The organism is Anaerocaecibacter muris, from assembly GCF_943192945.1.
GTDB lineage: Bacteria > Bacillota > Clostridia > Christensenellales > Pumilibacteraceae > Anaerocaecibacter > Anaerocaecibacter muris.
Genome location: NZ_CALPCE010000006.1, coordinates 56,026 through 113,696, shown reverse-complemented (window position 1 = coordinate 113,696; position 57,671 = coordinate 56,026). Strand labels below are relative to the sequence as shown.

The following is a 57,671-nucleotide window of genomic DNA, read 5'->3' as shown; positions in this document are numbered from 1 at the left end:
AAACGTCGTTTTTGCGCGTGTCGTTTCCGCGGCGGGCAAATCCTCGCCTGCGGCTACTGTCGCGAAGTACGCGTTAGACACAAAGTATTCGCCCTCTTGCGCTTCGGTAAGTTTGGTCGCGCCCGACGACACCGTGTTTTCGGTCGAGCCGAAGCCCTGCTGATACCCGGGCGAAAGTATTACCTTATACTGCGAATCGGCGCTTGTCATTGCCGAGTGCGTTCCGCCCGCGACGCCGTTGTCTTTTATTTCCGCCGCGCAGCCCGTGCAGAACCCGCAGAATGCGGTCGCCATGCACAGCGCGGTCGCTATTGACGTTATCTTTTTCATAGTTCTCTACCTCCTTATGCCGCCGTCACAAGCACGCTGCAAGTCTTGCCGGCAATGCTGCCCGTCCAGAACGCTTTGGCTCCCGCAGGCGCGGAAGTGAGCGCGCCGCTACCGGCTATTATGCTGACGCTGATATTGCCGTTGCCGCCGCGAACGGTGTAAGAAATTTTATTGCCGTTTGTTCCGCCGTCGGTTATAGCGGTTGCATTGCCGAGTTTATATTCGGTGCGAATAGCCGTCAAAGTCTTGACCCAAGACAACAGCGACGACGCGTCCTGTTCCTGTTCGGCAACACTCTTGACCGTGCTTGCGTTAAGTCCCGTAAGCTCGCAAGTAAGTTCGCCGAAACCTATTTTATAGGACGCATTCCCCGTCGCCTCCCACTTCATGGGTTGACGGTAAATTCTATCCTCGTGCGGCGAGCTCGTCAACGAATCGGTGCTTTGCGTTTCGAGGGTGTAATCCATTATACCCTCCATGCCGAGTTCGTCGCCGTAATAAATCCACGTAACCCCCGGCAAAGTCATGAGCATGCCGTAATACATATACAACGCGTTTTCGGAATCGCTTATAAGGCTACCCTCGACCTTGGTATAGTGGTCTGTGTCCACGCCGTTGGACGCTTTTAACGCCATGCGGTTGCGCGCGCGCGGCAAGTCATGGTTAGACGTGAACTGACCCGCAACGAAGTTGGGATTTTGACCTTTGAACGAAGTGTAACCCTGCAAATACGTTCTGAACGCGGAATGTAAATCAGCTTCGCTCTTGGCGGGCGCGCCTGCGCTTAAATGCGGTATGCCGCGAACTTCGGCAAATGCTCTGCCCGCATAATACGTATTAAAATCGAACTGCGAATCAATGCCTTGATAGTATTCTTTTGTTCTCTCGTTCCAACCGTCGAGGTTTTCGCCGACTACAAACGCATTGGGGTGCGCCGATTTAAGACGGTAGTTAAACTCGCGATAGAAGTTGATATTACGCTTTTTATCGTGCGAATATAAACCGTCCTCGACTACGGGCGCCGCGGGATTGTTTTTATCCGCCGTGCCGGAAAGAGTTTTGCCGACGGGCAGAATTTCGTTTTTCATGTAGATGTGTTTGACCGCATCAAGACGGAACCCGTCCAGTCCGAACGACATCCAGTAATCGCAAACTTCGAGTATCGCGTCGCGCACGGGCTGATAGTCGTAATTAAGCTCGGGCATGTCGGACGAGAACGACGAATAGAAGTAGTAGCCGTACGAATCGCCGTACCACTGTTTTTGAGTTTCCGCGTCAAGACTGTCGTAAGTTTCCTTGTTTATCCAGTTATAGAACTGACGATAGTCTATTTCGCGCGTCTTGCCGTCGGCGGTTTGTATCTTTTCTTTTTCCAGATTTTGCGATTTGACAAACCAAGGGTTGCTCTTGCCCGTATGGTTGAGAACAAAGTCCATAACTATTTTCATGCCGTATTCGTTATGCGCTCTGTAAACAAGTTCGCGGTAGTCGGCAAGGGTGCCGAATTTGGGATCGACCGAGAAATAATCGTAAATGTCGTAGCCGTGATAGTTAGTCGAGTTTTGGAAAGGCGTTAGCCATAACACTTCAACATTTAGGCTTGCAAGGTAAGGCAACTTCTGTATAATTCCGCGCAAGTCGCCCATGCCGTCGCCGTTGCTGTCCGCAAACGACGCTATAAATATTTGATAGCCCGTGCTCGCATCGAAGTTTTGCACGCGGTTTGGCCATACTGGATATTTGCTCGAATTGTCAAGCGCGCTGTTAATCATGTCGTCACCGTCGGCGCGAGTGATAGCTGAACCTTCAGGAATACCGTCGTAATTACTGGAAACATCCTCGCCCGTAAATTGCGGCGTGCCGAATCCGATATTGCCTTGGGTGACAAACCAGTGCATCCCCTTATCTTTACGCCGAGCTTTCGACAGACTTATGTTTGTATTGCCAACATCGCTTATCCAATGTTTATCGTTGCTGCGTGACGAAATTTGAAACAACAAAATTCCGAAAGTGCCGTCTTCGGTATTGTAGTCGTCATAGTTGATAACAACGTCCTGCGACGCGCCATGTCCGCCGTTTGCGTCGGGATCCCAACCGCAATCGGTATAAGTATTAGTAAGATCGACGTCATACACCGCGCCGCTTTCGTCTATGTGCATTGCGTTGAACAAACGACCGTTCGCGTTGCCGATAGGCCATACCCAAAGCCCCCAATCTTTATAGACCGAGGATTCAATCTGCGTCGAGTATTCCGGCGCGGCGTTCGGCAAGTTTTTGACCGTGCCGTTTTCGCTTTCCGCGTGTCCGCTACGCTTATAATGAATATAGATATGCCCCGCCTTATTCCACTCCGCCGTGGCAAGACTTTCTTCGTACTTTTTGGCAATATCATCCTGTTCGGACTGCGACCGCCATTGCGCAGTAACGGTAATGTCCGACCGCACGACAGTCGTTGCAAGAAATTCCGCGCCGTCGGCAGTTTTCCAACCTATAAAAGAATAACCTTTATAGCCGTGAGGCACGGGCAACTCTCCGCAAGTGCCGCCCGATTTAACTTCTATAGCATCAGGATATACCAACGCGCCCGCGGCTTCCGCCTCCGCGCCGACGTAGAAAGTAACGGTATAAGTTTTTCCGTCGCCTGCTACTCCGCCGCCGCCGGGGCGCGCCGCCTTGCCGCATGCGAACATTGGCAAAGCCAAAACCGCGCACAGCACAAATACTATCGCTTTTTTCAGTTTCATCATTTCCCTCCGATTAAAGCCGTGTATTGTATACATTATACACCCGTCGAACGACGTTTGTCAATACTTTTACGTATTTTATCCGCAACCCGCAATCATAGATTTACGGCACAACGCCCTCCGCCCCGCGCCGAAAATCGGCAAAAAATAAATGATTGTATTGAAAGGGGGGAAACAATACAATCATTTACCAAAGGAAGAAAAAGATTGCAAAGAGTAACTCTTTACGTGCTTGATTATATTATATATACTTGTTGATAGTGTGAAAACGCTATGACGAATACAAGAATTTTGCCGCGCCGATTTTTACCGCCGCGCGCGACGTTCGCGGTCGTTTTTCACATACGAAAAACCGCCCGCGCCATCTTCGTCAATTCTGTTTCAGTAACGCGTTACGCTATCTCCCACGAACACACAACCGTTTCGGACAATGTTATTTCCTCCGGTTCGACCGCGTTGTCCGAATAAGCCGCCGCACGCAACATCATGGGGCGCGCGCCCTCCGTCGCCGCGTATTCCGCCTTTATCAGCGCGCCGAACTTTACGCCCGCCGCCGCCGCAATATTTTGCGCGTCCGTTTTGGCTTCCTCGACGGCGCGTTTTAACAACGCCTTACCCTCGCCGTTGTCCTTGAAAGTGAACGACACGCGCCACTCGACATTGAGCGCGCTCAACGCTTCGGTCGCCTTGCCAAACAGTTCGGGCGAAAAATCGAACTCCGCCGCAAACGCATGCGCTGCGCGGTATCCCACCGTTTTTTTATCGTCGCGCAGGGTAGTAACGTTTATGCCGCGGCTTTTGAGCGACACGCCGTCCATGCCCGAAAACGCTTGCGTCGCCGCGCTCGCCGCTTCGCTCGCGCTCTCCACAGCCGCCGCGTACTTTTTTGCCTCGCCGTAAGCGGTGAGCGTAATGCGCACGCGGTTCGCCGCGACCTGTTCCGTCACCGTCTTTGTCACTGTAATAAACTTACGTTCCATATCAACCTCCGTTATGGTTTATATTTTTCGATATATTTATATTGTCGCCGCGCAAAATCCCCTGCGCCCGACAACTTTTAAACTCTCAAATATTTTGGATAGTGATTTTTAAGCGCGGACGTTCCGTCGCCCGTCGGCGCGGACTTGACAAGCCCCAGCGCGTGACCGCCGACTGTCGCTATAAGCATGCCGCGTTGCGGCGCGCAAACTTCCAACTGCCTGCCGCGAATATATTCGCCCGCAAGCTCGCCCAATTCAACCGTGCCGAACGCCTCAACCTGTTCGTCCGTCAACGCGTGCGTGAGCGCGTGCGCCGCGTCCTTGCCGCCGTCAAACACCGCCGTTCCGATTTTAACGGCGTTAAGCCCGTCGAGCGACGGCAAGTCGAACGGCAAAACAAACCTGCCGTTGATTTCCGCAATGTCGAGTTTAAGCCTGCCGAATGTCGCCGTTGCGCGCTTTTTGCGCGCGCTCGCCCGCTCGGCTTCCCCGCCCGCCGTCTTTTGCAGAACACAGTAAAAATGCCCTTCGCCGTCGAAATTCATGGGGTATATTCGCCGCGCGTTCGGCTCGGCAATGCCGCGTTCCGCGCCGTCCGCAAGCGGTATATCCACGGTGCGGAAGCCCTTTGAACTTATGTACCTTACAACGTCCTCGTTCTCCTCGCGCGCGAACGTGCAAGTACTGTACAGCATATATCCGCCGCGGCACAGCAGTTCGGTCGCGTCGTCTATGACGGCGCGCTGGCGCGCGGCGCAACCCGCGACTATTTCCGCCGAATACGGAACGTCCTCGTATCGCGTAATGCCGCCGCCGCTACACGGCGCGTCCACTATTAGCGTATCGAAATATCCGTCGAACCCCGCGCGCCGATAATCGCCCGCAGTGTTGCAAGTGACGACCGCGTTGCTAACGCCCAAGCGCTCTATGTTTTCCGCAAGCGCTTTCGTCCGCTTGTATTCGGGGTCGTTGCAAAACAACACCCCGCCCGACATATATTCCGCGGCTTGCGTCGCTTTGCCCCCGGGCGCGGCGCACAAATCAAGCACGCGCTCGCCTATGTACGGCGCAAATGCCGCAACCGCCGCCGCCGCGCTCGGCTCTTGCATGTAATATAACCCCGCGTGGTACAGCGGGTCGAGCGACGGCTTTACGTCGCAATAAAAGGAATTGCCGCAAAGCGCGTTCTGTTTAAGCGGCGTGCCGAACAGCCGTTTAAACTGCTCGACTGTAATCTTGCGCGTGTTCACGCGCAACGCCTTGTACCTCGGCTTATCGTTGTACGCCGCGACAAAGTCGGAATAACGCTCGCCCAACAGTTCGCGCATGTACTCGAAGTAATACTCGTTACCGCTACTCACCGCTCGTACTCCCCGTAATTTACCTGATACAAATACAGTCCGTGCGCGGGCGCAAGCTCCTTTGCGAACGCTCTGTCGCGCTTTTCTATGAGCGCGGGCATGTCCACTTGCTCGCCCCGCCCCGCCTTTATGAGCTGTGCGGTTATTATGCGAACCATGTTATACAAAAAACCGTCGGCGTTGATATAAAACATTACGAACCGCCCGTCGCGCTCTATGTCCGCGCGCTTGACCGTGCGGGTAAAGGTTTTTGCGCCGCCGCCCGCCGCGACGAAAGTAGAAAAGTCGTGCGTGCCCAACAACGCCCGCGCCGCGTCCGCCATGCGTTCCGTGTTCGGCTCGAAGCCCAAGCACAGCGCACGATCGTTAAGCGGCGGAAGGGGCTTGCCCGTGTACATGAGGTACATATAGGTTTTATCTATCGCGCCCATACGCGCGTGGAAATCGGGGCTTGTGCGCCCGCCGTCCAACACACGAATTTCGCGCGGAAGATACGCGTTAAGCCCGCCCACGACGTTCCTATCGTCGAGCTGTTTTTCACAGTCGAAGTGCGCAACCTGTCCGACGGCATGCACGCCCGCGTCCGTCCGCCCCGAACCCGTGACCGAGGCGCGCTCGCCGAAAAGTTTGAACACGGCGTTTTCCACTTCCGCTTGCACGCTATTGCCGTTGGGCTGGCGTTGCCAACCGCAGAACGGCGTGCCGTCGTAACTCAACACTATTTTATAGCGCATATCACAACCCCAGCACGGCTATAAAACCCCAGCCGAACCAATTATAATTGAGGAACAGCACGCACACCGTGACGGCGCACCAAAACAACAGCGCGACCACGTCGCTTACGCGGCAGTGCAGTTTTTTCATGCGCGTTCTGCCCTTTGCGCCGCGGTAGCAACGGCTGTCCATTGCGTCGGCGAGGTCGTCGGCTCTGCGAAAACTGGAAACGAACAGCGGAATAAGCACGGGCAACATCGCTTTTATTTTTTTAAACGGGTTGCGCGACTCGAACGCCGCGCCGCGCGCTTTTTGCGCGTTCATTATTTTGTCCGTTTCCTCTATGAGCGTGGGGATAAGCCGCAACGCTATGCTCATTATGAGCGCAAGCTCATGCACGGGAAATTTGATTTTTTTGAGCGGCGACAGCAGACTTTCCAGTCCGTCGCACAGCTCCGTCGGCGTGGACGTGAGCGTCAGCACCGTCGGCATGAGCACAAGCAACAGCAACCGCCAAGCAAGTTTAATCGCCGCGTAAATTCCGTTTAGGTAGATATGGAAAATCCCCCACTCGGCAAGCGGCTTGCTGTTGGGGTCTGTGTAAAACACGGTCATCAACAGCGTAGTTATAAGGACGATTATAATAATCATCTTTAAGCCTTTAAGCACTTTGAGTATGGGCACGCGCGCCAACAGTATGGTTACAATCACGAAAAACGTCATAAACCCGAACGAAAAAAAGCTCTCGCAAAAAAACACCGTGACTATAAACAAAATCAGTATCAGCAGTTTGAACCGCGGGTCGGCGCGGTGTACGACGGAATTGGACGGGTAGTATTGCCCTATTGTCATATCACGCATTTTCCACCGCCCTCGGCATTACCTTTAACAGCTCGTCCACAAGCTCGTTTTCGGTGAGTATCGCCTCGTTGACGTTTACGCCCGCCCGACAAAGTTCCACCGCGATTTCTGTAACAAGCGGAAGCTCCACGCCGCACTTTTCGAGCAACGCTTTCGACCCAAACAGCTCGCGCGGCGAAAACACGCCCTCCACGCGTCCGCGATTGAGCACTGCTATTTTGTTGCAGTATTCGGCTATCTCGTCCATATTGTGCGAGATCATTACGACCGTCGGGCAAGACTGCTTAACGCGCATGACAAGGTTCATAATGTCGCGTTTGCCCACGGGGTCCAGCCCCGCCGTCGGTTCGTCAAGCACCAAAATTTCGGGGCGCATGGCAAGCACGCCCGCAAGCGCAACTCTGCGTTTCTGCCCGCCAGACAGCTCGAACGGCGAACGTTGCGCAAACTCGGCATAGTCCAGCCCCACAAGCTCTATCGCCTCTTTGGCGCGCGCCTTTTGCTCCTCGGCGGGAAGTTTTAGGTTTTTCGGTCCGAACATTACGTCCTTTTCGACGGTGTCGTCGAACAACTGATGTTCGGGATATTGAAACACCATGCCGACCTTGGCGCGCAATTTTTTAAGATCGAGCTTTTTGACGGACAAGTCCATGTCGTCAACAAGCACGGTTCCGCTCTTTTTTTGCACGCGCGTAAGCGCGTTGAAATGACTGATAAGCGTGGACTTGCCCGCGCCCGTGCCGCCGATTATGCCGAAAAAATCGCCGTCCTCGATTTTAAGATTTACGTCGAACAGAGCCTGCGACGTGAACGGCGTTTTGGGATTGTACACGTATGACAGATTGCGGACGTCAATCACGGCGTTCACCTCCGCCTTTTACGGCTCGCGCCGCTTGCGCGACGAAGTCTTGCACGGACAGCGGACAGCCTATGTCCGCGCCTGCGGATTTAAGCCGTTGCGCGACGCGCACGTACACGGGCAAGTCCAGCCCCGCGCGCGTAAATACTTCGGGCGTTTGAAAAAGCTCCCGCCCGCCGTCCGCCGTAACGCCGCCGCGATCGAGAATAATTATTCTGTCCGCTTGCGCGGCTTCTTCCATAAAATGCGTAATCATGACGACCGCCATATTCTCTTTGCGGTTTAGCCGCGTCACGACGTCCAGCACCTCTTTGCGCCCGTCGGGGTCGAGCATGCCCGTCGCCTCGTCGAGTATCATGAGTTCGGGCTTGATTGCAAGCACGCCCGCTATCGCGACGCGCTGTTTTTGCCCGCCCGACAGCCGAGTGGGCCCGCTCGTCGCGTAATCGCGCATGCCCACGCAGTCGAGCGCCCAATCGACGCGCTCGCGTATTTCCGCGGGCGGAAGTCCGAGGTTTTCGGGTCCGAACGCCACATCGTCCTCGACTATGGTCGTCACCATTTGGTTATCGGGGTTTTGAAAAACAACGCCTATCTTTTTGCGAATTTCGTAAAGGTTGGATTTTTCGGCGGTCGATTTGCCGTCCACCGACACAACGCCGTAATCGGGCAAAATAAGCCCGTTGGCAAGCCGAGCGAGCGTCGATTTTCCCGACCCGTTACAGCCGACAAGCGCGACAAACTCGCCGCGCTCCACCGCGAGGCTGACCGACTTTAACGCCTGAATATAACCGTCATCGCCGCTGGGGTACGAATAATCGACGTTTGAAAATTCCAGAAATGGCATGCGTTTATTTTAACACTTTTTGCCGTCCGCTGTCAACTGCACTAAACGCATATCGCCCGCGTTTGCGCAAAAAAACGACCGCTATTGCGATCGTTATCAGTCGGTTATATTCTCGATGTCAAACAGCGGACTGTCAAAAAATTCCTTTAAAGTCATTCCGAATCCTTGCGCTATTTGAAATACAATATTTACTGCGTTAGTTTGATTGCGTTGCCTACGAATATGATCGATATTCTGCGCGGCAACGCCACTATTCATTGCCAAACGATACTGCGTTATTCCCTTTTCCGCAAGCAACTCGTTTATTCGCTCCGCGAGGGCTTGATTAAACGTCATGTTTCACTCTCCAAAATCAATCGCCGCCGACCGCAATAAAATACGGTCAAAACCGCAATGCCGCGATATTTTTAATCGATAATTTCTTTAAACAACGGACTGTCGAAGAAATCCGACAAATCCATGCCAAACCCCTGCGCTATATTATACACAACGCCCAACGCGGTTGACTTATTTTTACAATGCCTAATCTCGCTAATCATCGAGTTCGTCGCCCCGCTCTCCATTGACAGCCTGTATTGAGTCATATTTTTTTGCGCCAACAGCTCGTCGATACGCGCCGCAAGAGCTTCCGTTAATGTCATAGAATTGCCGCCTTATTTCGTCATTACTAAATAAATTATATATCTTGCTCAAAAATATTCATTTCGTTATTACGAAATAGTCGCAAAACTATGACATTATCAGCATTGCATAAAAACACTATAAATAAAAACGACCGCTATTGCGATCGTTATCAGTCAATGATATTTCCGTCTGTAAACAACGGACTGTCAAAAAATTTCTGCAAATCCATGCCAAAACCCTGCGCTATCTCGTAAATCAATTTAATGTTTACGGTCTTATTGCGCATGTGAATTATATCGCCTATTGATGACGACGGTACGCCGCTCAACTTAAACAGTCTGTATGCGGTGATTTGATTTATTTCCAAAAGTTCTTTCACCCTTGCCGAGAGGGCTTCTGCAATAGTCATAAAGTCCTCCTACTGCGGTTTAGCTTACTATTATTATAATTCCCATAAAATTATTTTTATGTAGCCCGTCCGCAATACCTGCGCTTTGGCTCCCTACTTCGTATAATTGTATTAGCGTAATGTTCGATTTTTCCCAATAACGACCGATAAACAAAAAACCGCGACGATTGTTTGTTCGTCGCGGTTTTTTGCGTATACTTTATTAAGTTGGTTTGTTCTACACCCACCACAGCGCGTTAGTGCGCGGCGCGCGGATTATCACGTTTTTCATGAACTCGATTGCTTTGTCCAGCCCTTCCGTTTGGGTCATCAAGCTGTCCTCGTGCTCGATTGACAAGTATCCGTCATAACCGACGGTGCGCAAAGCCGACACCATGTCTTTCCACAGTTTTTCGTCCGATCCGTAACCGACCGTGCGGAATATCCAACTGCGCCCCGCCTCGTCGGAATAGGGTTTGACGTCGAGCACGCCGTTGACCGCGGTGTTGTATTTATCGATAGCGGTGTCCTTGGCGTGAAACCAATACAACGCATTGCCCAGCTTTTTAATAGCCGCAACGGGGTCTATGCCCTGCCACAACAGGTGCGACGGATCGAAGTTTGCGCCGAGGCTGTCGCCCGCCGCCGCGCGCAGTTTTAACAGCGTTTCGGGATTGTACACGCAAAAACCGGGGTGCATTTCAAAGCATATACGCACGCCGTTATCTGCGGCGTGTTTCGCTTTTTTAGTCCAGTACGGGACAAGCACGTCGTTCCACTGATATTTAAGCACGTCCGCAAACTCGTTGGGCCACGCGCACGTCACCCAGTTGGGCATATCGCCTTTGCCGTCGCCGGGGCAACCCGAAAATGTGATTATGTTTTTAACGCCGAGCTTGGGCGCGACCTCGATTGCCGCGTCAAGTTCCTCGTCCGCCGTTTTTGCTATATTCTTTTGCGGGTGCACGGGGTTGCCATGCACGGACAACGCCGCAATCTCGATACCGTGTTTATCGAACAACGCTTTAAGCTCGTCGCGTTTTTTCACGTTATTTTTAAGCTCGATAATATCGGCATGCGCCTTACCGGGGTAACCGCCCGCGCCCAGTTCCATTCCGTCCACGCCGCGATCCGCAAGATATTTAAGCGCGGCGTCAAGCGGCATATCGCCGAACACCGGCGAAAAAACAGATAATTTCATAGTTTACTTCTCCTCGAAATACACGGGCTTGCCCGTTTTTGCCGACTCGTAAATGGCTTCGAGTATGCGCGTGACGACAGCCGCCTGCTCGGGCAACACAGTGAGCTTGCCTTTGCCGCGAATTGCGTTGACAAAGGTTCGCGCCTCGGTGTCGGCGGGAGAAGCCGCCGCGCCGTCGAAGAACGCCACGCCGCCCACGCCGAAGTCGGGTTCGGTTATGTACTGTCTGCCGTTGTTTACGCCGTTAATGCGCAACTTGCCGTCCTTGTAGATGTTGGCGCCCGCCTTGGTGCCGCAAAGCATGGTCTGCGCTTCCCCGGGGGTGTCGTGGTTGAGCGCCCAGCTCGCGTCGAGGGAAATGGTCGCGCCGTCCTCCATTACCACAAAGCCGAACGCGCTGTCCTCGACGGTGAACTTGTCGGGATCCCAATCGCCCCAAGCGTTGCCCGTTTCGCGCTGATTGTTGAGTTTGTGATAGGTCGTGCCGACTGCGTATTTGGGCTTGTAATTATTCATAGCGTACAGCGTGAGATCGAGTGCGTGCGTGCCTATATCGATAAGCGGTCCGCCGCCCTGCTTTTCCTCGTCGAGGAACACGCCCCACGTCGGCACCGCGCGGCGACGAATAGCCTTTGCGCGCGCGAAGTAAATATCGCCGAACACGCCTTTGTCCGCCTCCGCTTTCATGTACTGCACTTCGGGACGGTAGCGGTTTTGATAGCCTATCGTGAGAAGTTTGCCGCTTCGCTTTTGCGCATCCAGCATAGCCACGGCTTCTTTATAATCCATTGCCATGGGCTTTTCGCAAATGACGTTCTTGCCCGCGTCGAGCGCGGCGACCGTGATTTCGCTGTGCGAGCAGTTGGGCGTGCACACGCACACCGCGTCCAACGGTTCTTTCAAAAGATCGCGGTAATCGACGAAAACTTTGCCCTTGCCGCCTGCGTAGTCGGCATTGGCTTTTACGGCGCGCTCCTCTATAATGTCGCAGAACGCGCACAGTTCCACTTCGTCGCCCAACGCCTTATAAGCGGGCATGTGCTTGCCGTTGGCTATTCCGCCGCAACCGATTATACCGAATTTGAGTTTTTTCATTTTTATGTCCTCCGAATTTTATTTACGCGTACTCGCGCATGAACGCGCAACACCGCTTTAAGTAGTCGGCGATCGGCAGGTCGGTTTTTTCTATTTCCAAAACCGCCCACTCCGCGCCGATTTGTTTGCACTTTTCGAGCACGTCTTTAAGCCGCGCCCGTCCTTCGCCCGCGACGGGATTGACCGCCTCGAAATTTTCGCCCAGTTCTTTTATGTGCACAAGCGTTATTTTGTCGCTGTGCTTTTGTATGAACTCGCACGCGTCCACGCCCGCGACCGCCAGCCAGAACACGTCGGGTTCCAACATCAAGCCGTCCACGCGCGCCGCAAGCTCCGTAACTTTGTCCGCGCCGTCTTTAAACTCGTGCGCGTGGTTGTGATAGCCGAGCGCAACGCCTTGCTCGCGCAGTTCCGCCGCTATGCGCGGCAATTCGGCGACGGCTTTATCGAACTCCGCAGCGTTGTCGAGCGCTTTCCACGGCACGACTATATTACTAATGCCGAGTTGCAACGCCGTCGGAAGCTCCGCTTGCATTTTTTCCGTGCCTATATGCGCCGAGAACGCAGTCAGCGAGTATTTGTCGAGCAGGCTTTTTATTTCGTCCGCGGTCTTGTCGTAAAACCCGGCAAACTCCACGCCGTCGAACCCCGCGTCGGCAATTATTTTCAACGCGCTTTCAAGCCCGTTATCTTTTATGTAATTGCGCAAAGAATACAGTTGAACGCCTGTTTTCATAATATCGCCTATCCTTATTTGCCTGTATTTTCGAGCGGCGCGACATGCGGACACTCGACGGGCGCGCCTATCGGAAAAGCGGGCGCGAGCCAATTAACGGCGTTGACAAGAATTTTGCGCACGTCGGGATTGTGATAGGACGGATTGCTTTCGTGCCCCGGCTGGAAGTAGAAAATTTTACCCTTGCCGCGCGTGTAAGTAACGCCGCTCCTAAACACCTCTCCGCCCGCAAACCAACCTATAAACACCAACTCGTCGGGCGTGGGAATATCAAAGTGTTCGCCGTACATTTCTTCTTCGGCAAGCTCGATATGTTCGGGCAAACCCGCCGCAATGGGGTGCGCGGGCGCGCTCACCCACAGCCGCTCGCGGTCGTTGTCGCGCCATTTGAGCGTGCAGCCCGTGCCGAGCAGTCTGCGGAACGGTTTGGACATATGCGCCGAGTGCAAGAACAGCACGCCCATGCCGCACTGTACGCGCTTGACTATTTTTTCGACGAGCGCGTCCGACACGTTTTCGTGCATGGCGTGTCCCCACCATACAAGCACGTCCGTGCCGTTAAGTATCTCGTCGGTGAGCATACTGCCGTCGTCGCCGTCGTCCTGCCATACCGCAGTAGTGTGCATGCCTGCGCCGTCAAACAACTCCTTTAACGTCTGCTGTATGCCGTGCGGGTGTTGTTTCACAACCTCGGGATTTTCTCTGTGCCCTTTTCCGTGTTCGGAAAAAACGGTAACTTTCATAATAGTTATGACCTCCTGAATCACAATGTAAACTTACGTTATTTTGTTGTTTTGACTTTAAGCGATTTTAAATCGACGGACTTGTGCGACAGCGCGGACTGCTCCGCCGCTTCCATGATTTTCAAAACCGTCATGACCTGTTCGTGCTTTATCGACATGGGCACGCCGCCGACGACCGCGTCGTAAAACTCTTTATAAAAAGCGTGCGGCGCGGGGTGAATACGGTTTAAGTCCTCGATATTAAGCGAGTCGGCGGTGCGATACGCCATGGTCTTTGTAAAGCCGTTGCCCGCCTTTATTCCCGCGATCTTGCGCTCGGGCGAGAATATCGGCTTAACGACTTTGCCCGTGAGATCCCAGTCCTCTATGATCGCCGTGCCGTTTTCGCCGTAAACTATCCAGCGCGGCGTTTTTATGTAACAGTCGGTATCGACGACTATTTCCATGACAGTGTTCGGATATTCGAGTATAATTTTAAACCCGTCGTCCACGTCAAAACCTTGCGCGAACGAATACGAACAATATATGCTGTCGGGCGCGCCGCCGAACATGACGACGGCTTGGTCTATCAAATGCACGCCCCAGTCGAGCATCATGCCGCCGCCCTTTTCTTTGAACTTTCGCCAATCCCCCGGCACGCCGTTGCCGCCCTGCACGCGCGATTCTATGCGCAAAATCTTGCCTATGTCGCCGCTGTCGTATATGTTTTTGACAGTCAAAAAGTCCGCGTCCCAACGCCTGTTTTGGTGGACGGCAAAAACTATACCGTACTTGTCGGCGCAGGCTGTCATCTCCGCGTACTCCGCGCTCGTCGGCGCGATCGGCTTTTCGCAAATAATGTGTTTGCCCGCCGCCGCAAAATACTTGACGTATTCGCCGTGCGAGTCGTTGGGCGTGGCGATAAGCACAGCGTCGGTATTCGGGTCGGACGCTATGTCCTCTTTACTGCGAAACGCGTCGCAAGTCGCGATGCCGTTTTGCCGCGCTACGTCGTAACGGCTTTCGTCAATATCGTAAATGCCGCTCAACTCGAAGCTATCCGTTTCGACTAAACCTTGCGCGTGATAACCGCCCATTCCGCCGTAACCAACTATTGCGATTCTCAATTTTCTCATAATTCTCCCTAAAACGCTTGAACTCTGCGTCGGTATGGTTTATAATTAAACCGGTCGGTATTCCCTCGGCTTTGTTAGCTATAATATAGCACGGCGAACACCGCATTTCAACCAAAATCTAAACATCTTATTCTCAAATATTAACATTTACATTAATGGACTCGGCAAGTTACGAAGCATACAGAGCGCGCATCAACCACATACAGGCATGGCGCGGCAAGACAAACTGCTCCCCGCATTATCATCAGGCGGTGGAGATAGTAGTCGCGTTGACAGACGGCGTGTATACGCGCGTCAACAATAGCGACCGCACGCTGTCGGCGCGGCAAATTTGCGTAGCTGACTGCTTCGATATTCACATGTCGGACTCGCACGGCGACGACGTGTATATAATGGTAATACCCAAAGAACTCCTGTCCGACTATTTGGCGGTAAAACGAAAAAAGCACCTCTCAACACCGTTCATTGACGACCTCGAAACGTGCGAAAAGATTATTGCGTGCATAGAAGCGATTATAAACGACAAGCCATCACCGCTTACTCTATTGGGTTACGTAAACACAATTATGGGGCTTGTCTGCGAAACCTGCGGACTGTCCGACAGCGCGAACGCCGATATTTCCGTAATGCAAGCCGTGCTCGATTATTTGGAGGAAAACTCGAACGAGGATATAAACCTCGAATCGCTTTCCCGTCGCTTCGGATACAATAAGTATTACTTTTCCCGACTGTTCAACGAATTTTTCCAGTTTAACCTTAACGAATATCTTGCGCGTGTGCGCATAAAAAACTTTATCGCGGCAATGCGCGCCGACCCGACCGCAGACATTGTGGGCACCGCGCTCAACTGCGGGTTCAATTCGCAACAAACCTTCTATCGTTGTTTCACCAAATATTACGGCGTTTCGCCCAAGGAATATTTAAGCCAATCGCAAAAATCGGAATAAAAAAACACGCGCAAAAAACATGCGCGCCGTCGCTCGTACAAGCGACGGTTTTTTATTCCGCTATTCCTTAAAGAGTTCCGCGCCGTACTTTATATTGTGCAAACTTTTATTGTATTCTTCGAGGCGGTCGCCCATAATTTTAAACGCGATCGGGTCGCCCGTGGCGTTCGCTTTTGCGGTAACGCGGATATACGCGCACACGACGGCAAAGTGCCTGTCGAAATTGACAAACAAATGTTTGAGCGACGATATAAATTTTTCCGCCGCCGCGCACAGCGCCGCGTATTCGGCGCTCGCCCGTCCGCTCTCGCCGAACGTCAACGACAAATCCGTGCAAACCGAGTATATCAGTTCGCACGGATTGTCGGAGTTTTCGTAATGCGAAAACCGCTTTTTATTGCTCTTTTTTATAACGCCGCGCTCGCAAAGCTCTGCAAGCTCGGCGGTGAATTTTTTGTATTCGTCAAGCACGCGTCGCACCGATTACGGCTGAATATTATCGGGAATATTGCCGCCCTGTTCGGGTGCGGACGGTATGCGATCCAACAGCCCGCCCAACATTTTAATAAGTTCTTGCGGCGTTTCGGGCATGATTTGCACGGCAACCGCAAGTTGCGTTTCTTCGCCCGCGATAACCGCGACGGCGCTAAACCCGTCGAACGTGCCCGCTTGAATTTGATCGGCGTACATCGTCTTTACGGCTTGAATATCGAACTTAAATACGTGCGTCGCCGAATCGTAAGTCATTATTTGCACTTCCGACGGAACGGTTATCGCAACTTCCTTGCCGCCCGTTTCCAAATAAATTTCCACATCTTTATCGAGTTCGCCGTATATTACAGCCGTAACAATTTTGTTGCCGTTATCCCACGCGGTGGTCGAGAAATCGATTTCGAACGCGGGCGGAGCGGTTAGGTATTCGGCAATGTCGAGCGCAAAATCGAACTTGTAATTGTTGTCGGACAGCACGGTGAAGCCCGTCGCATCGCCTTTGTAGTCGTGCGCAAAATTGCCGCTTGCCGCAATGCCGACAATGTCGTTATTGCCGTCGAACTTAACGGATACCGTCAAGTCGAGCTTGTCGATTTCCACGCCGTTCGTTATTACGGCGTACAGCTCGCGCAAGTACGCGGGGACCATGCCGTCGCCCAAGTACTTATCTACCAACGGTTTGACTTCCTGCAAAGTCAAGACCGCAACTATCATATTTTTAATGGAGTTGAGCGACGCGCGCAAATCCGTCACGGTCACTTCGTCAATGAATAGCCTGTCGAACAGCGCGGGCACGTCCTGCACTGACGGCGGGTTGTCTTTGATTTCCGCCGCGACTTCGTTGAGCGCGGTCACAAACTCCGCGACCTTGCGCGCTTCTATCTTTTGTTTGGTCGCCGCGTCGAGCGTAATGCCGAACTTCGCGAGCACGCCGCTCTTTTCCAAAAGTCCGTACACGTCTATGCCGTATGCAGACGCCGCCTGTATCATTGCGCCTAACGTCACTTCGGGCTGGGACGCGACAAACGTGACTGCCATGTCGAGCACGCCGTCCAGAGTATACGGGCGCGTCGAGTCGGGCGACGCCAGCTTTAAATAATTGTTAATAAGAGTAACGGCGTTGGAGTTGTTTTTGTACGCCGAAATTATGGGCGCGAGATACGCGTTAACCTGCGCCGCGCCGTCGAACGCATACGTCGCGGTGCGCGTGTCGCCGTCGTACTCGAACAAGTCGTCGAGCGTCTTGCCGTCGGCGTTTTCGAGGAGTACGCCCAACATATACTGCGCGTAATCGAAAGTTCCCGCAGGCGTAAATTGATTAAAATAATAGCCGTCAACGCCTTGGGTGTACATGTAGCCCGTCGCCATATCTACAATATAGCGTTTAGCCGTTTCGCCCTCGCCCGCGGTCGCTTTAAACTTCGAGCCGCGTTTTTCTATCGCGCCCTCGAAGTCAACTGCGTTTGTGTGCTTTTCGGTTGACGCTAAAAATTTAATCCCGCCTTTGTAGCCGTCGGCGGATTTAAGTTTGGCGATTGCCGATGACAGAACGGGCGGCGCGGAATTGCCGTTATCCCCGTTATCGCCGTTGTCGCACGCGATCAGCGCGAAACTCATTACAACAGCGATTAAAAGCGATATTATCGCAGTCAGTTTCTTTTTCATTATTCACTCCTCCGACATAAAAAATTCGGTTCGTACCGTATACAGTATACTGCGCGAACCGAACCGTTGTCAAGACGTTTTATCTTATTCCGATATTTTCTAATGCAATTTTAACCGCGAGCGCGGCTCGAAACCGTTACATATCCTCGCGGAAATAGCGCGGGAGCGGTTTTATAGTGCCCGACGAATTTTCGAGCACCAAATAATCGAAGTCCACTTCCTCTACAAACTCCCGCCGCAAAAACTTGGCGATATTAAAATGCACAAAGTTATACGTATGGCTTTTTAGTATGACAGGCGTGGGAATATCCATGGCGCGCGTAATGTCGCAAAGATATTCAAACAGCTTATCTTCGTCGAACGCCTCGCCCAGCTCGTACATATAATCGCGCGTAATCTTGTCGCCGAGCATTGTTTTAGCCCAAATGCGCGGAAATACTTTTGCTTTGAGTTCTTTTTGATTCATTGCGCCGTCGTTATTCCAGTTCGATTGTTGCGGGCGGCTTGCTCGTTATGTCGTAAGCCACGCGGTTGACGTGTTTGACCTCGTTTACTATGCGTTCGGATATGGTCTGCAAAACATCGAACGGAATACGCGCCCAGTCCGCGGTCATGCCGTCCACGCTCGTGACGGCGCGCAGGATAACGGTATAATCGTAAGTACGTTCGTCGCCCATGACCCCGACCGTGCGAATGTTGGTGAGCGCCGCAAAATATTGCCAAATTTCTCGGTCGAGCTTGTTCTTGGCTATTTCGTCGCGCAAGATAAAGTCCGCCTCGCGCAAAATTTCCAGTTTGTCCTCCGTGACGTCGCCTATTACGCGGATTGCAAGCCCCGGACCGGGGAACGGCTGACGCATAACGATATTTTCGGGCAAACCTATTTCAAAACCGAGCCGACGCACTTCGTCCTTAAACAGCAACCGAAGCGGCTCGACAAGCTCTTTAAAATCGACTACGTCGGGCAGTCCGCCCACGTTGTGATGGCTTTTTATCTTTGCCGAGTGGTTGAGTCCGCTCTCGATGACGTCGGGATAAATCGTGCCCTGCACAAGATAATCGACCGCGCCCAGCTTTTTCGCCTCGCGCTCGAACACACGGATAAACTCCTCGCCTATGATTTTGCGCTTACGCTCGGGTTCGGTCACGCCCGCGAGCTTGTCCAAAAACAGCTTGCTCGCGTCCACCGCGACAAGGTTCATGCCCTGTTCGTCGCGGAACACGCGCACAACCTCTTCCGCCTCGCCCTTGCGCAACAATCCGTGATCGACGAATATGCAAGTAAGATTGGGGCAAGCCTTATGTATAAGCGCGGCGGCGACGGCGGAATCCACGCCGCCCGACAGCGCGCACAGCACTTTTTTCTCGCCGATTTTGGCTTTGAGCTCGGCAACGGTGCGCTCGACGTAACCGGACATCGTCCACTCGCCCGTCGCGCCGCACACGTTGTAAAGGAAGTTTTTGAGTAATTTAAAGCCCTCTTCGGTGTGCATGACTTCGGGGTGGAACTGCACGCCGTACAGCTTTTTATTAGCGTTTTCCATAGCCGCGACGGGGCACGTTTCGGTTGTGGCGGTAGCCGCAAAGCCCGCGGGCAGTTTTTCTATATAGCTTGTATGGCTCATCCAGCACGTCGATTTAGCCTTGACGTCCGCGAACAGCTTGGACTTTTTATCCGCGACTTCGAGAATACGCCTGCCGTATTCGCGCGGACCGTTGCCGACCGCGCCGCCCAGCGTGCCCGCAAGCAACTGACAGCCGTAACATATTCCGAGCACGGGTATGCCCATATCGAAAATATCCGCGTCGATGCGCGGCGCGCCTTCGTCGTTAAACGACGCGGGGCCGCCCGTAAACACAAGCCCTATCGGATTGGTTTCGGCAATCTTTTCGCGCAACTTCTGAAACGAAATCAACTCGCAATACACGTTGGCTTCGCGCACCCGTCTTGCTATCAACTGATTGTACTGTCCGCCGAAATCGACGACGAGAACTGTTTGTGCCATGTTTAACTCCTTATCTGTGTTGTGCGCGCCGCCTTGCGCGCACCGTTTATAACCGTTCTGTGATATACGTTTCGTAACCTTCGTAAGCATAGCTCGCGTCTATGCCTTTCATATAAATTTCTCGGTTAGATACGTCGTGCGTCAACGCGCTTTTAAGCAACGTTTTTAATTCCAAATCCTTGACGGGACTGCGCTCCATTGCGGCAAGATAATCGCTCTTGTCAACCCTGCTCCAATCGACCGCCGCGCCGAGCGCGCGTTTTAACATCATGTCGAGCCATATACGCGTCGCCCTGCCGTTGCCCTCGCGGAACGGGTGCGCTATATTCATTTCCACGTATTTTTCGACAATTTCGTCGAGCGTCGTCATAGGCATTTTGTCAATGCCGTCGATAGCGGCGCGAAGATACATAGCCGAGGCAAACCGAAAATTACCCTTACTTATATTGACCGTCCGCAGTTCGCCCGCAAAATCGTAAATTTCGCCGAATAGGTGTTTATGCACTGCGGCAAGTCCCGCAAAAGTTCCGACCTCTACGTCGTTTATAAGACCGCTGTCAAACAATTCGCGCGCTTTCAGCTTGCCTATGCGCTCTTCGGCTTCGGCAAGCTCGGCGGAATTTTTTATTCCGAGTTTGTTTTCCAGTGCCATGTTTCTCCTTGATTAACGGGACGCGACAAAATCAAAACCGATTTCGCCGCCTACTCATTGGCGTGCTTGCCCAGCCCCAACATCTTTGCGCGTTCGCGCATGCGCGCCGTCGCGTCGAGCAAGCGTTTGCGTATGCGCAGGCTCTTGGGCGTGACTTCCAAAATTTCGTCGTCCGCCAAAAACTCGATACAGTCTTCGAGCGTCATGCGCATGGGCGTAATCAGTTTGAGCGCGTCGTCGCTTCCGCTACTGCGCGTGTTGGTAAGATGTTTGCGCTTGCACACGTTGACAACTATATCGTCGCCGCGCGGATTCAGCCCGACGACCATACCGCCGTACACGGGCACGCCCGCGCCGATAAACAGCGTGCCGCGCTCCTGCGCATTGAACAGCCCGTAAACTATGGACTCGCCGTCCTCGTGCGCTACAAGCGAGCCGAACTCGCGGCGGTTTATCTCGCCCTTAAACGGCTCGTAACCGTCGAACACGCTCGACATAACGCCCTCGCCCTTGGTGTCGGTCATCAGTTCGCTTTGGTATCCGAACATGCCGCGCGCGGGCACTTTGAAATTCATTTTAATGCGACTGCCGTGCGGGGTCATGTCAATCAGTTCGCCCTTGCGCGTGCCCATCTTGCTCATTATAGTGCCGACGCACGCTTCGGGCACGTCTATAAACACTCGATCGACAGGCTCGCACTTGACGCCGTCGATAGTCTTTATAAGAACCTTGGGCATGCTGACCGCAAACTCGTAACCGTCGCGCCGCATGGTTTCTATCAGTATGGACAGGTGCATTTCGCCCCTGCCGCACACAACGAAACTGTCCGCCGTCGCGCCGTCCGCGACGCGTAGCGACAAATCCTTGACCGCCTCTTTATACAGCCTGTCGCGCAAATGACGGCTCGTAACGTACTTGCCCTCTTTGCCCGCGAGCGGCGAATCGTTTACCATGAACGTCATTTCGACGCTCGGCTCGGCAATCTTGACAAATTCGATAGGCGCGGTGTCCGCTTCCGAACAAACGGTGTCGCCTATCATAACGCCCTCTATACCCGAAATGCACACTATGTCGCCGACCGTCGCGCTTTCGGCGGGCACGCGTTTTAACCCGTCGTAAGTGAAAAGGCTGACAACCTTGCTTTTTACCGACTTGTCCGCGTCGTGATAGTTGGTAAGCACAATCTGATTGCCGACCGACACAACGCCGTTGCCTATCTTGCCGACGGCGAGCTTGCCCACGTATTCGTTATGCTCCGCCGACGACACAAGCATTTTGAACGGCGCGTTCTCATCACCCGACGGCGCGGGAATATGCTCTATAATAGTTTGGAACAGCGGTTGCATGCTTCTGCCGCTTTCCGTAATACTGCGCGACGCCACGCCGTTGCGCGCCGAAGCGAACACAAACGGACTGTTGAGCTGTTCTTCGCTCGCGTCGAGGTCGAGAAACAACTCCAAAATTTCGTCCACAACCTCTTTAAGCCGCGCGTCCGGTCTGTCGGTCTTGTTGACGACGACTATAATTTTAAGCCCGAGCGCGAGCGCGCGTTCCAGAACGAACCGCGTCTGCGGCATGGGTCCCTCGAACGCGTCAACAACAAGCAACGCGCCGTCCACCATTTTGAGCACGCGCTCCACCTCGCCGCCGAAGTCGGCGTGCCCGGGGGTATCGACTATATTTATCTTGAACCCGTCGTACATGCACGACGCGTTTTTGGACAGTATGGTGATGCCGCGTTCGCGTTCGAGCGCGTTGCTGTCCATAACTCTGTCCGCTACGGACTGGTTATCGCGGAACACGTTGCCTTGCTTCAACAGTTCGTTGACGAGCGACGTTTTACCGTGATCGACGTGCGCGATTATTGCTACATTGCGAATTTTCTCTTTGTTCATATAAAGTAAACGACCCGATGGAAAAGATGTTATATTCTGCTTAAATTTTATTACATTCGGCGCAAAAAGTCAAACGATTGATAATGCGGACGAAATTTATATTTGTTCCGCGCCCTTCTCGCGCAAAAAAACCGCGTCTCGCCGCGCGCCGTTATGGGTAATGTTCAACGTAATAACAGTAATACAAAACAAAACCGTGCAATAAAAACCGCTCCGCGCATAAACTCATGCACGGGGCGGGATTTGTCTTTATATATTTAATTCCGTTTGTTTTTTCTTTTTGGGCGCGTCGAACAGGCGAAAAGCTATCGCGGTCATATCGTCTTTGGGCGTGCCGCCCGACAGCGCGAGCGCGCGGGTGAGTATTGCGTTTACCGTTTTTTCGGGATTAAACGCCGACAGCCCGTTTATGAACTCGGGCAACTCGTCGCCCGCAAAGCAATCGCTCACTCCGTCCGTGACCATTATAAGCATTTGATTGGGGTACATTCTTTTTGTAGTGACGAAAGGACGCATTTCGTCGAGCACGCCTATCGGCAGAGAACTGCCTTCTATTTTTAGAACTGTGTCCGTCGTCTTTATATAGCACGGCGGCGAACCTATTTTTATTATGTCCGTCGTCGCGTTGTCGAGGTCGCACACCACTACGTCCGCGGCGGAATAGTTTTCGGTTGCAGGCAGTTTTAAAAACCTGTTGACGCCCGCGAGCACGGACTGCGAATCGAACCCCGCGCGGTAAAAACAGCTAATCAGTTCCACCGCCGCGCCGCTGCTTTCGCTCGCCTGCGCGCCCGATCCCATGCCGTCCAGCAACGCCGCCAAAAACTTATCGCCTATGCGCTCGAACGTATAGCTGTCGCCCGATATACCGTTTTTGCCCAGCCCCGCCCGTGCGTAAACGGCTTCGTAAGCGGGGCGTTTTTTGAGCGTTGCGACGCTCCAACCCGCCGCCTGCGTTTTGTCCACCGCCGTCACTTCGTAATCGCGTTTCAAACACGCGCTGACCGCTCTGCGTATTTTTTCGCGCGATGCGGACTGCGTGCGCACAACCGCCGTAACGCCCTCGCGCGTGCAAAACGCCTCCGCGCACTCCACGCCGTTGCCGTTAAGCTCCGCGACTATCTTGTCCTCCGCAATGCCGTCGAACCCGACGGGCAACGCCTGACTTTTGCCCAATTCTTCGAGCACGTCTTTTATGGCGGTAAGCCTCTCGGTCACTATGGCTTTGGCTTTGTCCTCGCTCTCGCGTTCCCGCGCGCGCTCGCGCGCGCCGTCCGTAACCGCGTCCGCGGCGTTAATCACGTCCACCGTGCGCGCGCAACTTTCGGTAAAGAATTGCGGCAGGTCGGACAGTATCGCCCTGCCCGCGTGCGCGCGTTCCGCCAGCGCCGTAAACGCCGCCGTTGCTTTTTCGCGATCGCAGTCGCCGTACTTTTGACAGTACGGACACACCCTGTCCGCGAGCGCCGCGCCCACGGCGCAATAGTCGGGCACCGGCGCGGAAAACGCGTTCATCAGTCGAGCCGTTTCGTCGAATACCGACGATACGGCGAGCATGCGATTCCCCGCGTCCGCCTTTGTGCGATTTATGTAATGCCGCACGGCAAGCCGCGCCGACCCGTCGAAATCGAAATACGCGCCCACCTTTCTGACGGCGCGCCGCGGCAGTATGAAAAACGGCAGTGCGCCCGCCGTCATCATAAGCGCGTTCCAGCCGATAATTATCGGCTCGGTAAAAAACAGCACTGCGACTGCGGCGTACACGCCTATCGCGGTAACGGCATACACGGCGCGCGGCAACCGCGAAAACGCGACCGCCGTCAGTACGAACGCCATGAACGCAGGCGCGAGCGCGACGTCGGCGTTAAGCCCCAACCCAAGAGCGACAGCCGCGCCGCCGCACAGCGCGAACTTGACGTTCATAACCGCAAGCAACAACACGAGCAACGTCGCGGGCGCAAGCCCTATCAAAAACACGTCCGCTTGCGCTCTGCCGAACGCAAGCCCCGCGACAATAAGCGTCACGCACATAGCCGCGGCTTCGGTCGGGTCGAACTTCCGCGCAAACCGCGTGCGCGCGCACTCCGCCGCCTTTGCCGCAAAGTAATAAAACATGACCGAGATAACGCCCGTTATTACCGCCGTCGTTATGTGCATGAACAAACCCGACAGCGCGGTTTCGGTGACTATCGCCGCTATCGAGAACAGCGTTTTTGCGACGTATCTGTCGCAACGCGGGAGTTTAAGCCCCGCAAACCACCTAACCGCCATAATAAAGATTACCGCGCCCGCAGTGTACAATCGCCATACTTCAAACGTAAAAAGGAACGCGCACAATAAATAAACCGGCGCGACAAAACCTATAAAGAACGCGCCCGACAGCGCGCAGAACATGGGCGTGCCGAACGGCGTGACGGCGTAAACCTTGCCGCCGCAACATACGATAAGCAAAACCGCCGCGGACAGTAACTCGACGGGCTTCACGGACTTTTTCATATATACAAACAATACCATACGCGCGAACGGTTATTATGTCGGGCTTTGGTAAATAACGGCGAAAAAAAGATAACCGCTCGATCGCACGCCGCACGCTGTCGCGTCATATACCGATAGCATGAACGTTTACGCTTACGATCGCGCCGCCGCCGCTGCTTACGCTCGCAAATGGGCGCTCGGCAGAAACCCCGCGTTTTACGATTTTAACGACATAGGCGGCGACTGTACAAACTTCGCGTCGCAGTGCATTTATGCGGGTTGCGGCGTTATGAACTATTTGCCGCTGTACGGCTGGTTTTACCGCTCCGCGAGCGACCGCACGCCGTCGTGGACGGGCGTTCAGTTTTTGCACAACTTTCTCGTCGGCAACGACGGGGTCGGACCGTTCGCCCAAGTCGTTCCGCTCGAACAGGCGGAAGTCGGCGACGTTATTCAACTGGGCGACGGGCGCGGCGACTTTTTCCACTCGCCCGTCGCCGTCGCTATCCGACCGCGCTCGCGCGGCAAAATTACCGAGGACGACATACTTATCGCTGCGCACACTTACGACGCGCTCGATCGCACGCTGTCGTCGTATAACGCGCGCCAATACCGAGCTTTGCATATTTTGGGTTACAGAAAATAGATATGCGACAATACAAAAAACTCCCGCGCCACACGTCTATTCGGCACAGGAGTTGTTATAAGCCAATGTAAAATTACTTGCGCGCGAACGCAGGCGCGTCTTTGATTGACACTATTATATAATCCGCCGCGCCGACGCACTCCGCTTTGTCGAACAAAACGCCCTCGACGGCGACAGTCGTCATGCCCGCCGCCTTTGCCGCTTTTACGGCAATCGGCACGTCGTCGTAAGCGACGCAGTCGCGCGGACTAACACCCAAAACGCGCGCCGCGTGTTCGTAAATCAGGGGCGACGATTTTTTAAATCCTATTTCGTCGGTTGTGAATATGTGCGAAAAATATTCGGATATGCCGTTGTTTTTCAAACACGCTCGGGCGAACTCGCTGTGCAGGCTTGTGACCGCGGCTATCTTAATTCCCGCCGCCGCGCACGCCGTCAAGTATTCGCGCACGCCGTCGAACGTCTTTACGGTGGTCGCATATGCTTCGCGCGCAAGCTCCGTCCACTCGTTCATAAGCGTTTCGGGAGTGTCGTCGAGCTTGTAATATTCTACCGTAAACTCCGCCGTTGCGCGAAACCCTATCGCCGCTATCGCGCGCCTGTATTCGGCAGTCGGAACAAGCCCGCGCTTGCTCAAAAATATATCGTCTATTTCGTGCCACAACCCGACCGAATCGAACAGCGTGCCGTCGAGGTCGAATATTGCCGCGCGGATATTTGCGGGCAACGCGCTCACTTTTTGCCGCCGCGTTTTAAATCGTTTATAAGCGCAATGCCCACCGTCATGCCGTCGGCGACAGCCTTACCCACCTGCTTGACCCCAACCGTACAATCGCCCGCGGCGTACAGCCCCGCAACGTTGGTCATGCCTTTTTCGTCCGTTATTATCGCGCCGTTGACGTCGGTAAACGCACCTATGCTCTTTGCTATCGCACCGCTGCCCAAAACCCCGACGGCGACAAACAATCCGTCGAGTTCGAGTTCCGTTCCGTCCTCGAACGCCACGCCGCCCACTCTGCCGTCGCGCCCGATCACGCGCGCTATCCTGTCGGTCGCGACGTTGTCCGCAGTAAAGCTCGGCGTTTCGCCGTCGGTCAACAAATACGTCGCGCCCGCGACGTTTTTAATCGCCGAATATTCATGCTCGGCAAACTCGCCCGCGCCGATCACGCCCACTCGCTTTTTGCGGTAGAAAAACGCGTCGCACACGGCGCAATAACTCACGCCCTTGCCTTCGTAATCTTTAAGCCCCGCTATATCCACGGTCTTGCGCGCCGCGCCCGTCGCCACGACGAGCCGCTTGGCTTTGTACTCTCCGACGGTCGCGCTTACCGTAAAAACTTCGCCGTCGGTCTGCGCAAACGTCGCCTGTCCGTCGATAACGGCAACGCCCAACGCCCGCGCTTGCTCTATGCCGCGATCGTAAAGATCCGCGCCCGACAGCGCACCCGAACCGTAATAGTTTTCTATGCGCTCGGCGCGGTGCAATGCGGACGCGCCGCTGTGTATAATGGCGGTAGCAAGCCCGCCGCGCATAGCGTACAACGCCGCGGAAACGCCCGCAGGTCCGCCGCCTATTATAATAACGTCGTAAATGTTTTCCATAATTCCGCCCCGTCTGCGTGCGCCGCGCTAATTATCCGCGCGGTAAACTTCATCGAAAAATCCCGAATCGGACGGGGTTATGCCCGCCGCGTACAAATGCGAAACGTCGCCCACTCCCTTACAGCGAAACGCAACCGTTCCCGCCTCGCGCTCCTCGGTCGCCACCGTAGTCACCGACGTCGGCGCGACGAAAAAGCCGTGCCAAAGCGCGGGCGCGGACACGCCCAAAAGGTGCGACAGTATGACGAACTGCACGCCCAAGTGACAAAAGAAAACCAGCGTTTTGTCGTTGCCCTTGTCGGTGCGATACAACTCGCCGTCGCGCTTGTAGCCGTATTCGGCAAGTATTCCGTCTATCCCCGAAACAACGAGTTCGCGTTGCGCCGCGACGTCGCCCGTGCGGTACAGCGGCGCGTCCTGCCATCCGTCCTTGTCGCACAGCTCGGCAACCGTCGTCCGATACGACGGCAACAAGTCCCAAGGTATGCGATTTTTGCCCGTAAGCGGGTCGGTAATTTGCACGTAAAATTCCCGCAAAAATTGCTCGACGGTAACGTCGTTGCCCGATCCTTCAAGCGCGAGCGCTGCGGTATCGCGCGCCCTGCCGAGCGGCGAACAGTAGAATCTATCAACATTCCATTGCGCAACGCGTTTGTTAAGAGCTTGCGCTTCCTTTACGCCGCGCGCCGTAACGGTGTCGTGAACGTAATCGGGATCGCCGTGCCTGATAAAAATAAGTTTCATGTCGCTCCGCGCCCCGACAAAATTAAAACGGGGCGTATCGGTATTTTACCGCATATCCCCGTTTTTGTCAAGGTAATTGCCGCGCGCAAGGCGTTGCGCAAAAGGCTATTGATTTTTATAATGCACGTTAAACTTATCCTGCTTGTCGTCATACACAGCGAGTATAATGTTTTGCAAGTCCTTTTTTTGCTTGATTTTCAACCGCGAAAACAGCCAATCGACGTCCTTGTTTATTTCCGACAAACCCGAATACGACACCGCGCCGTCAACGATAAGAACATCCGTAAGCTCGGCTTTTTCGACTTTGCTTTTGTCCACGTCCTCCATGACGACGGGCTTTTGCGCGCCGACGGGCAGAACGGACAGCTCGCCGCTCGGCTCGAATACGGCATACGCAACGTCTGCAATATCGAAGTAATTTTTTTCGCGCAACATGGAAAGCAAATCGTTCACATCGATTTTGTTCTTTTTAAGTTCTTTGTAGTTTATCTTGCCGTCGTAAACGAGCGTCGCGGGCTTGCCTTTAAGCAAGCGTTTTAAAAACGTGTTTTTGCGCCCGATTATCGCGACGAGTAGCGCGAGCGCAAAGAATATCGTCATTGCGATCAAAAAGAAGTAAAACGGCACTTCCGTGTTGGTCGCCATTTCCGCCGCAATCGATCCAAGCGATATACCGACCGTGTAGTCTATAAATTCCAGCTGCGCGATTTGCTTTTTGCCCAAAATTTTGGAAATTATAAACAGGTACAAAAACGCAACCGCAGAATCTATCAGCACCCAGAAAATAGGTTGTATTCCGAACATAACGGTTAATCCTCCTTTATATTTTATCTTTCAACGAGCGCGTTTTTATGCGCGGTTGCGCTTGCGAATTTTTGTGCGATTGACAGATTGCCGCGGCATTGACAAACGGCAAGCGCGGTAGTATAATACGAATATCCGTTTATAGGAGCGTTTTATGTTCGGCAATAAACAAATAAAAGACATGATCGAAAACGGTCGCGAAGACGTTGCGGAAGAGTTTGTGCAACAGCTGCGCGACGAAGTTCAAGCCGCGGACGCCCGTTTGGATTTTTATATGAACGCGAGCGCGGAACAACTGTTGACGCTTACGGAAAACGGCGACGACGCGGCGTGCGCGCATTACATAAGCAAACGCCTTAACGACAACGTTCTCGACGCAAACGACATAAAGTATCTCGAACGCGCGGTTTACAATCACTGTTACGAAGCGGCGATTGTCGGGGCGTTCCTGTTCGGCTACAAAAAAAGCATTTACAAAGACGAAGAAAAAGAATACTTTTCCTATGCCGTCATGGAACAGAAAAACAGCAAGTCCGCGCACAACAGCCTCAATAAAGCGTACAAGCGCAATTCCGAACTGATTGACGACATAGACCGCAAAGTTTTGTCCGACCTACTCGACCTCGCCGTCGCGCCCGTAAAAGAGCGGCTGTTTTCGTTTACGGCGGAACTCAAACCCGCAGGCAAAGGCTTTTGCGATTACAAATCGGCTTACGAAGTGCTTTTGCATTATACCGAACTCAACGGGCGCGAAACCGATCCCGAATCGGTTTACATCGCGTATCTGCGCGGCAAAAACGCCGCCGCCGCGCTCAAAGCCGTCGAAAACAACGTTGCGGAACTTATGACGGAAATAGCGCAAAAACAAGGCATACAAAACGGCGAAGTCATTTCAAACGGATCGCGCGTCTACCGTTACGGCAATGCGCAAAACAAACCCGTCGCGCCAAAAGACGACCGTGTTAAAATTATATCGGACGTATCGCTCGACATAGACGTAGACGAAAGCGGCAGACTAAAAGGCAATGTTTGCGACCTGTGCGGCGGAGCGCTTAACGCGGACGGCATATGCCCGTCATGCGGCAACGCGCAAACGCACGAATCGAACGGCAAAATAATAATACGTCGCGGCAGGGATACGGAAGCGCTTATTTGCACGCAGTGCGGCTCGCCCGTCAAGCTCGACGCAGACGGCAAAACCGCTTATTGCACGGCTTGCGGCACGACGTTCGCCGTAAACGGCAACGCGCTGTCGGACGGCGTATACGGGCTTAACTACGAATCGATCCGCGCGGATATGCCCGAGGGCGAAACGTTGCCCGACGTCAAGTTTGTGCGAGCGAGCATTGCGGACGGCGCGATTACCGCGGTCATGCCCAAAAACTTTATCGTAATGTCGGACGAAGTAAGGCGCATAAAATATCCGACCAACGCGCCCAAGTTCATTTACACCACGCCCGACTCGAAAGTAAATCTCACGTTAAACATAATCGGCAGACTGGAAGAAAAAGACGTGTTCGCGTTTGGACAACAAATGCTCGGCATACTGAAAAACAGCTTTGTCGGCGCGCGCTTCGACGAAGCGATTAAAATAACCGACCCGCAAAATATATTCTTTATAAACTTCATTACCGCCGCTATCGATCAAGGCATATATAACGCAATGTTCTTCTTTTCGCATAACGGACAACAAGGCATAGGCTCGTGGAACTGTTTGAGCAAGGACAGATGGTTCTGGGCGCCCGTGTTCGAGCACGCCGTGCGCACCATGCAGTTTAACTGATATGCGCGCCGAGATTATTTCGACGGCAAAATCTTGCGCATAGATTAAACCGAATCAACAAACACACAACGGAGGTTGTTATGGGAATTCTCAAAAACATAGACGTGCCTGTCATGTACGACGACTGTATCGCATTAAAATACGATACAAAGGGCAATGTAATTAAAAAGGGTTCTACGCTGACCGTGCGCGAAACGCAAGCGGCTGTGTTTTGCGACAAAGGCAGAGCGGCGGATGTTTTCGGCGCGGGTATGTACAAACTGGATACCGACAGTCTGCCCGTAATTACAAAACTGCTGGCGTGGAAGTACGGGTTTGAAACGCCGTTCAAGTCCGAAGTCTACTTTGTAAACACAAAAGAATTTTCGGCGGTGCGCTGGGGCACGTCCAATCCCGTGCCCGTCAATACCGAACTCGGCATTGTGCGTCTGCGCGGCAACGGGTCGTATTCGTTTAAAATAACCGACCCCGCGCTGTTTCTGAAAACAATCGCAGGTTTCTCCGACTATTGCTCGGCGCGCACCGCAACCGACGCGCTTCGCGCCCTGCTCGTCGGCGGAATATCGTCGGCTTTCGCGGAATGCGGAGTTACGTTGAAAAACTTGACGGCGAGCTATAAAGCATTGAGCGAGCGCGTTCTGTCGTCCGCCGCACAGCGTTGCGCGGAACTGGGCATTACCGTGACCGCGTTCGATATAGAAAACCTGTCCGTGCCGCCCGAACTCGAAAAGGCAATCGACCAAAACGCGCGGCTCGGCATCATGCGCGACAACACAGACGTGTACGCAAAGCTCGCGCAAGCCGACGCGCTGAAAGAAGCCGCAAAACACGGCGCGGCGGGAACGGTGTTCGGCATGGGCGTGGGCATGTCGCTCGGCAAGGACATGCCGCAAAACACAACCGGAACCGCGCCCGAAACAAAGCTGTGCGCGGCGTGCAAAAAACAGATTGACGCAGGCGCAAAGTTTTGTCCGGAATGTGGCGCGCCCGTCAAAAAATACTGCCCCGAATGCGGTGCGCAAGTCCCGCCCGAAACAAAGTTTTGCGCCGAGTGCGGGCATAAACTGTCGTAACGACGCAACGCCGCACAACCCAAACCGTAAAAGAGGACGATACATGTTTATATCCAAAAATTTGCGCGAGCTCGATAAAAAAATAATACACGACGAAGCCGAAGCGGAAAACGCGCGGGCAACAAACAAAATCCATATAAAACTCACTTCGCGCGATCAACTGTTTTTGGAGTACGCGTTTTCGGACGGAGAACTTAACGTCGGATTGAGCGAATACGTTTGCGACAAGTGCAAAACCGTGCCGTTCGGCGAAGTTCCGACGATAGTCGTCCACGGCGATTGCGATTTGTCCGCCGAACAAATTTCCGCATTGTTCAAAAGCAACTATCGCACCGAATATGTCGCGGCGCGAAAAAAGGTGACGCGCAACACTCTGTTCTCGCTTATTATGACTACGTTCGGAATTATCACGCTGTCCATACTGTTCGCCGTGCATTACGTGTTCGATAACGCATATGTAAAGACGGTTTTGGAAATTGCCGCATGGGTATTCATTTGGGAAGCCGTGGACAGCCTCTTTTTGCGTCGCCCCGCACTAAAATCGCAATGTCTTATCTTGCAACGCGCGTACTCGGCAAAAATCGAACTCGCGCCCGACGGCGAAACAGAATAACGCCGCGCAAACAAAACGGCAAAATATTTATATGTTAAAAGCCGTCCTTTGTGAAAATCCCCCCAAAAGTTTTGTCTAACTTTTGGGGGGATTTTCATTGCGGGCGGCTTTTTATGTTGTAAAATATAATAAGCCTATCGTCTGTTTTTGCAGTGCGCGATTTTTTTGTCCGAACAGGTTGCGGCTTGCTCGAAAAACCGTTTAAACGCGTTTGCGCTACCGTCGTCATCGCCGACTTTAAGTTCGCCGTCGTCGGTGATTTGCACGTCTATCATTTTAAGGAATTCGGACGTCCCGATTATTTTGACTTCCTCGGGGATTTCGTCGTCTGCGGTTTTATTATCGGCAACGTAATAATCGAACCGCGTGCCGTTGACGGTAAGCGCATAGCCCGCGCGAAATATGTATTCCGTCAGCCGTTCCAGTTTGTCCGCATACAAAAGTTTAAACCCGTCCGACAGTCTGAACCGTTCCCAATCGCGGCTTTCTTTGTAATACCGTTTAAGATTTTTTATAGCCTTGTTCACCTTTGAATCGAGTTCGGCGATCGCCATCTTTTCCCTATCGACAACACAGTTGACATGCGCCGATAACAGTTGTTCGACGGAACACGAATTGCGGTCGCACATAGCCTTGACCGCAAGCATGGTCATTTCCGCGTCGTCGCAACTCTTGTGCTCCGCCAAATGCGAAATATCGACGGACAGCTTTTCCATAATGCTTTCGAGCTTGCTCATGTCTTTATCGCGAGCGACCTGCTTGTAAATCTTTTGCGTGTCGTAAGCGATAATGTCGATCTTGGGCAACCCGTATCGCTCGCATGCGGTGTTAAGATATTTTATATCGGACGCTACGCTATGACCGAATAGCCGCCGCTCGGGCGCAGACAACAGCTCGTGTATTTTCGGATAAACTTCTTTAAACGGCGCGTGACGGCGAAACTCGTCCTCCGTGTACGCGAGCTTTACGGACGGGTCAAAGTTGTCCCGACCCAGCTTGAACGGCATTTGCGGATCCATGAGAATATCGTCCTTTCGGGCAATGCAAAATTTCTCGTCCGCAAGCACGTACCCGAACGAACAAATATGATTCCCGTCGCAACACTCTATGTCGAAATACAAATAATCCATACGCTTCTCCCGTAAAGCCGCATAACCGACTTTAACCATAACGTAATTATATCACATCTTATCAAATTTGTAAAATCACACACCGCGCTTACCGCCTATTTAATCGACGCAAAATAAATCCGATTAAATCCCTTGACAATATAATTTAATTGTGATATATTATTCAAGCTGTGTTATTTCATTTAATATAGCGCAAATTATAAAGACGCTACTTGTTATTTACAGTAGCGGACTGCGGCGGTTCCTCACCGCCGACACACAATTTAATATCATTACTTATGCTACTGTGGCTCAGTTGGTAGAGCAGCTGATTCGTAATCAGCAGGTCGGCGGTTCGAGTCCGCCCAGTAGCTCCAAGCGTATCGGTCTAAAAGCGTCATTGCTTTTAGACCGATTTTCACGTTTTTGGGGCGTTTTTGGGGAATTTTTGCCCGAAATACAGCTGACGAACAAAAAACGAATGACCGAGTACGGAAAATATGCCGTTCGCGGTCATTTTTTATTTGGAAAACAGTGAAAATTTTTCGTCAAACACACTCTTGCTTGCCACTACTAAAAGTATCCCCCGACAAGATTTGAACAAAGAATACAAAACAAAGGTGTAACGAAATAAACCCACCTTGTTCTTTACAAACGCGCCGCAAAATGCTATACTGAAAGAGTAAAAATCTATAAAGGAGGTACTCTCGATATGTTTGCCAAAAGACACAGGTCATACTACACGAAAGAAGGCTATAAGCAAGTATACAAGCCGAACAGTCCCGAAGCGCGAAGCGACGGGTATATTGCCAGCCGCAATGCAACTGAGAAAATTGGCAAGTTATTTCACGCCGCCGGGAATAGTTGCGTTATATTTCGGTGTACCGGCCGTAATTGTGACGGTACTGTTTTTCATTGCGCGGAAAGCAATGAAAAAGGTAAAGTAAGCCGTTGTTTGTCTTGCTAAAATCGTTACGAAATGGTATAATGGCATAAAAGGGAGAGCGCATAAGCAATGAAAATCATTCATGGCAAATATAACGAAGCGAAAATATACACCGACGTGGTAGACGACGGAGCGGTTGCGCAGATACAAGCGATGTGCGATTCGCCCGTGTTTAAGCAATCGAAAATCCGTATAATGCCCGACGTACACGCAGGCGCAGGCTGTACGATAGGCACGACAATGACGATAACGGACAAGATCGTGCCGAATATGGTCGGCGTGGATATAGGGTGTGGAATGGAGCTTGTGCGCATTGCAGAAAAGAATATCGATCTTGCCGCGCTGGATAAATTGATATACACGAGAATACCGTCGGGATTCAACTACCGTGATAAACCTCACGGATACACACAGCAGATAGACCTTTCCGAGCTTTGTTGCGCGAAACAGGTAAATACGGACTTGGCTTATGTCAGTCTCGGTACGCTCGGCGGCGGCAATCACTTTATAGAGGCAGACAGAGACGATGACGGAAATATTTATATCGTCGTCCATTCGGGAAGTCGTCACTTGGGTAAAGAGATAGCCGAACTCTATCAAAACGAAGGTTACCGCAGATTATGCGGCAACTCGCAATCGCAACTGCAAGAAATAATAAAGAAGCTTAAAGCGGAAGGTCGCGCGCAAGAAATAGAAAAAGAGATACAAGCGGCAAAGAATAAGCAGTCGGAAGTGCCGCAAGATATGGCATACGTCGAAGACGAACTGTTTGACGATTATATTCACGATATGAAGATAACGCAACGCTTTGCCGTACTGAACAGACAAGCAATGGTAGATGAAATCGTGCGCGGCTTGGGGTTGACCGTGGTTGAGCAATTCACCACCATACACAATTATATCGATACGGACAATATGATACTGCGCAAAGGAGCGGTGTCGGCGCGTAAGGGCGAGAAACTGCTTATACCTATAAACATGCGCGACGGCTCGCTTATCTGCGTAGGCAAAGGGAACAACGATTGGAATCAAAGCGCACCGCACGGCGCGGGCAGGATATTGAGCCGCGGCAAAGCGCGAGCAACGCTTACCATGGAAGAGTTCAAAAAAGAGATGTCGGGCATTTACACGACGTCGGTAAACCCTAACACATTGGATGAAAGCCCTATGGCGTATAAAACGATTGACGACATCGTGGATAACGTCGATCCGACAGTTGAGATAGTCAAGCGCATCAAACCGATATATAACTTTAAGGCGAGCGAAGAAGTATCGTTCGGCAAAAAGGCGTCGGGGAAATAAAAAAACGGATATAGATGTTGCGCAGCATATAAAACGCCTGCAGACCATATTAAGGTAAAGCGATTCAAAATACAGAAAAACGAGATTTTGTAGCACACATCTATAAAAACGCGAGATTTCGTAAAACACACACAAGCGTATCGGTCTAAAAGCGTCATTGCTTTTAGACCGATTTTCACAGGTAAATAGACGGACTGTATATCGACAGTTTATCTAACAGATAATTACAACCGCAAAAAAGGAGGCGCAAATGACAAGTTGGAGTCCGTGGCGCGGATACCGCAAACACAGCGAGGGCTGCAAATTTAAAAGGTGATTTTATTTCTACACGCGGATATTTATATCGGCTTCGACGTTTAGGAACGATGCCAAGCGTTTTGCTTCATCTGTTATCTTTTGCAAGTCATCCGCACTCGCGGTATACCCGTCTTCAAACCAAATGTTTTGCACATGCAATTCCGTTTTTGCCTTGTTGAGCACAGGCTCTATTCTGCCGACAAAGCGATTGCCTATTATTATAGGCAATACGTAATAGCCGTACTTACGCTTGACTTTGGGCGCGTACACCTCCCAACTGTAATCGAAGTCGAACACGCTTTTTATGCTCGCCCTATCCCATATCAGATTATCGAGCGGCGCGACAAACACCGCGCGCTCGTTTTTTGACGGAGATAAAAACCGCTCCGCGCCGCGCGGGATATAATATGTATTCTTTACACCCTCGACCGCTATCGGCAACAATTCGCCAAGCTCTACAAGCTGTGCGATAGCGCGTTCGCGCAACTCTTTGTCGTCAACGTATATGCCCAGCCATGCGCCGCCGTTTTTGCCGCATGCCGCGCCCACCGATTGGACGCGACGTTTTACATACCAGCGCAAAAATTCGTCGAAGTCCGAAAACTCGTTTGCCTGCCAGTCCTTGCCCAACAACCGCTCCGTCGTGTCGAACGATTTGACTACACCCTTTTTACGCGCAACCGTTATTCGCCCGCTGTTCCACAGATATTCGCAACATACGCCCGCGACCTTTGACGGACCCCACCCACCGTTATTTGTTTTAGGCGACGGTATATCCGTGACCGACGATTCGCCGTTGCGCGCCAAATACCCGTAAATATCTTCCGTTGCGGCGTGACAATCGTCCTGTCCGCGCCGGCTCATAACCGTCCTATACTGCCGTGCGGATTCGTCGCGCACATACTTAAACTTTTCAAACTCCGCCGACTGAAATATACACATCATCTTATCCCAGCCGTCAACAAGCTCGCGTCTGTCATACAATGCCGCAAATAAATCCTCGCGCGTCACGTTTTTATTGCGCGAAAACATTGCGAGCTCGGCGTTTCTGCCGATTATGTTGAGCGGATCGTACTGCACGGATTTAATACGCTCGAAAATATGCGAAATCGCAGACTGCCCGTCAAGCTCGAAAAACTCGACGAACCCGTGATAATTGATATAAAAATCGCGCAACTGTTCTTTTGTGATCTCTGTCAATTTTTCTCCCGTATCCTTGCGCGCACCTGCGTCGTTTACGCGCATAAAAATACGACGTTTGACGTCGTATATTATGTATTATAAAGCCGTACGCCGCCCCAACGCTTGCGAGAGCGTGACCGCGTCGGCGTATTCGAGTTCCGATCCCATAGATATGCCTTGCGCTATTCTCGTGACTTTTACGCCGAGCGGCTTTAAAAGTCGAGCAAGGTATACCGCCGTAGCTTCGCCCTCGACGTCGGGATTGGTCGCAATAATAACTTCTTCCGCGTCGCTTAAGCGCGGCAACAGCGACTTAATATTGAGGTCGTCGGGCGTGCGGTTATTCATGGGCGAAAGCGTGCCGTGGAGTACGTGATACACCCCGTCGAACGCGCCCGTTCGTTCTATCGCCGTCACGTCCTTGGGATAGGACACCACGCAAATTTGCTTGGTCTGCCGCGACGCGCACAAGTCGCACACCTCGTCGTCGGTGTAATTCCCGCACACCTTACACAGCCTTACGCTGTTTTTTACTTCTTTAAGCGCGGCGCAAAACGCTTCGACGTCCTGTTCCGTAAAATCTATAACCGCGTGCGCATAACGCAACGCGGTCTTTCTGCCGACGCCGGGGAGCATGCCGAAACGACTTGCCAACGCCGCTATACTCTTTATTTCTTTCATTAAAACGCGCCGAGTTGCGATAGCGGGCTGTTTTTGACAAGTTCGTCCGCTTCGGCATAAGCCTCGTTAGCCGCCGCCGTGATAAGGTCTTCCAGCATTTCCACGTCGTCGGGATCGACTACTTCGGGTTTGATCTGTACGGAAATAAACCGCTTACTGCCGGAAATGGTTACCGTTACCGCGCCGCCGCCCGCAGTGCCCGTTACGCGCGCGTCTTCGAGCTCCTCTTTAGCCTGCGCCATTTGCTCTTGCAACTTTTGCGCCTGTTGCATCATTTGTTGCATGTTCATACCGCCGCCACCGCCGCGGTTATATCCGCCGAACCTTGCCATAATAAACTCCTTGTCTGTTTACGCGCCGATTAGTCTTCCCAAAGATCGGAGAAGTTGTCGGTGTACGTTTCGGTATACTTGTTATAATTATACGACAAAACATTGCGTTCCCAAATATTATATGCGTTCTCCTCGCGCTTGGCGCGCACGGGTTTTTCAAACACGTCGAAATAAGTTTCCAGTCTGCCGGGGGTGGTGTAGTCGTTGATGGACACCGCGCCTATTTTGGTGACGGATGCAAGATACATAATGTGTACGCCGTAATCCGTTATAACAGGCTCGCCGTAAACCTGCCCGACGGAAATATTGTCGCGCATGTCGCGCGCCGCGTCCGCGAACTCCTGCATATACGTTTCATCCTCGCCCTCGTCGAGCTCGTACTTAACGACATAGCCCTTGTTGTTTCCGAACGCGCCGGGGTCGGTATTGTAAAGATAAATCAAGTCGTCGAACGTGACGTCCGCGCGCGCAACGTTGGCTTCGAGCGGGCGCATGACCGACTGAACATGCGACATGACCTGTTCCACCGTCATGGGACGGGAAAGATCGTCTTCGCCGTTCTCGTGAGGATAGCACGTTATAGCCTCGGCAAGGCGCGCTCTGTATTCCGCTATAAGCTGTTTTTGGTCGTCTTCCTGCGCGCCCGCGACCTCGGGACGTTTTTTATACTGTGCAAGCGCGTCTTTTTGTTCGTCCGAGAACGGCAACAAGATATGCTTAACATAGAAATAATTGTTGTTGGGGTGATACAACACAGTGGTCGAGTCGTCCGACATTGCGGAGTTATAAGCCGCTACGTCCGTGCTGTACAGACTGCGTTGCTCGTTGAGCTTGGATTCAAAGTCGCGCGTAATTTCCGCATCGTCCACCGTCACGCCCTCGGTAAGATAGGACTGCAACGAAGTGATCTTTTGCGAGCGTTCGAGCGATTCGCCGCTTATATAATACATTATATAACCAAATTCGCTTTCGCTCTCCGTCATGGGATAGCTGTAATCGCCGATTTTGGGATATACCGCGACGATACCTTCGGTATTGATAAGGCGGTCGAGCGCCTTTATTTCGTTGTCGATTTTGGATTTGAGCCACTTGCGCTCGGGCTGGTTTAAACGGAAATCGTCGTTGACGCGGTCTTTGACCAACGCGACGAAACGCCGCATTGCCTCGCGTTCGAGCGACCGCGTATCGTCGTCGCCGTGTATGCCGGGGTATTTGGATTCGCTCGGGTTCCAAGGCTTGACTGCGGGAATATCCTCTATATCCGAAAAATCGTCGTCCTCATCGGCGTCGGGCTTTACGGGATAGGTAGTTTCCGAATTTACGCTGTCGTTATCGGTGTTTATTTCTTCCTGCCCGCGGTTGGACAGTATTTCGTTTTTAATGGAAGTAAGCGTATTGTCGATAATGGAATAAATGCTCTTTTTGACGGTATTGGATTCGGCTTGCGTCCACTCCACCTTGCCGCAGTCTATAAGCGCATCCACTTCGTTGGTGACAAGCTCTACGTTTACGAGCATGCTCAACGCGTAATTGTACATTGCTTTCGGGTCGGTGAACGACTGGGAAAGGTTGCTCGCATTGTTGTTTACGTACTCTACAAGATCGCGTTTGTATACGGTTTTGCCCGACGTGGCATATTCGACAACCTTTATCTGCTGGTCGTCGCCCTCGCCTTCCATGACCGAATTGGTGATGGTGTATGGCTTTACATAAGCAACTTTTTGTTGTAAGTCGCGCTCCGTATCGTGCGTAAAGAAAGAACAGCCGCACAGCCCCAAAGCCGCCAGCACGAAAGTCAATATTCCTATAACAATGCGTTTAAACACTTTTGTGACACCTATACCAATTAAACCTTGTCCTGCTATTATACTAAACAGCGGGGAAAAAATCAAACGTTTTCAATATGTTTTTGCCATTTATTTGGTTTTTATTCCGCCGTCGTCGAATATGCGAAAACCGCTCGTTTTGTCAGCGATCGCCGCAATGCGTTTATTTACGCCAACTCTTCCGCCAGCTTTATTGCCGCGGCGACGGCGACTGTCGTCGAGTCGGTCGCTTTAAGATCCAAAATGTCGTTCGGTTGCCACTGCTCGCCCGCAAGGCTGTCCGCCGTTATGAAAAACGTGTAAAACTGTTTATTGCGGAAGTTTGCCGCCGCCTGTAACGCCGAGCTCTCCATTTCAACGGCGATACAGCCTTTTGCTTTCAATTCGTCCGCACGAGTGCGCGTTTCGCGGTAAAACCCGTCCGTCGTCCACGTGCCGCCGACAAGCGTGTTTATACCGCTGCCGTCGAGCAGTTTTTTTACGCGCGCACTGTTGGTCAAATCGATGTATTCCGTGGGCGGCATATAGTGATAGCTCGTGCCCTCGTCGCGATACGCCTTGTCGGGCACGATAAAAGTTTGCGGCGGAGTGTGCACAAGCGCGCCGCAAATACCGAACGCCACGACGTGTTCGACGCCCGCCGCAATTATCTCTTCCATGGTCGCAACCGCCGCGGGCGCGCCGACGGGACTTTTATACACGGCTATGCGCTTGCCGTTGCGCTCGAACGTAAAAACATCCACGTCGCAACCGCCTTTTATAACCGCGCGCGGCTTTGCGCCCGTAACGCGCAAAAGCTCGCCGTATGTATGATCGCTGAACGCCGTAATTGCAACGTTCGCTTGGACGTTTTCGCAAAACGGAGTAATAATAGCTTGCTCGTCGATAAATTTAATCATATATTCACCTCGTCGCGGCGTGCTTGCCGCAAGCGCGTCATTTTGCGAAACACCGTAAAAAAGCACAGACGTTTCGCAATACGCTTACTTATACATTGTAACATTTTTCACCGCCGAAAGCAAGCCTTTATCCGCCCCGCGCCGCTCGCGCCGATTTGCCGACAACACGGCTGTTTTAATAATAATACGACCCCTTATAATCGAACGGTCGGAACCGCGTATTGTCGTAAATTTTTTTAGTGTCGGCAAGCCGCGCGTAACTTTTTTCGTACAGTCTTAACGCCGTGCCGTCGAACGGCAAGCGATACACAAACCGCGCGTCACGCGCCGTTTTTTCGTAATCCGTGCCGTCGTAATCCCCCACGCACAAAAACACATTGTAACCGTGTTTTTTGTAAACGTCCATTTTTGAGCTTCGCGCCTTATGCTCGCCCGACGGAAAACACAAAACGCGCGTTTCGCCCGCTATGGGCGCGATATAACGCGCCCACGCCGCGCAGTCTTTTTCTATCTGCCGCGCGTTCATCGAATTAAAGTACTTATGATAGTACGTGTGCGACGCGAAAGCGTAGCCGAGTTCTTTGAGATGTTTGACAAGCGCTTTACACTCTACTGTGTCGCTCTCCATACGCGCCTCGCTCACCCGACAGTCGGGCGTAATCCTGTAACCGAGTATGCCGTTATATCCGTTTACGCACAGCGTTGCGCGCGCGCCGTCCACCGAAAAATCAGGGTGTTTTTCGATAAAACTTTCGAGTATAGTAACGTTCTCGCGCTCGCGCGTCGTATGCGGCGAAGCGTTTGCGGTATAGTCGCACACCCGCCCGTCGTACAGCACAAGTTTGTCTATGCACCCGCGCCCGACGGTGTCGTAAGTCATATCGTCGAACGACATGACAAGCGGCCGCTTGCCGCGCGGCATGTACAGCGGTTCTGCGCGCAACGCTCTGTCCAAGCCGATTAGCGCATAACCGTTGTCGTAAAGCTGATCGAGCAATGCGGCAAACTCCTTTGCCGTAAGATGATCTTTATCGAAACAGTCGCGCAAAGAATTTTTAGGCGAAAACGCTTTTTCTGTATCGAACACCAATTCGTGCGTGAAAATGTGATCTATTTTTCCGTCGTACAGCACGCGATCTTGCGTGCCGCACGTCGCCGTCCGAGGCGCGACGACCGCTTTACGCGCGTTTTGCTCTGCCGCAAAATTCGCCGCAAACGCCGCGCCGATAATCACCGCGACAGCCGCACACACAGCCGCTATACGCCGTAAAACACTTATATTCCGTTGCCTGCCGTTAAACATATATATAGCATGCACAGTTAGACGGTATATATCCGACAGAGTTAATGCCTACTAAAACGGCAAAACAAAACCCGACGTTTTATGTCGGGTTAATGCGTTTAGCCTATTTCGTTAAGTCGTACAATTTCCGCAAGCGCGGCGTATGCCGCGGTCGTGTTCGCGCGCACTTTTATGGGCGTAACGCGATACGAATCGTAAGCCTCGCCTCCGTCCGCTACTTTGTTGTTCACTCGATCGTACAAGTACGGATACAGCGTTATTTCGCCCACGCTGCCCGCAGTGTTGCCGATAAGCACTTTTACGCGATCGAAGTAAATCGTTTCGCCGTCAACCTTTAACGACTGCGCCGTCGAGTATTCCAAAACGCTCTTATTTTCCGTCGGGTCGTATTTGTATTGCGCGGGTTTATAGACATACTCGACCATGTACTCGCTGTTAGTCGCGCCGATATTGCCTATAGCTTCCGCCGTCATTTGAATTTTTTTGCCGTCGCCGTCGCGCTTAAAGTTATACGAATAGTCCCAATTCCATTGGAGAATAGCGTTCATAACGCTGAAATCCATATCGTTCAAAGCGTTGCGAATTTTGCTCTGCTCGCCGTCGTTGGTGGACATAGGCGCGGACGTGCCGACCTTATACAGGTCGTAACGCTCGGGCTTTTTAAGCCCGTCGAGCGGGTCGACGCGCACGGAGCAAAGCACCGCAACCGCGATAAGGATAAGCGCGGCTATGCCGACCACGACAGCGACGATTATATTCGCCTTTTTGTGCGAGCCTACAACGGTCACGCTTCCCGATTTATTTGTTTTGTTCTTGTTCTTCGACATATAGTTTTCCGTCCGAAACAATTATTCTTATCGTTGATTTTGTCACGCCGACTATTCGCGCGGCGCGTTGTCGCCGTCCTCGGTGTTCGCGGGTTTATCCGCGTCGCTCGCCTTGGGTTTGGGCGTGCGCTTGATGGGCTTTTTGGCGGGCGCGCGTTCCGCTGTCGGTTTGTCCGTTTCAGGCTCGACTGCGCCGTCGTTTTGCAAGCCGTTATCCGCAGTTTTTGCGGGCGCGTCCGACTTATAATCGAAGCTCGGCTTTTCCGGCTCGGTTATAGGCTGAAAGTCAGACAGCTTTTTGATAGGCGCTTTTTCCATGTCGTTCTTGTGCGCGGCTTTGTAGCTCAATCGCTCGGCAAGCGCTTTTTTGACTTCGTCGGGCGACGCGCCGTCCATTAGCATATCGACTTCTTCGGAATAAATGGTTTCGCACTCCAACAGCACGCGCGCCATGTTCTCCATAATCTTGCGGTTCTCGGTCAAAATCTTGACCGCCTTGGCGTGCGCCTCGTCTAACAACCGCTTGACCTCCGCGTCTATCTGCGACGCGACCGCTTCCGAGTAAGAATGCTGGGTCTGATAATCCCTGCCGAGGAACACCTCTTGACTGCCGCCGTAATACACGGGACCGACTTTGTCCGACATGCCCCACTCGGTGACCATTTTGCGCGCAACGTTGGTAGCCTGTTGCAGGTCGCCGACCGCGCCTGCCGTGTAGTCCTCGATGACAAGTTCTTCCGCCGCTCTGCCGCCCATGGCTTGCGCGAGCATGCCGAGCACCTTGCTGTGCGAAATGTGATTGTTGTCGTTGTCGGGTCGGTACATGGTGTAGCCCGCAGCCTGACCGCGCGGGATTATAGACACCTCTTGCACGGGATCGCAACCCTTTGTGCGGCGCGCGACGATGGCGTGACCCGCTTCGTGATAGGCGGTAATGCGCTGATCGACGGGCGTGACAAGCCGCGATTTCTTTTGCGGTCCCATGACGACCTTATCAATACCCTCGAACATATCCTCCATGGTTATGCGCGTGCGGTTGTCGCGCGCGGCGAGGATTGCCGCTTCGTTCAAAAGGTTTTCTATGTCCGCGCCCGAAAAGCCGCTCGTAATGCGCGCTATCGCTTGGAAATCGACGTCCGACGCGAGCGGTTTATTGCGCGCGTGCACCTTTAATATTGCTTCCCTGCCGCGAACGTCGGGAAGATTGACATAAATCTGACGGTCGAACCGACCGGGACGCATGAGCGCGGGGTCGAGAACGTCGCTGCGGTTGGTCGCCGCCATGACGATAATATGCTCGTTGGACTCGAAACCGTCCATTGCGACAAGCAACTGGTTGAGCGTTTGCTCGCGTTCGTCGTTGCCGCCGCCCATGCCCGCGCCGCGCTGACGACCGACCGCGTCGATCTCGTCGATAAACACGATACAGGGCATGTTCTTTTTGGCTTGGTCAAACAAATCGCGCACTCGCGACGCGCCCACGCCGACAAACATTTCCACAAAGTCCGAGCCGGACTTGCTGAAAAACGGCACGTTCGCTTCGCCCGCAACGGCTTTGGCAAACAAGGTCTTGCCCGTTCCGGGAGGTCCGACCAAAAGCACGCCGTGCGGCACGCGCGCGCCGACCGCGGTAAACTTCTGCGGGTTTTTAAGGAACTCGACAATTTCTTTAAGTTCCTCTTTTTCTTCCTCCGCGCCCGCAACGTCCGAGAACCGCACTTTAAGTTGGTTCTGCATGTTGGCTTTGGTCTTGCCGAAGTCCATTGTGGACTTGGTGGAATTGCTCATCGCGCGGAACATGAAGATCATAAGCACGACAAGCATCAACAAACCGAGTACGGGTATGATATAGTCGGTTATGGACGTGGCGTAACGATCGTTAAACGACAGAACTATGTCTTTGTTCTCGCCGTTGTTGTCGTTATAATTAGTTACAACTTCGATAATAAGCGTGTCGCGCGCAAATACTTTGTACGCGACTTTGTTGCCGCTACTGTCGGTCTTGACGTATGCCGTATCGTTTTCAAGGTAAATCTCAACGACGCTCTCGTTGTTAATATCCTTAACGAGCTCGGTATAAGTCTTTTCTTTATAACCCGTCGAGGCGTAAACGATTACCCAAACGATAACCCCGATAAGAATAACGCTGATAACGGCAATTAAAACTTTAGTGCTTGTTTTCAACTGGATTCCTCCGCATTATTGAATAGTATAACACGTTTGCGGGAATTGTACAAGCGTTTTTTGCACCGTACCTGCAAATTAGTCAAGCGTTTTTAGCATACTTTTTCATATTTTTTTAGAAAATTTTTAGAAATATTTTAGAATGGCGGTTTTGCCCCGCCTTTTGCCGTTGTTCTCGCCTATCATACCATATTTCGGTGTATCGGTCAACCGTTTCCGCTGTTTTCGGACGTGGCAAAAGCGCCCTTGCTTGCAAGCAAGGGCGGCGCGCGCCGCCGGTTGCTGTTGTTAAGCCGCGCGATCGGAATTCTTTACAAATCGCACTTTGCCGCTAATCGCACCCTCTTTGAGCATTTGCAAAAGCTCGGCGCGTTTATCGAGCGGGCTTTGCATCGCCATTTTGCCGTTGCGGTCGCGGAGCGCCGTATGCGGCTTGCGATTATAGCGGTTTAGCCATTCGCGCATTTTGTCTTGCAGCTCTTCAAAGGTCGAGAACGTCAAGTAATTATAAAATCGCTCTTGGTCGGTTCGGTGCGATCGTTCCACCTTGCCGTTGTGTCGCGGCGTGTACGGTCTTATAAGCTGATGCTTTATGCCGAGCCGGTTCATAATTTGGTCGGCAACGTGAACCTTTCCCTCGCCCGTTCCTTTCGGGTTCGTGAACTCTGTTCCGTTGTCGGTTTGAATTTCAATCGGCGCGTAGCCGAAATATACGACCGCCCGCTTTATAAAGTCAACGGTTGAGAAGCCGCTATGCTCTTTGTATGCGTATATAAACCGCTCGCGCGTCGCCTCGTCTATCATTGTGTATTGGAAGCACCGCTCCGTCCGGAATATTCCCCGTCCGCATTCAAGCGGCACGAACTTCACGTCGAGCTGCCATTTTTGCCCGAGCATCTCCGGCGTGTCGTAGGGCTGCGGCTGATACTGTTCGTATACTTCTGCCGGGCGTAAGCATTGCTTGCGTATGTATTTGTACATAGTCATATAGTGCCGCGAATATGCGTACTTTGCCCGCAACTCTCCGTACAGCTCGGTATAACCCATTGTCGGGTTATCGTCCATTACTTGCTGTATCTCGCGCTTTTCTTCTTCCGTTTGGCTGTTCGGGTGTGGCGTTTTCGGTCGGCTCGATTTGTTCTCCAAACTTTCGAGCGTACCGTCATATAGCTTTTTCCACCGCCAAAGGCTAACGCGCGTACACTTTTCTTTGCGGCAAACGTATAGCCAATGCTTATGCTCTACGAGCCACATATCAAGTATGCGCTTCTTCTCTCTTGCTGTGAACTTGACCCCCTTCATATCTTCACCGCCCTTGCAATTCTTCAAACGCTCGCCGTATGAAGTCCGCGCGGCTCATATTATGCTGTTGCAGTATCGCGTCGTAGGCGGCGGCTTCTTCCGGTTTTAGTCGCGTACCCCACTTCACGCTGTCGTGCTTGTGCGTTTCGCGGTATTTGCGGTCGGCGGCTTTTTGTGCTTCGGTTCTCATTGGTTGTCTTTCCTCCGTGTCGCAATTATATCACGCCCCCGTGATATTTGTCAATAGGCAAAAAGAAAAAAGCGGCTGATTACTCAACCGCTTTTGCTGTGTTCGCCGCTGCGACGCAGCGCTCTTTCTTCTCTTTTTCGAGAAATTTTTGTACAAAGTCAAGCCGCAGCTTCATTTTCGATAGCAGCGTGCCGCGCACGAAAGACTGCCCGTCGCTCGCGCCGAGATATACGCTCATTGCTGTACGGAATAGCTTTGTAAACGTGTTTACCAAAATTGCAACCGCAAAAGCATTCGGCTCAAAGAATAGCGTACTAAACGCGATCGAAAACGAAAAAAGCATAAATAGCTTTCTGAATACAAGATTGCCGATATGCGCTTGTTCGTTCGTTTCCATATTCTCGTCGTCGCTGTTCGTCCGCTCCGCTCTGCTGAATATCGTCGCTATGCGAATGCGGTTGTACTTTATGTGGCGCGTCCTCGACAACTTTATTGTGTTGCCGCGAACCGGTAAAAACTCGATATCGGTTTCGGCTTGGTCGAGTAGCTTTTGCCACTTGGCTCGCGACTTGTCTTTTGTTATTTTGGAGAGCTTGAATTGTATGTACGCCCGGTATGCTTTTAGTTTGCGCACGGCGTTTTCGGTGTTCACGTAATCTTCAAAGCTCGTTGTTAAGTCAAGCCGCATAAGCTCGGCGTGTGCAATATCGAGCTTTTTTTGCGTTTCAACAACTTCGGTGTTCTCGCGTAGCTCTTTTTCTCGGAAGAAGTCGCGCACCGAAAGCGTTACCAAAATTATTGACAAGCCCGTTAGCGCGAGCATAATCCAATACGACGGGTCTTTGAATATCGCCGGATTGAAGCCCGCATGAACGTAATCTATCAAAATATCGGCAACGGTCGAAAATAGCAAAACGGCAACCATAAAAAATTGCCGATAATTGAATTTGTTTTTAAGATCGCGGAGCTTTCCCATACTCTCTTTTTCACTTGTCGCCATTGTCGGTCCCTCCGTTCTTCGCGTGGATCTCGCGCGAATATAGTACGTTGAATACAAGCCCCACGCCGTAGCTGATGCCGATATAGCCGAGCGTCGCCGATAGCGTTACGAGCTGCGCTTCAAGGGCTTTGAACGCGATTACCGCCGCCACAATAAACAGCAGCGGTATTATCGAGCCGAACAGCGCTTCGGCTGTTTTTATCTTCTTCAGCTCTTTTTCTATCGCGGCAATCTCGGCAGGGTCTTGTTTTGTTTTTAGATCGGCAAGCATTATATTTCCTTGCGCTTTAAGGTCGGTTAGCTTTCTATCTATGAACAGCTTTTTTATTACCCAAAAAATGAATATCAGAAGCAAGATGCCGGTTATAGATATTTTGAAGCCGATCGCCGCTTTCGTGTTCGTTATCGTGCTGTATCGTACTATTACAAGCACGATCGGAACGACCGCCGAAAACAGCAAATGCAAAAGGAAGAACGCGAGCCGTTTCTTCGTCATTTTCATTTTGCGTCAAGCCCTCCGAAATTCACGCCGCCGTCCGTGTCGGTCGGCTCTTCGCCTATCTCGATCGGCTCTTGGTTTAATTCTATCGGCGTAAGCTGAACGGTCATTATCTCTTCGGCTTCGGGCGGCTTGTAGCCCTTTTCGAGTAGGTTTATCGCGCTTGCAAGCTCGCCACGTTCGGCATCGCTCAATGCTTTAAGTTTGATTTGCGCTTTTGCAATCGCTATCAAAATGGGCGCGACCGCGCCGACCGCGTCCTCTACTTTTTCGATGCGCTTATCTAACGCTTGGGCGGTCTTTTTGAGCGATTTCTCCGTAACCGCCGTTACGTCGATATTCAGCGTTTTGCCCGCCAACCTTTCGGCGACGCGTTGACTGAATGTGTCTACGTTGTATGTACCGTCGAGCAACGTAAAATTCTTTTTAAGCATCTTGTTCGTAAACGCCCGAACGATTAGCGTTATGATGCCGCCGCTTCCGAGCGCGGCGAGTATAGCCGCAACATACGGCTGTATTATTTCCCATACATAGTCCATTGTTTATACCTCCAAAGATTACCCGATAACCGTCGGGTCGTAGTTTTTTTCGAGCGCGGTTATTCGCCCGGAGTGGCTGTTGATTGTTTCTATTGCTTCGTTGTACTTGGTTGCGAGCGTCTGATTTGCTTCTATAACGCTTGCAAGCGCCTTTGTTAGCTCGGAATGCCGCTCGGCGTGTTCTCGCTCGGCTTGCGCGCTTGCTTCCTTGTAGCTGTCAAATTCGGCTTGTAGCGTTTCAAAAGCGGCAAGCAGCGCCTCGTACTCGGCGCGCTCTTTCGCGTTGGCTCTCTCTATTTCCGCGAGCCGCGCGTACAGCTCTTTGTCGTCCACGCCCGCCGTGATTTGCCATTGGGTCTTGCGTAGCGATAGGAACGTGCCGACCTTGAGCGTTTGGCAAACCCACGAATGCAGTATCTTGTCGTCGTATATCTTGCAAACCGTCAGCCCGATGCGCTGCTCTTTTGCGAGTAGCTGCTTCGGCACTTTCGCCGCACCGTCCGCTATCGTCGCCCGGTATTCCACGCCGACCTCGTCACGGAACAGCGCAATGTACACGCCAGCGTCAGGCAAAACAAAAGACACGGCGAACGTGTCTTTTATATCGCGTAATATGGGTGTCGGATCGATTATAACGCCGACGTCGGAATTGGCTATTAGCTCGTATCGCATGGCTTATTCCTCCAATGCGGCGGCTACGGCCTCGCGCCATTTTTGCGGCACCTCGTCGAGCGTCATTTTTTCGGCGCGTATAAGGTCAACGTATATCTTAACCATTGTTGCCCCCTCCCGCTATCAGCGCGGCAAGCTCGGCTATTGCGAGCTTATTGTTGATACTGTCTTGCTTGTGCCATTCGGCTATGGTGTACTGCGTTTCGTCGTACTCCCAACCGTGAAAGCCGCGCCGCTCGTCGGTGTCCGGCTCGTCTATGCGCCGAATGTTTTTGCGCTCGTAGACGGTGGTTTTGCCGAATTCCAAATCAAGCGGCCTCTGCTCTTGCGAGCCTCTTACTATTGCCATTTTGACCTCCCAAAAATTTATTGATTGTTTTGTCTTTAAGTCGTGCGCTGTCGCACCATTTCAAGATACCGCTATACGATCCGACCGTGCTTTGCTCGGACTTTGTAAGCGGCTTGCCTTGATTTTTCTTTCGCTGTAACTTTTTCGTCTTTATGCACAAATTCTTTTTCGTGCTTGTGTGCAAAAGCGTGTATTTGCCGAAACAGCGATAACCGACAAAATCTATGCCGCGCACGGTTGACGGAAACACTTGCCAATTCTCTTTGACGGTAAGATTTAGGTTGACCGCCAAATACTCGAAAATTTCGCGCCGCAAATTATGTAGATACTCTTTGCTGTCGCTCAAAATAACGATGTCGTCCATATACCGCAAATAATACTTGATGCGCTTTTGCTCTTTCGTCCAATGGTCGAAATACGACAAATAAAAATTGCCGAAATATTGGCTCGTGTAGCTTCCTATCGGTATGCCTTTCGGGTTTCCTTTGTCGTAGCTGTCAACTATATCGTCCAATAGCCACAGCAAATCTTTGTCTTTGAACTTTCGTCGCAATAGCGATTTCAGTATTGTTTTGTCGATATTCGGAAAGAACTTTTTAACGTCGAGCTTTAAGCAATAGCGCGTTCCGCGCGGGTCGTCGGTCATATATTGGTGCATCTTCTTGAGCGCGGCGTGTGTACCTTTTTGCGGTAGCGCCGCATACGTTGTCGGTATTAGGTGCTTGCAAATTATTTCTTCGATTACTTGCATCACCGCCCATTGTATTATGCGGTCGGGGTAATAAGGAAGCTCGGCGATCGACCGCCGCTTGCCACTGTCCTCTATCTCGAATATGTGGTATTTTGACGTCGTGTACGTTTTGTCGATTAGCATTTGTCGTATCTTAACGCAATAACCTAAAACGTCGCTGTCTACCATTTTGACCGCTTTATAATGTGTCTTGCCCTTTCGCGCGTTTGTATGCGCGCGGACAATGTTGTTTATGCCCACTATTTTCTCAAATAGGTTGCCGTATCTTTTCATAAAGCTTTTGTGTCCTCTTCGGGCTTTCGATTTCTCTACTAACTCGAATGTTGAGATTATTTTATTTTGCCAAGCGGCAAGGCGATTTTTACCAAATATTTGTATCAAAAGTAGGTGTGTGCCGATATTCGCATTCGCATTCGACGTCGAATTGTTGCAATTGAAATAGAACGCTCCTGCATTCGTGTCATTCGAGCGATTGCCCCCGAAATTCGGAACATAGACGGTTAATCATCGCCTTAAAAAATTTGTTTGTTGTACATTTACGCTTTCGGGCTATCAGCCACAAAAAGTCAAGCGCGCGCCGAAACTCGGAAGCGCATACGACGCCGAACAATTGCAATCCAGCCGGAACGCGCCCGCACCCGCGCCACCGCCATAACCGCCCCCGAAAACCGGGACATAAGCGGAATTGGTTATATAGCCGTAGTCGGCGTAATAAGTGGTTGTGCTTGCACCGCCCGTTTTCGGCGTAAACGCCAATATGTTGTCGCCCTCCACGTCTTTGATATACGAATAGCTAACCGAGCCGTGCCGTGCGTGGCTTTCGTACCCGTCGCCGGTGTCGTTGAAATTTCCGTCGGCTACAAGCACGATATTGTTGCCCGAAACGTAACCGTCTACCCATTGATAAAGGTTTCCGTAAAAGTCCTCGATGCCCAAGAACTTGACCGTATCATCTGCGCTTGCGGCGGTGTTCGTGCCGTATGTCATTCCTTTTTCATCGGTCGCGCCCGTATCGCGGAAATTGCTTGCGCTTGTATATCCTTGCCCGAGCGCCGCTTGGCTGTTTAAGTTTTTGAACATAACGACATACAAAACTTGTAGCGCGGTCAGCTTGTTGAAAGAAAGTTGCTCATACCCCGCGCCGTTCGCTTGCGCTGCCGTTCGCGCCGCGCCGATCGTGATATTGCCCGTTACGGTTTTGCCGGTCAACGAACGCAGTTTGTTGTTGCTGTCCTTATATCCCAAGTATGCGCCGATATAGAACTTGTCCTTGCTCTCGCCTTTGTAGCTGAACGCATAATCGGTGAAACCCGCCATAAGCGCGTTTGCGATTTTTACCTCGACGTAATTTCCGACGCGCTCGATTTTGTAATAAAACTTCGGTATCTCGATCATAACGTCGCCCGCGTCGCCGCTTTCAATATCTGCGTCCGTACCGTTCTCGAACTGTGCGAAATTGTCGGGGTTTAAGTACCCGACCACCGCGCCGTTTTTGAACAAGCAAGGGCGTATCGAATTAAACGGATACCGCGTCAGCCAATCGCCACCGTTGAACGCTCCGTTGTTACCGTGCGCCGGAAGCAAACCGACCGCATTGTCGGTATATTCGCAAGCCGTTTCGGGGTTGCTGTCGGTGGTATCGATGCGAACACCGTAAACCTCTACCGCGCTAACGCCGGGAGGTCCTTGCTCGCCGCGATCGCCTTTGTCGCCTTTGTCGCCCTTATCCCCTTTATCGCCTTTTTCTCCGCGAGGTCCGATCACGTTTCCCAAATCGAACTCTTTGTTTGCCATAGTGTGTTATTACCTCCAAAATTAAAATTCTATGATTAGATGCCCGTATGTCGGGCTTGTTTCGTCGCGCTCAACGTGCATCGGGCTTGTTTCTATGTCGGGTGATACAAGCCACAAATGCCCGTCGGGGCGAACTTCCATACGGAAGAAGCCCGTCGGCACCGGCAGCAATATTCCCGGCTCGCCCGTGTCGCCTTTTTCGCCTTTGTCGCCCTTTATGCCTTGCGCGCCCGATAGGTCGGTAAGGTACTCGTAACCGCTCGGCTTCTTAATGTACAGCTTGGCGTTGTCGGCGTCGTCCACATTCCCGGTGTCGATTATGACAAAGCCGTACTGCGGCACCTCGTCCGTTTCAAAACCCGCATTCATTGCTTCTATGCTCTCGTATGTCTTGCTTATACGGAAGCCGACGCCCTCCGGCAAATAGAAATCGAATACGGGGTCGTTCTCCGTACCCACGTTTACGACCATTGCTTCGCTCTCGGGCGGCAGCGTAACAACCTTGCCTATCTTGATAAATGCGGGCTTGCCTTGCGGTATATCGAAATCAAATACCGCGTCGCTCGTCGTGCCGCTGTTTCTGACCGCCGCCGGCTCGGTGTAGTCGACGGTCGTTACCTTGCCGATCGTAAACTCGCCCGTGTCGCCCTTGTCGCCTTTCAGTTCGCTGAATTTGAGCCGTCCGTCGTCCGTCAGCGATACACTCGGCGTGCCGACCTTGTCCGCGTCGCTGTTATCTGGCGGCTGCAGCAGCGCGTCGACGCTGTCCTCTAACTGCTCGACTTTTACGGTCATATCGTTTAACCGCGCTAATTCGCCGCCTACGGGGTCAACCGTCGCACCGTCCGACACGTCGCTGTCGCCGACGTTCGTCTTATATATGCCGCTTGCAAGCCTTGTAGTGGCTTTGTCGTCGCTGTTTACTTCCGAATATGTGAATACAAGCTCAAGCTCGCCCACCGTGTCCGTAAAGGCTTTCGGCAGCGGACACTCGAAAATCATATATTTGGCGTTTTCGATCGCCGTGTCGTCGACGTACAGCATATTGTAAATGTCTTTGTTGAATTGCTTGCGGTTGCCGAACTTGTCGACCGCCGAATGAAATACCGTACATAACGGGCTTGTGGTCGGCGAACGGTTTTGCGTTACCGGGACGTAGCATTGAAGCACGACGAAGCCGTAACCGCCTTTGTATAGGCGCGTTTCGGCTATCGGGATCGCCGTGCCGCTTACGCCGAGCTTGACCGCAATTCTTCGGAGCTGTTGAATTTCTTTCATTGGAATACCTCCATAATTGATTTGACTTTTCTTTCTAAAATCTTTATAATAAAACCACCTTTTGGAGGTGGCTATCATGAAAAATAAAAGCCTTTTTCGCACCATGTGCGTGTTGCTGTGTGCCGTGTTCGCGTTTGCTCTTGCCGGGTGTGGAAATACCTACACGGACGAAGACGACTACGCAAATTTTGTAAAGTGGCAAGCTCGGTACGAAACCGAAAAGGAACTTGTCGAGCTGCTCCGCGAATACGACGCCGCTTATACGGCGTACAGTAGCGGCGTAGGCGGCGGCTCAAGCATCGTCTTTTCGGTTCGTGGTGTTACCGTGCTAACCGACGCCAACGTCGCCGCCGCGTGGGTTGCGTATGACAGCATAAATGGCTATTGTGTATGTATTGAACTTGATAATTCTGGCGCAGCGACACTTGCCGATATTACAACTTCAAATGTCGGTGAGATTTTAGAGGTCGCCGAAGTTAATGACGGCAATAGAACGGTGCTTTTTTCGGCTGCGATACATGGGACGGTTAGTAACGGCAAAATGTTGCTAAATCAAACGACAGAAGCTGCCGCAAAAGAGCTGTGCTGCAAATTCGGCACGGGCGCTATAAAAATTGCCGCTGCCGCATACAATGCCAAGCGTGCCGCTGTATCAGCTCGCGAGGTAAATAGCGGATATTTGCCCGCCGAACTTCCGGAAAGCCCTGAATATTTGGACGTTTCGGTATACTTGCAAAAAGCCGAAGCTATGGGCTTCTAACCACCGACCTTACATACAAAGGACAGCGCAATTTGCGTTGTCCTTTTATTTATGCCAATTATTAGCTCGCGTTCTCCGTCGGACGTTTCATACCCGAAAGCGATTGCAACATAATTACTCGGGACGGGGTTTATCGTTATAACACCGGTGTCGTTATTGTACGAAAACCCGACCGAAATGCCGCCGAGTGGCAGCAGCTCGTCGTTGTCGGTGAGCGGCGCGGTGTATGCAGAGCATTGTACCGGTTTTTTCTTTTCTTTCCAAAACCCGGAGCCGATAATTATTTCGTCTTTACCGGCAAGCGCATTGAATTGCGGCACAAACTTGATAGCTTCGCGGTTGTCCTTGCGTAACTCGTTATTTATGGAAACCGACAGCGGCGTTTGAAAACTGTCAACATACAGCGGTTGCCGCTCGATTTGCGCTACTGACGGGGTTTGTTCGCCGAATAGTTTTAGATCGTATAAATCAGCGTTGCCGAATTTGTCACAGTATCGAACAGGCAATAATGCTCGGTATGCTCGCGCCGAAGCATCTATTTTTGTGTTCAATAGCGCGTTAGCGTAAATAGCCGCTATGTCGCTGCCGAGCGCGTTAAATGCCCCCGCCATATTGTTGGCATTCTGGAAGTTAAAACCCGCGCTGTCCATAACTTGCGACCCCGCGCTGTAATTGTCCTCCATTTCGATTGACAAGCCAAGACTTGAATGCAAACTAAAAACGTGAACGGGTTTTACAATGTTGATACTCCATTCGTTTGCGTTGCTCTCGCGGTTTCTGAACGTAGCCACCGCATATCGTATCGGCGCTGCGTTGTTCGATAATACTCGATCGAGCAAACACTTTCGCCCCGCTGCCGTCAGCTCGCTTGTGTGTTGATGCGGCTCGGTATCTACTATGACAAACTCGTCTTTTGCTACGGAGCGCCGAATAATGCCTGTCGAAGCTATTTCGTAGAACCTATTTTCAGCCGGAATTGATACTATGGAACTTAATCGTTGAAAGTCCTTGCTGTAAATAACGACCGCGCTCATGTACTCGTTATAGAACGGAATTGTTATCTCGCTAACATAGTGCGGTACACCGTCTATGTTTTGCAAATCACCCGCTTTTGGTAAATCGTCGTAATGCTCTACCACTAAATCGCGTTGCCTTGTTTCGTTTCCCGTTCTTTTAAGCTCGCCGACAAGGTTTCTACCGTAAAAATCGGAATTAATCACCTTTTCGGTTTGCCCACGATACGAGCGCTGCGCGGGGTAATAGTCATTTATCGTGTTGAGCATAAACTTGCGCAAATCCGGGCGAAACAGCCGCACGCGCGTTTCGTCATAGGTTCTATATTTAATCTTGAATATATAGTCGTTTATGTTGACGCTCGACGCTACGGTGTTATACCACCAAATGCGCCCGATAATGTTCTGTATGGCGGTATTCTCTTCGCCGGACGATATCGGGTTCGGGCGCTTGTACTGCAAGCCCTCGATCTTGTTGCTTCCGAGCGTATAGTATAAACAACTGCCTTTGTTCGGCGTGTATTGTGCGCGGAAGTCCAAAATTTCATAGATGCTTTTTTCGCAAATAAAGCTCGCGCCTTTTATTATCGAATTCTTCAGTAGCGGCTTCCAATCATTCGGCGCGCTTCGTTTAGCCACATAAAACTCTTCTATTCCATAGCACGGGCGGCTTAACTGCAGTATCGCGTTATCGGCGTAAACTAACGAGCTGCCGTCGTCTGATTTGGCACAAATCACCTCTTCGATCGTGCTATCGTTATTGACGAGATTATTCACATAGCTGTCGAAACTCGACAAATACTCTGCAAGATTGCGGCTATTGTACACGGACGTTACGCGTCCGGCTGTCGGCGTGATTTCGCTTTTACCGAGCTGCAAAAAATCAAGATACAGCAAATCGTCTTGTCCGAAATAGCAATACGGTATGGAATGAATATAGCGCCCAATATACAAGCAAACGTCGTATAGCGTTTTGCCCGAATTTTGGCTCTCGTATATCACCGTCATTTGCAATTTTTGCCGCACTTCGTCGGTCATAGCAAACGGCAGCGGGTCGCCCTCTTTGTAATTGCCGGTCGTATAAAACGCTTTCAATAAATACTCGTAGCAATTATATTTGTACTTGTATTCGCTCGGCGTTGGAACAGCGACGTCTATCGGGGTATCGTCAAATTGACCGTCTTGGTTGCATAAATCTAACACGTCGAAGCTATAACGAAGCTCCGGGTATTGAAGTTTGTTTTCTTCCCCAATTGGTACAAAATAAGAGTCGTCGCTCATATTATACGCGACGCATTTGGTGGGAACGCCCTTTTTGATCCACTCGGAACGTATAAGCGGAAAGTCAGGGTTATTGTAGCCGTAGTCGGGTTTTTGTTGCTGCATATTGCGATTTCTCACATATCGCATATTATATCGCCTATTGGGTTTTACGGGAAACCAATAATATTTGACCGCACCAAACTCCGGCGGCGCCCAATATGCTTTATGGCTGCTATTGAAATAGTCAATATACAAATCGTCGGTAGTATCTTTGAATGACGGTGCTATGGTTGCGCGCGAAACATATCTACCCGTTACGGTGTTGTCGGTAGGGCTTTTCGTGTATACGCCTTTGTTAATGGGTGTGTACGGTCCGGTCTTAAAGTTATTGATTACGCCGTTGCGAAATCCTTTTGTGTCAGCTGTACATAATTCTATCGTTCGAAGTAGTCTTTCCGGTACTATAACCTCGCCCGTTTCTAAATCGATTTCTTCTACATAAACGTCATACGCAAGCTGGAACTTTGTTTCTTGCCCTGTGCTTGGGTCGTATTCTGAACACCACAACGGACAATATGGAATATACGGGTATGCGTAATAGCCGCACGCTATCTCGTTTCCGTCCTTATCAATTCTATATAACTGATTGTACCCGCTTCGCGCTTTGAAATAGATAATTTTCGACCACTCGTTCAAACCTTTGTGTAATGTGCCGTCGCTCGACGTATACGGCGACGGGTCAAAAGCATAGGTGTAGTATTTATTAAACGTGGTTTGTGCATCGCTCGGTATGGTTGCTATTTCGTCGCGTATTGCGTCGGTTGATATTAGCTGTAAATTCGCTTTCAAAGCGCCCGTATCTAAATACTGCACCATATCTTCGAGCTGATATGTAAGTGTTATATTGTCTACGGTGTACTTTTGCAATAGCGCGATCGGCTCGGTGAATTTGACCTCGTGCGCGTTGTATTCCGCACTTGATAAAACTTCTTTGTATGCGTTGTCAACGTCCACAACGAAGTCGTATGTGTCTTTGAGCGTATAGCTTCCGTTTATGCGCTCGAATATCGAAAAGCGCGCAAAAAGCGACGACAGCAGAGCTTCTTCTCTATCAAGGTACATTTTTACCGTCATTGTCGAAAGCGTTTCGTCAAGCGGGTCTTTCAACGTAAAAGGCTGCAAACAAAACGGCGTGTAGTCTGTCCATTCGCCGTTTTCCTTTATTTCAAGTTTATACTTGTATTTCAAGATATCACCTCAATATTGATGCAATCTACCGTTGCCAATCGTAACACCGGAGCGTTGCAAGTTTACCGCGCGCGCCGTGTCGAGCTTCCACGCGTCGTACTCGTATTCACGACGACGCTCTTCGTAT

At 51.7% G+C, this 57,671-nt stretch carries 56 protein-coding genes and 1 tRNA gene (2 of these 57 only partly in view); 8 read left to right on the top strand and 49 right to left on the bottom strand.

Features of this window, described 5'->3' with window-relative positions; all coding sequences use genetic code 11:
* The 16 genes from NFR57_RS07010 to NFR57_RS06935 all read right to left on the bottom strand — a co-directional run.
* A protein-coding gene (locus NFR57_RS07010) for a hypothetical protein (protein WP_251183130.1) crosses the window boundary here: on the bottom strand, positions 1-330 show its start. The gene continues 837 nt to the left of window position 1, outside the view; only the first 330 of its 1,167 coding nucleotides appear in the window; the start codon lies at positions 328-330; the stop codon falls past the left edge of the window.
* A 14-nt stretch (positions 331-344) separates the two neighbouring features.
* Complete coding sequence (locus NFR57_RS07005; RefSeq protein WP_251183129.1) at positions 345-3,077, bottom strand: alpha-amylase family glycosyl hydrolase; 2,733 nt, start codon at positions 3,075-3,077, stop codon at positions 345-347.
* 389 nt (positions 3,078-3,466) lie between these two features.
* Positions 3,467-4,054 carry an SIMPL domain-containing protein gene (locus tag NFR57_RS07000; RefSeq protein ID WP_251183128.1) on the bottom strand — a complete coding sequence of 196 codons (588 nt, stop codon included), beginning with the start codon at positions 4,052-4,054 and terminating at the stop codon, positions 3,467-3,469.
* A gap of 77 nt (positions 4,055-4,131) precedes the next feature.
* On the bottom strand, positions 4,132-5,415 hold the full coding sequence (locus NFR57_RS06995; RefSeq protein ID WP_251183127.1) for a methyltransferase RsmF C-terminal domain-like protein: 1,284 nt from the start codon (positions 5,413-5,415) through the stop codon (positions 4,132-4,134).
* Complete coding sequence (truA, locus tag NFR57_RS06990; protein ID WP_251183126.1) at positions 5,412-6,149, bottom strand: tRNA pseudouridine(38-40) synthase TruA; 738 nt, start codon at positions 6,147-6,149, stop codon at positions 5,412-5,414. Before truA ends, NFR57_RS06995 begins: the two co-directional genes overlap by 4 nt.
* Position 6,150: 1 nt before the next feature.
* Complete coding sequence (locus NFR57_RS06985) at positions 6,151-6,981, bottom strand: energy-coupling factor transporter transmembrane component T family protein (protein WP_251183125.1); 831 nt, start codon at positions 6,979-6,981, stop codon at positions 6,151-6,153.
* 1 nt (position 6,982) lies between these two features.
* On the bottom strand, positions 6,983-7,849 hold the full coding sequence (locus NFR57_RS06980) for an energy-coupling factor transporter ATPase (protein WP_251183124.1): 867 nt from the start codon (positions 7,847-7,849) through the stop codon (positions 6,983-6,985).
* Positions 7,842-8,696 (bottom strand): energy-coupling factor transporter ATPase, encoded by an 855-nt coding sequence (locus NFR57_RS06975; protein WP_251183123.1) that lies wholly within the window; start codon positions 8,694-8,696, stop codon positions 7,842-7,844. The genes NFR57_RS06980 and NFR57_RS06975 overlap by 8 nt, the downstream gene beginning before the upstream one ends.
* A gap of 96 nt (positions 8,697-8,792) precedes the next feature.
* Positions 8,793-9,032: a helix-turn-helix domain-containing protein gene (locus NFR57_RS06970; protein WP_251183122.1), complete on the bottom strand. Its 240-nt coding sequence runs from the start codon at positions 9,030-9,032 to the stop codon at positions 8,793-8,795.
* A 71-nt stretch (positions 9,033-9,103) separates the two neighbouring features.
* A complete protein-coding gene (locus tag NFR57_RS06965) occupies positions 9,104-9,337 on the bottom strand; it encodes a helix-turn-helix domain-containing protein (protein WP_251183121.1) in 234 nt (77 codons plus the stop codon).
* 152 nt (positions 9,338-9,489) lie between these two features.
* Positions 9,490-9,729: an XRE family transcriptional regulator gene (locus NFR57_RS06960; RefSeq protein WP_251183120.1), complete on the bottom strand. Its 240-nt coding sequence runs from the start codon at positions 9,727-9,729 to the stop codon at positions 9,490-9,492.
* Positions 9,730-9,946: 217 nt separating this feature from the next.
* On the bottom strand, positions 9,947-10,909 hold the full coding sequence (locus NFR57_RS06955; RefSeq protein WP_251183119.1) for a sugar phosphate isomerase/epimerase family protein: 963 nt from the start codon (positions 10,907-10,909) through the stop codon (positions 9,947-9,949).
* Between the two features lie 3 nt (positions 10,910-10,912).
* Positions 10,913-12,004 (bottom strand): Gfo/Idh/MocA family protein, encoded by a 1,092-nt coding sequence (locus NFR57_RS06950; protein ID WP_251183118.1) that lies wholly within the window; start codon positions 12,002-12,004, stop codon positions 10,913-10,915.
* 22 nt (positions 12,005-12,026) lie between these two features.
* Positions 12,027-12,740, bottom strand: a complete 714-nt coding sequence (locus tag NFR57_RS06945) for a sugar phosphate isomerase/epimerase family protein (RefSeq protein ID WP_251183117.1) — start codon at positions 12,738-12,740, stop codon at positions 12,027-12,029.
* 14 nt (positions 12,741-12,754) lie between these two features.
* A complete protein-coding gene (locus tag NFR57_RS06940; protein WP_251183116.1) occupies positions 12,755-13,483 on the bottom strand; it encodes a ThuA domain-containing protein in 729 nt (242 codons plus the stop codon).
* Between the two features lie 38 nt (positions 13,484-13,521).
* The gene (locus tag NFR57_RS06935) at positions 13,522-14,598 is read right to left on the bottom strand and encodes a Gfo/Idh/MocA family protein (RefSeq protein WP_251183115.1); all 1,077 of its coding nucleotides are present in this window, start codon (positions 14,596-14,598) and stop codon (positions 13,522-13,524) included.
* A 155-nt stretch (positions 14,599-14,753) separates the two neighbouring features.
* Between NFR57_RS06935 and NFR57_RS06930 the strand changes: the two genes are divergently transcribed.
* Complete coding sequence (locus NFR57_RS06930) at positions 14,754-15,545, top strand: helix-turn-helix transcriptional regulator (RefSeq protein ID WP_251183114.1); 792 nt, start codon at positions 14,754-14,756, stop codon at positions 15,543-15,545.
* A gap of 60 nt (positions 15,546-15,605) precedes the next feature.
* Here the strand turns inward: NFR57_RS06930 and NFR57_RS06925 are convergent, their stop codons facing one another.
* The 7 genes from NFR57_RS06925 to NFR57_RS06895 form a co-directional block, all read right to left on the bottom strand.
* The gene (locus NFR57_RS06925; protein ID WP_251183113.1) at positions 15,606-16,016 is read right to left on the bottom strand and encodes a hypothetical protein; all 411 of its coding nucleotides are present in this window, start codon (positions 16,014-16,016) and stop codon (positions 15,606-15,608) included.
* A 12-nt stretch (positions 16,017-16,028) separates the two neighbouring features.
* Positions 16,029-17,702, bottom strand: coding sequence for a hypothetical protein (locus tag NFR57_RS06920; protein WP_251183112.1), 1,674 nt, complete (start codon positions 17,700-17,702; stop codon positions 16,029-16,031).
* A gap of 136 nt (positions 17,703-17,838) precedes the next feature.
* Positions 17,839-18,168, bottom strand: a complete 330-nt coding sequence (locus NFR57_RS06915; protein ID WP_251183111.1) for a hypothetical protein — start codon at positions 18,166-18,168, stop codon at positions 17,839-17,841.
* Positions 18,169-18,178: 10 nt separating this feature from the next.
* Positions 18,179-19,708, bottom strand: coding sequence for a glutamine-hydrolyzing GMP synthase (guaA, locus tag NFR57_RS06910; protein ID WP_251183110.1), 1,530 nt, complete (start codon positions 19,706-19,708; stop codon positions 18,179-18,181).
* A gap of 46 nt (positions 19,709-19,754) precedes the next feature.
* Positions 19,755-20,360 (bottom strand): protein adenylyltransferase Fic, encoded by a 606-nt coding sequence (fic, locus tag NFR57_RS06905; RefSeq protein ID WP_251183109.1) that lies wholly within the window; start codon positions 20,358-20,360, stop codon positions 19,755-19,757.
* A gap of 50 nt (positions 20,361-20,410) precedes the next feature.
* Entirely contained in the window at positions 20,411-22,255 is a 1,845-nt protein-coding gene (gene typA, locus NFR57_RS06900; RefSeq protein WP_251183108.1) for a translational GTPase TypA, read from the bottom strand.
* A gap of 249 nt (positions 22,256-22,504) precedes the next feature.
* The gene (locus tag NFR57_RS06895) at positions 22,505-24,751 is read right to left on the bottom strand and encodes a SpoIIE family protein phosphatase (protein ID WP_251183107.1); all 2,247 of its coding nucleotides are present in this window, start codon (positions 24,749-24,751) and stop codon (positions 22,505-22,507) included.
* 118 nt (positions 24,752-24,869) lie between these two features.
* Here NFR57_RS06895 and NFR57_RS06890 point away from each other — a divergent pair, with 118 nt between their 5' ends.
* On the top strand, positions 24,870-25,376 hold the full coding sequence (locus tag NFR57_RS06890; RefSeq protein WP_251183106.1) for an amidase domain-containing protein: 507 nt from the start codon (positions 24,870-24,872) through the stop codon (positions 25,374-25,376).
* A gap of 73 nt (positions 25,377-25,449) precedes the next feature.
* Here NFR57_RS06890 and NFR57_RS06885 read toward each other — a convergent pair whose 3' ends face one another.
* From NFR57_RS06885 to NFR57_RS06870, 4 genes are all read right to left on the bottom strand, one after another.
* The gene (locus NFR57_RS06885) at positions 25,450-26,112 is read right to left on the bottom strand and encodes an HAD family hydrolase (protein WP_251183105.1); all 663 of its coding nucleotides are present in this window, start codon (positions 26,110-26,112) and stop codon (positions 25,450-25,452) included.
* A complete protein-coding gene (locus NFR57_RS06880; protein WP_251183104.1) occupies positions 26,109-26,981 on the bottom strand; it encodes an NAD(P)/FAD-dependent oxidoreductase in 873 nt (290 codons plus the stop codon). Before NFR57_RS06880 ends, NFR57_RS06885 begins: the two co-directional genes overlap by 4 nt.
* A gap of 27 nt (positions 26,982-27,008) precedes the next feature.
* A complete protein-coding gene (locus tag NFR57_RS06875) occupies positions 27,009-27,725 on the bottom strand; it encodes a histidine phosphatase family protein (RefSeq protein ID WP_251183103.1) in 717 nt (238 codons plus the stop codon).
* Positions 27,726-27,830: 105 nt separating this feature from the next.
* Positions 27,831-28,529 carry a DUF421 domain-containing protein gene (locus NFR57_RS06870; RefSeq protein ID WP_251183102.1) on the bottom strand — a complete coding sequence of 233 codons (699 nt, stop codon included), beginning with the start codon at positions 28,527-28,529 and terminating at the stop codon, positions 27,831-27,833.
* 154 nt (positions 28,530-28,683) lie between these two features.
* Here NFR57_RS06870 and NFR57_RS06865 point away from each other — a divergent pair, with 154 nt between their 5' ends.
* The 3 genes from NFR57_RS06865 to NFR57_RS06855 all read left to right on the top strand — a co-directional run bounded on the left by NFR57_RS06865 (position 28,684) and on the right by NFR57_RS06855 (position 31,998).
* Positions 28,684-30,312: a hypothetical protein gene (locus tag NFR57_RS06865; RefSeq protein ID WP_251183101.1), complete on the top strand. Its 1,629-nt coding sequence runs from the start codon at positions 28,684-28,686 to the stop codon at positions 30,310-30,312.
* 80 nt (positions 30,313-30,392) lie between these two features.
* A complete protein-coding gene (locus NFR57_RS06860; protein WP_251183100.1) occupies positions 30,393-31,385 on the top strand; it encodes an SPFH domain-containing protein in 993 nt (330 codons plus the stop codon).
* Between the two features lie 43 nt (positions 31,386-31,428).
* Positions 31,429-31,998 carry a hypothetical protein gene (locus NFR57_RS06855; protein ID WP_251183099.1) on the top strand — a complete coding sequence of 190 codons (570 nt, stop codon included), beginning with the start codon at positions 31,429-31,431 and terminating at the stop codon, positions 31,996-31,998.
* 134 nt (positions 31,999-32,132) lie between these two features.
* On the opposite strand, the gene NFR57_RS06850 is transcribed toward NFR57_RS06855, so the two are convergent.
* A complete protein-coding gene (locus NFR57_RS06850; RefSeq protein ID WP_251183098.1) occupies positions 32,133-33,128 on the bottom strand; it encodes a 3'-5' exonuclease in 996 nt (331 codons plus the stop codon).
* Positions 33,129-33,408: 280 nt separating this feature from the next.
* Between NFR57_RS06850 and NFR57_RS06845 the strand changes: the two genes are divergently transcribed.
* A tRNA-Thr gene (locus NFR57_RS06845) sits at positions 33,409-33,484 on the top strand.
* Between the two features lie 638 nt (positions 33,485-34,122).
* A complete protein-coding gene (locus NFR57_RS06840) occupies positions 34,123-35,355 on the top strand; it encodes an RtcB family protein (RefSeq protein ID WP_251183097.1) in 1,233 nt (410 codons plus the stop codon).
* Positions 35,356-35,679: 324 nt separating this feature from the next.
* Here NFR57_RS06840 and NFR57_RS06835 read toward each other — a convergent pair whose 3' ends face one another.
* From NFR57_RS06835 to NFR57_RS06745, 19 genes are all read right to left on the bottom strand, one after another.
* Entirely contained in the window at positions 35,680-36,852 is a 1,173-nt protein-coding gene (locus tag NFR57_RS06835; RefSeq protein ID WP_251183096.1) for a DNA glycosylase AlkZ-like family protein, read from the bottom strand.
* 78 nt (positions 36,853-36,930) lie between these two features.
* Complete coding sequence (recR, locus tag NFR57_RS06830) at positions 36,931-37,515, bottom strand: recombination mediator RecR (RefSeq protein ID WP_251183095.1); 585 nt, start codon at positions 37,513-37,515, stop codon at positions 36,931-36,933.
* Positions 37,515-37,847 (bottom strand): YbaB/EbfC family nucleoid-associated protein, encoded by a 333-nt coding sequence (locus NFR57_RS06825; RefSeq protein WP_251183094.1) that lies wholly within the window; start codon positions 37,845-37,847, stop codon positions 37,515-37,517. The genes recR and NFR57_RS06825 overlap by 1 nt, the downstream gene beginning before the upstream one ends.
* Positions 37,848-37,876: 29 nt before the next feature.
* Positions 37,877-39,673: a peptidylprolyl isomerase gene (locus tag NFR57_RS06820; protein WP_251183093.1), complete on the bottom strand. Its 1,797-nt coding sequence runs from the start codon at positions 39,671-39,673 to the stop codon at positions 37,877-37,879.
* A 167-nt stretch (positions 39,674-39,840) separates the two neighbouring features.
* A complete protein-coding gene (locus NFR57_RS06815) occupies positions 39,841-40,572 on the bottom strand; it encodes a nucleoside phosphorylase (protein ID WP_251183092.1) in 732 nt (243 codons plus the stop codon).
* A gap of 175 nt (positions 40,573-40,747) precedes the next feature.
* Positions 40,748-41,875: a polysaccharide deacetylase family protein gene (locus NFR57_RS06810; protein ID WP_251183091.1), complete on the bottom strand. Its 1,128-nt coding sequence runs from the start codon at positions 41,873-41,875 to the stop codon at positions 40,748-40,750.
* Positions 41,876-41,973: 98 nt separating this feature from the next.
* Complete coding sequence (locus tag NFR57_RS06805) at positions 41,974-42,702, bottom strand: hypothetical protein (protein WP_251183090.1); 729 nt, start codon at positions 42,700-42,702, stop codon at positions 41,974-41,976.
* 51 nt (positions 42,703-42,753) lie between these two features.
* On the bottom strand, positions 42,754-44,886 hold the full coding sequence (gene ftsH / locus NFR57_RS06800; RefSeq protein WP_251183089.1) for an ATP-dependent zinc metalloprotease FtsH: 2,133 nt from the start codon (positions 44,884-44,886) through the stop codon (positions 42,754-42,756).
* A gap of 288 nt (positions 44,887-45,174) precedes the next feature.
* Positions 45,175-46,188 (bottom strand): DDE-type integrase/transposase/recombinase, encoded by a 1,014-nt coding sequence (locus NFR57_RS06795; RefSeq protein WP_251183088.1) that lies wholly within the window; start codon positions 46,186-46,188, stop codon positions 45,175-45,177.
* A gap of 4 nt (positions 46,189-46,192) precedes the next feature.
* A complete protein-coding gene (locus NFR57_RS06790; protein ID WP_251183087.1) occupies positions 46,193-46,378 on the bottom strand; it encodes a hypothetical protein in 186 nt (61 codons plus the stop codon).
* A 79-nt stretch (positions 46,379-46,457) separates the two neighbouring features.
* On the bottom strand, positions 46,458-47,378 hold the full coding sequence (locus tag NFR57_RS06785; protein WP_251183086.1) for a hypothetical protein: 921 nt from the start codon (positions 47,376-47,378) through the stop codon (positions 46,458-46,460).
* The gene (locus tag NFR57_RS06780) at positions 47,365-47,880 is read right to left on the bottom strand and encodes a hypothetical protein (protein ID WP_251183085.1); all 516 of its coding nucleotides are present in this window, start codon (positions 47,878-47,880) and stop codon (positions 47,365-47,367) included. Before NFR57_RS06780 ends, NFR57_RS06785 begins: the two co-directional genes overlap by 14 nt.
* Complete coding sequence (locus tag NFR57_RS06775; RefSeq protein WP_251183084.1) at positions 47,877-48,416, bottom strand: hypothetical protein; 540 nt, start codon at positions 48,414-48,416, stop codon at positions 47,877-47,879. The genes NFR57_RS06780 and NFR57_RS06775 overlap by 4 nt, the downstream gene beginning before the upstream one ends.
* An 18-nt stretch (positions 48,417-48,434) precedes the next feature.
* Positions 48,435-49,088: a hypothetical protein gene (locus NFR57_RS06770; protein ID WP_251183083.1), complete on the bottom strand. Its 654-nt coding sequence runs from the start codon at positions 49,086-49,088 to the stop codon at positions 48,435-48,437.
* A 3-nt stretch (positions 49,089-49,091) separates the two neighbouring features.
* On the bottom strand, positions 49,092-49,193 hold the full coding sequence (locus NFR57_RS06765) for a CD1375 family protein (protein ID WP_251183082.1): 102 nt from the start codon (positions 49,191-49,193) through the stop codon (positions 49,092-49,094).
* A complete protein-coding gene (locus NFR57_RS06760) occupies positions 49,186-49,437 on the bottom strand; it encodes a hypothetical protein (protein WP_251183081.1) in 252 nt (83 codons plus the stop codon). Before NFR57_RS06760 ends, NFR57_RS06765 begins: the two co-directional genes overlap by 8 nt.
* Positions 49,397-50,461, bottom strand: a complete 1,065-nt coding sequence (locus NFR57_RS06755; RefSeq protein WP_251183080.1) for an RNA-directed DNA polymerase — start codon at positions 50,459-50,461, stop codon at positions 49,397-49,399. The genes NFR57_RS06760 and NFR57_RS06755 overlap by 41 nt, the downstream gene beginning before the upstream one ends.
* A gap of 279 nt (positions 50,462-50,740) precedes the next feature.
* Positions 50,741-51,982, bottom strand: coding sequence for a hypothetical protein (locus NFR57_RS06750; RefSeq protein WP_251183079.1), 1,242 nt, complete (start codon positions 51,980-51,982; stop codon positions 50,741-50,743).
* A gap of 21 nt (positions 51,983-52,003) precedes the next feature.
* A complete protein-coding gene (locus NFR57_RS06745; protein WP_251183078.1) occupies positions 52,004-53,260 on the bottom strand; it encodes a hypothetical protein in 1,257 nt (418 codons plus the stop codon).
* 76 nt (positions 53,261-53,336) lie between these two features.
* Between NFR57_RS06745 and NFR57_RS06740 the strand changes: the two genes are divergently transcribed.
* Positions 53,337-54,020, top strand: coding sequence for a SecDF P1 head subdomain-containing protein (locus NFR57_RS06740; RefSeq protein ID WP_251183077.1), 684 nt, complete (start codon positions 53,337-53,339; stop codon positions 54,018-54,020).
* Here the strand turns inward: NFR57_RS06740 and NFR57_RS06735 are convergent.
* Both NFR57_RS06735 and NFR57_RS06730 read right to left on the bottom strand, forming a co-directional pair.
* Positions 54,017-57,544 carry a hypothetical protein gene (locus tag NFR57_RS06735; RefSeq protein ID WP_251183076.1) on the bottom strand — a complete coding sequence of 1,176 codons (3,528 nt, stop codon included), beginning with the start codon at positions 57,542-57,544 and terminating at the stop codon, positions 54,017-54,019. The genes NFR57_RS06740 and NFR57_RS06735 overlap by 4 nt on opposite strands.
* 9 nt (positions 57,545-57,553) lie before the next feature.
* Positions 57,554-57,671, bottom strand: the end of a protein-coding gene (locus tag NFR57_RS06730; protein WP_251183075.1) for a hypothetical protein. It continues 479 nt past the right edge of the window; the window shows 118 of its 597 coding nt (coding positions 480-597); the start codon falls outside the window, past its right edge; its stop codon occupies positions 57,554-57,556.

Bases quoted from the DNA above. Each gene is read 5' to 3' on its own strand.
- NFR57_RS06965 (WP_251183121.1), bottom strand. From the start codon at position 9,337: ATGACATTAACGGAAGCTCTTGCGGCGCGTATCGACGAGCTGTTGGCG.
- NFR57_RS06930 (WP_251183114.1), top strand. From the start codon at position 14,754: ATGGACTCGGCAAGTTACGAAGCATACAGAGCGCGCATCAACCACATA.
- NFR57_RS06740 (WP_251183077.1), top strand. From the start codon at position 53,337: ATGAAAAATAAAAGCCTTTTTCGCACCATGTGCGTGTTGCTGTGTGCC.
- NFR57_RS06870 (WP_251183102.1), bottom strand. From the start codon at position 28,529: ATGTTCGGAATACAACCTATTTTCTGGGTGCTGATAGATTCTGCGGTT.
- NFR57_RS06935 (WP_251183115.1), bottom strand. From the start codon at position 14,598: ATGAGAAAATTGAGAATCGCAATAGTTGGTTACGGCGGAATGGGCGGT.
- NFR57_RS07005 (WP_251183129.1), bottom strand. From the start codon at position 3,077: ATGATGAAACTGAAAAAAGCGATAGTATTTGTGCTGTGCGCGGTTTTG.
- NFR57_RS07000 (WP_251183128.1), bottom strand. From the start codon at position 4,054: ATGGAACGTAAGTTTATTACAGTGACAAAGACGGTGACGGAACAGGTC.
- NFR57_RS06890 (WP_251183106.1), top strand. From the start codon at position 24,870: ATGAACGTTTACGCTTACGATCGCGCCGCCGCCGCTGCTTACGCTCGC.
- truA (WP_251183126.1), bottom strand. From the start codon at position 6,149: ATGCGCTATAAAATAGTGTTGAGTTACGACGGCACGCCGTTCTGCGGT.
- NFR57_RS06945 (WP_251183117.1), bottom strand. From the start codon at position 12,740: ATGAAAACAGGCGTTCAACTGTATTCTTTGCGCAATTACATAAAAGAT.
- NFR57_RS06775 (WP_251183084.1), bottom strand. From the start codon at position 48,416: ATGGACTATGTATGGGAAATAATACAGCCGTATGTTGCGGCTATACTC.
- NFR57_RS06805 (WP_251183090.1), bottom strand. From the start codon at position 42,702: ATGTCGAAGAACAAGAACAAAACAAATAAATCGGGAAGCGTGACCGTT.
- typA (WP_251183108.1), bottom strand. From the start codon at position 22,255: ATGAACAAAGAGAAAATTCGCAATGTAGCAATAATCGCGCACGTCGAT.
- NFR57_RS06970 (WP_251183122.1), bottom strand. From the start codon at position 9,032: ATGACGTTTAATCAAGCCCTCGCGGAGCGAATAAACGAGTTGCTTGCG.
- NFR57_RS06765 (WP_251183082.1), bottom strand. From the start codon at position 49,193: ATGGTTAAGATATACGTTGACCTTATACGCGCCGAAAAAATGACGCTC.
- NFR57_RS06770 (WP_251183083.1), bottom strand. From the start codon at position 49,088: ATGCGATACGAGCTAATAGCCAATTCCGACGTCGGCGTTATAATCGAT.
- NFR57_RS06975 (WP_251183123.1), bottom strand. From the start codon at position 8,696: ATGCCATTTCTGGAATTTTCAAACGTCGATTATTCGTACCCCAGCGGC.
- NFR57_RS06860 (WP_251183100.1), top strand. From the start codon at position 30,393: ATGGGAATTCTCAAAAACATAGACGTGCCTGTCATGTACGACGACTGT.
- NFR57_RS06865 (WP_251183101.1), top strand. From the start codon at position 28,684: ATGTTCGGCAATAAACAAATAAAAGACATGATCGAAAACGGTCGCGAA.
- NFR57_RS06755 (WP_251183080.1), bottom strand. From the start codon at position 50,461: ATGAAAAGATACGGCAACCTATTTGAGAAAATAGTGGGCATAAACAAC.
- NFR57_RS06750 (WP_251183079.1), bottom strand. From the start codon at position 51,982: ATGGCAAACAAAGAGTTCGATTTGGGAAACGTGATCGGACCTCGCGGA.
- NFR57_RS06955 (WP_251183119.1), bottom strand. From the start codon at position 10,909: ATGAAATTATCTGTTTTTTCGCCGGTGTTCGGCGATATGCCGCTTGAC.
- fic (WP_251183109.1), bottom strand. From the start codon at position 20,360: ATGGCACTGGAAAACAAACTCGGAATAAAAAATTCCGCCGAGCTTGCC.
- NFR57_RS06850 (WP_251183098.1), bottom strand. From the start codon at position 33,128: ATGGATTATTTGTATTTCGACATAGAGTGTTGCGACGGGAATCATATT.
- guaA (WP_251183110.1), bottom strand. From the start codon at position 19,708: ATGGCACAAACAGTTCTCGTCGTCGATTTCGGCGGACAGTACAATCAG.
- NFR57_RS06795 (WP_251183088.1), bottom strand. From the start codon at position 46,188: ATGAAGGGGGTCAAGTTCACAGCAAGAGAGAAGAAGCGCATACTTGAT.
- NFR57_RS06825 (WP_251183094.1), bottom strand. From the start codon at position 37,847: ATGGCAAGGTTCGGCGGATATAACCGCGGCGGTGGCGGCGGTATGAAC.
- NFR57_RS06920 (WP_251183112.1), bottom strand. From the start codon at position 17,702: ATGAAAAAGAAACTGACTGCGATAATATCGCTTTTAATCGCTGTTGTA.
- recR (WP_251183095.1), bottom strand. From the start codon at position 37,515: ATGAAAGAAATAAAGAGTATAGCGGCGTTGGCAAGTCGTTTCGGCATG.
- NFR57_RS06985 (WP_251183125.1), bottom strand. From the start codon at position 6,981: ATGACAATAGGGCAATACTACCCGTCCAATTCCGTCGTACACCGCGCC.
- NFR57_RS06840 (WP_251183097.1), top strand. From the start codon at position 34,123: ATGAAAATCATTCATGGCAAATATAACGAAGCGAAAATATACACCGAC.
- NFR57_RS06785 (WP_251183086.1), bottom strand. From the start codon at position 47,378: ATGGCGACAAGTGAAAAAGAGAGTATGGGAAAGCTCCGCGATCTTAAA.
- NFR57_RS06915 (WP_251183111.1), bottom strand. From the start codon at position 18,168: ATGAATCAAAAAGAACTCAAAGCAAAAGTATTTCCGCGCATTTGGGCT.
- NFR57_RS06745 (WP_251183078.1), bottom strand. From the start codon at position 53,260: ATGAAAGAAATTCAACAGCTCCGAAGAATTGCGGTCAAGCTCGGCGTA.
- NFR57_RS06760 (WP_251183081.1), bottom strand. From the start codon at position 49,437: ATGGCAATAGTAAGAGGCTCGCAAGAGCAGAGGCCGCTTGATTTGGAA.
- NFR57_RS06810 (WP_251183091.1), bottom strand. From the start codon at position 41,875: ATGTTTAACGGCAGGCAACGGAATATAAGTGTTTTACGGCGTATAGCG.
- NFR57_RS06780 (WP_251183085.1), bottom strand. From the start codon at position 47,880: ATGAAAATGACGAAGAAACGGCTCGCGTTCTTCCTTTTGCATTTGCTG.
- NFR57_RS06895 (WP_251183107.1), bottom strand. From the start codon at position 24,751: ATGAAAAAGTCCGTGAAGCCCGTCGAGTTACTGTCCGCGGCGGTTTTG.
- NFR57_RS06950 (WP_251183118.1), bottom strand. From the start codon at position 12,004: ATGAAAAAACTCAAATTCGGTATAATCGGTTGCGGCGGAATAGCCAAC.
- NFR57_RS06815 (WP_251183092.1), bottom strand. From the start codon at position 40,572: ATGATTAAATTTATCGACGAGCAAGCTATTATTACTCCGTTTTGCGAA.
- NFR57_RS06960 (WP_251183120.1), bottom strand. From the start codon at position 9,729: ATGACTATTGCAGAAGCCCTCTCGGCAAGGGTGAAAGAACTTTTGGAA.
- NFR57_RS06880 (WP_251183104.1), bottom strand. From the start codon at position 26,981: ATGGAAAACATTTACGACGTTATTATAATAGGCGGCGGACCTGCGGGC.
- NFR57_RS06855 (WP_251183099.1), top strand. From the start codon at position 31,429: ATGTTTATATCCAAAAATTTGCGCGAGCTCGATAAAAAAATAATACAC.
- NFR57_RS06875 (WP_251183103.1), bottom strand. From the start codon at position 27,725: ATGAAACTTATTTTTATCAGGCACGGCGATCCCGATTACGTTCACGAC.
- NFR57_RS06940 (WP_251183116.1), bottom strand. From the start codon at position 13,483: ATGAAAGTTACCGTTTTTTCCGAACACGGAAAAGGGCACAGAGAAAAT.
- NFR57_RS06790 (WP_251183087.1), bottom strand. From the start codon at position 46,378: ATGAGAACCGAAGCACAAAAAGCCGCCGACCGCAAATACCGCGAAACG.